At 68.1% G+C, this 44,748-nt stretch carries 48 protein-coding genes; 31 read left to right on the top strand and 17 right to left on the bottom strand.

The window, feature by feature from the left end:
• The 3 genes from V7702_RS05595 to V7702_RS05585 form a co-directional block, all read right to left on the bottom strand.
• On the bottom strand, positions 1–743 hold a 743-nt coding region (locus tag V7702_RS05595; RefSeq protein ID WP_335649152.1), incomplete at its 3' end, for a hypothetical protein.
• Positions 740–1,477, bottom strand: coding sequence for a class I SAM-dependent methyltransferase (locus tag V7702_RS05590; RefSeq protein WP_335649151.1), 738 nt, complete (start codon positions 1,475–1,477; stop codon positions 740–742). The genes V7702_RS05595 and V7702_RS05590, both read right to left, overlap by 4 nt.
• The gene (locus V7702_RS05585; RefSeq protein ID WP_335649150.1) at positions 1,471–2,775 is read right to left on the bottom strand and encodes a glycosyltransferase family 4 protein; all 1,305 of its coding nucleotides are present in this window, start codon (positions 2,773–2,775) and stop codon (positions 1,471–1,473) included. Before V7702_RS05585 ends, V7702_RS05590 begins: the two co-directional genes overlap by 7 nt.
• A gap of 458 nt (positions 2,776–3,233) precedes the next feature.
• On the opposite strand from V7702_RS05585, the gene V7702_RS05580 reads away from it, so the two are divergent.
• The 3 genes from V7702_RS05580 to V7702_RS05570 are packed head-to-tail and all read left to right on the top strand — an operon-like array spanning position 3,234 to position 4,740.
• Complete coding sequence (locus V7702_RS05580; RefSeq protein WP_335649149.1) at positions 3,234–3,695, top strand: helix-turn-helix domain-containing protein; 462 nt, start codon at positions 3,234–3,236, stop codon at positions 3,693–3,695.
• Positions 3,692–4,405 (top strand): hypothetical protein, encoded by a 714-nt coding sequence (locus tag V7702_RS05575; RefSeq protein WP_335649148.1) that lies wholly within the window; start codon positions 3,692–3,694, stop codon positions 4,403–4,405. Before V7702_RS05580 ends, V7702_RS05575 begins: the two co-directional genes overlap by 4 nt.
• Positions 4,402–4,740 (top strand): DUF1153 domain-containing protein, encoded by a 339-nt coding sequence (locus V7702_RS05570; protein ID WP_335649147.1) that lies wholly within the window; start codon positions 4,402–4,404, stop codon positions 4,738–4,740. Before V7702_RS05575 ends, V7702_RS05570 begins: the two co-directional genes overlap by 4 nt.
• Positions 4,741–4,762: 22 nt before the next feature.
• Here V7702_RS05570 and V7702_RS05565 read toward each other — a convergent pair whose 3' ends face one another.
• A complete protein-coding gene (locus V7702_RS05565) occupies positions 4,763–5,557 on the bottom strand; it encodes a competence/damage-inducible protein A (protein WP_335649146.1) in 795 nt (264 codons plus the stop codon).
• 58 nt (positions 5,558–5,615) lie between these two features.
• Here V7702_RS05565 and sfsA point away from each other — a divergent pair, with 58 nt between their 5' ends.
• From sfsA to V7702_RS05545, 4 genes are all read left to right on the top strand, one after another.
• Positions 5,616–6,317, top strand: a complete 702-nt coding sequence (gene sfsA, locus V7702_RS05560; RefSeq protein WP_335649145.1) for a DNA/RNA nuclease SfsA — start codon at positions 5,616–5,618, stop codon at positions 6,315–6,317.
• Positions 6,318–6,472: 155 nt separating this feature from the next.
• The gene (locus V7702_RS05555; protein ID WP_335649144.1) at positions 6,473–9,823 is read left to right on the top strand and encodes an autotransporter outer membrane beta-barrel domain-containing protein; all 3,351 of its coding nucleotides are present in this window, start codon (positions 6,473–6,475) and stop codon (positions 9,821–9,823) included.
• 150 nt (positions 9,824–9,973) lie between these two features.
• Positions 9,974–10,798: a type I methionyl aminopeptidase gene (gene map / locus V7702_RS05550; RefSeq protein ID WP_335649143.1), complete on the top strand. Its 825-nt coding sequence runs from the start codon at positions 9,974–9,976 to the stop codon at positions 10,796–10,798.
• A 196-nt stretch (positions 10,799–10,994) separates the two neighbouring features.
• Positions 10,995–11,408, top strand: coding sequence for a hypothetical protein (locus V7702_RS05545; protein ID WP_335649142.1), 414 nt, complete (start codon positions 10,995–10,997; stop codon positions 11,406–11,408).
• Positions 11,409–11,432: 24 nt separating this feature from the next.
• Here V7702_RS05545 and V7702_RS05540 read toward each other — a convergent pair whose 3' ends face one another.
• The 5 genes from V7702_RS05540 to V7702_RS05520 all read right to left on the bottom strand — a co-directional run bounded on the left by V7702_RS05540 (position 11,433) and on the right by V7702_RS05520 (position 16,449).
• A complete protein-coding gene (locus V7702_RS05540) occupies positions 11,433–12,377 on the bottom strand; it encodes a Rieske 2Fe-2S domain-containing protein (RefSeq protein ID WP_335649141.1) in 945 nt (314 codons plus the stop codon).
• Between the two features lie 55 nt (positions 12,378–12,432).
• Positions 12,433–13,332: a LytTR family DNA-binding domain-containing protein gene (locus V7702_RS05535; RefSeq protein ID WP_335649140.1), complete on the bottom strand. Its 900-nt coding sequence runs from the start codon at positions 13,330–13,332 to the stop codon at positions 12,433–12,435.
• 258 nt (positions 13,333–13,590) lie between these two features.
• The gene (locus V7702_RS05530) at positions 13,591–14,400 is read right to left on the bottom strand and encodes a DUF3313 family protein (RefSeq protein WP_335649139.1); all 810 of its coding nucleotides are present in this window, start codon (positions 14,398–14,400) and stop codon (positions 13,591–13,593) included.
• Between the two features lie 212 nt (positions 14,401–14,612).
• Positions 14,613–15,596 carry an NADP-dependent oxidoreductase gene (locus V7702_RS05525; protein WP_335649138.1) on the bottom strand — a complete coding sequence of 328 codons (984 nt, stop codon included), beginning with the start codon at positions 15,594–15,596 and terminating at the stop codon, positions 14,613–14,615.
• A gap of 85 nt (positions 15,597–15,681) precedes the next feature.
• Positions 15,682–16,449 (bottom strand): LytTR family DNA-binding domain-containing protein, encoded by a 768-nt coding sequence (locus tag V7702_RS05520; RefSeq protein WP_335649137.1) that lies wholly within the window; start codon positions 16,447–16,449, stop codon positions 15,682–15,684.
• 169 nt (positions 16,450–16,618) lie between these two features.
• Here V7702_RS05520 and V7702_RS05515 point away from each other — a divergent pair, with 169 nt between their 5' ends.
• Both V7702_RS05515 and radC read left to right on the top strand, forming a co-directional pair.
• Complete coding sequence (locus V7702_RS05515; protein ID WP_335649136.1) at positions 16,619–17,815, top strand: acyltransferase family protein; 1,197 nt, start codon at positions 16,619–16,621, stop codon at positions 17,813–17,815.
• A 16-nt stretch (positions 17,816–17,831) separates the two neighbouring features.
• The gene (gene radC / locus V7702_RS05510) at positions 17,832–18,572 is read left to right on the top strand and encodes a RadC family protein (RefSeq protein ID WP_335649135.1); all 741 of its coding nucleotides are present in this window, start codon (positions 17,832–17,834) and stop codon (positions 18,570–18,572) included.
• 73 nt (positions 18,573–18,645) lie between these two features.
• Here the strand turns inward: radC and V7702_RS05505 are convergent, their stop codons facing one another.
• The 4 genes from V7702_RS05505 to V7702_RS05490 form a co-directional block, all read right to left on the bottom strand.
• Entirely contained in the window at positions 18,646–19,005 is a 360-nt protein-coding gene (locus V7702_RS05505) for a DUF6481 family protein (protein WP_300572767.1), read from the bottom strand.
• Positions 19,002–19,247 carry a hypothetical protein gene (locus V7702_RS05500; RefSeq protein WP_304711737.1) on the bottom strand — a complete coding sequence of 82 codons (246 nt, stop codon included), beginning with the start codon at positions 19,245–19,247 and terminating at the stop codon, positions 19,002–19,004. The genes V7702_RS05505 and V7702_RS05500 overlap by 4 nt, the downstream gene beginning before the upstream one ends.
• 227 nt (positions 19,248–19,474) lie before the next feature.
• On the bottom strand, positions 19,475–19,936 hold the full coding sequence (locus tag V7702_RS05495; RefSeq protein ID WP_335649134.1) for an MliC family protein: 462 nt from the start codon (positions 19,934–19,936) through the stop codon (positions 19,475–19,477).
• Positions 19,937–19,996: 60 nt separating this feature from the next.
• Positions 19,997–20,638 (bottom strand): glutathione S-transferase family protein, encoded by a 642-nt coding sequence (locus V7702_RS05490; protein WP_335649133.1) that lies wholly within the window; start codon positions 20,636–20,638, stop codon positions 19,997–19,999.
• 103 nt (positions 20,639–20,741) lie between these two features.
• Here V7702_RS05490 and V7702_RS05485 point away from each other — a divergent pair, with 103 nt between their 5' ends.
• The 3 genes from V7702_RS05485 (at position 20,742) to purB (ending at position 25,073) form a co-directional block, all read left to right on the top strand.
• On the top strand, positions 20,742–22,127 hold the full coding sequence (locus tag V7702_RS05485) for a spinster family MFS transporter (RefSeq protein WP_335649132.1): 1,386 nt from the start codon (positions 20,742–20,744) through the stop codon (positions 22,125–22,127).
• A gap of 118 nt (positions 22,128–22,245) precedes the next feature.
• Positions 22,246–23,706: a spinster family MFS transporter gene (locus V7702_RS05480; protein WP_335649131.1), complete on the top strand. Its 1,461-nt coding sequence runs from the start codon at positions 22,246–22,248 to the stop codon at positions 23,704–23,706.
• A 62-nt stretch (positions 23,707–23,768) separates the two neighbouring features.
• Positions 23,769–25,073, top strand: coding sequence for an adenylosuccinate lyase (purB, locus tag V7702_RS05475; RefSeq protein WP_335649130.1), 1,305 nt, complete (start codon positions 23,769–23,771; stop codon positions 25,071–25,073).
• A gap of 4 nt (positions 25,074–25,077) precedes the next feature.
• Here the strand turns inward: purB and V7702_RS05470 are convergent, their stop codons facing one another.
• Positions 25,078–26,310, bottom strand: coding sequence for a cation:proton antiporter domain-containing protein (locus V7702_RS05470; protein WP_335649129.1), 1,233 nt, complete (start codon positions 26,308–26,310; stop codon positions 25,078–25,080).
• Between the two features lie 255 nt (positions 26,311–26,565).
• Positions 26,566–26,889 carry a DUF1476 domain-containing protein gene (locus V7702_RS05465; RefSeq protein WP_335649128.1) on the bottom strand — a complete coding sequence of 108 codons (324 nt, stop codon included), beginning with the start codon at positions 26,887–26,889 and terminating at the stop codon, positions 26,566–26,568.
• Positions 26,890–27,162: 273 nt separating this feature from the next.
• Here V7702_RS05465 and purC point away from each other — a divergent pair, with 273 nt between their 5' ends.
• The 5 genes from purC to V7702_RS05440 all read left to right on the top strand — a co-directional run bounded on the left by purC (position 27,163) and on the right by V7702_RS05440 (position 30,536).
• Positions 27,163–27,918, top strand: coding sequence for a phosphoribosylaminoimidazolesuccinocarboxamide synthase (purC, locus tag V7702_RS05460; protein ID WP_335649127.1), 756 nt, complete (start codon positions 27,163–27,165; stop codon positions 27,916–27,918).
• Complete coding sequence (purS, locus tag V7702_RS05455) at positions 27,918–28,157, top strand: phosphoribosylformylglycinamidine synthase subunit PurS (protein WP_335649126.1); 240 nt, start codon at positions 27,918–27,920, stop codon at positions 28,155–28,157. Before purC ends, purS begins: the two co-directional genes overlap by 1 nt.
• Positions 28,154–28,540: a hypothetical protein gene (locus V7702_RS05450; RefSeq protein WP_335649125.1), complete on the top strand. Its 387-nt coding sequence runs from the start codon at positions 28,154–28,156 to the stop codon at positions 28,538–28,540. The genes purS and V7702_RS05450 overlap by 4 nt, the downstream gene beginning before the upstream one ends.
• A 58-nt stretch (positions 28,541–28,598) precedes the next feature.
• Positions 28,599–29,261 carry a phosphoribosylformylglycinamidine synthase subunit PurQ gene (gene purQ, locus V7702_RS05445; RefSeq protein ID WP_335649124.1) on the top strand — a complete coding sequence of 221 codons (663 nt, stop codon included), beginning with the start codon at positions 28,599–28,601 and terminating at the stop codon, positions 29,259–29,261.
• A 78-nt stretch (positions 29,262–29,339) separates the two neighbouring features.
• The gene (locus tag V7702_RS05440; protein WP_442958393.1) at positions 29,340–30,536 is read left to right on the top strand and encodes an MFS transporter; all 1,197 of its coding nucleotides are present in this window, start codon (positions 29,340–29,342) and stop codon (positions 30,534–30,536) included.
• Here the strand turns inward: V7702_RS05440 and V7702_RS05435 are convergent.
• Positions 30,447–30,983 carry a group III truncated hemoglobin gene (locus V7702_RS05435; RefSeq protein WP_335649122.1) on the bottom strand — a complete coding sequence of 179 codons (537 nt, stop codon included), beginning with the start codon at positions 30,981–30,983 and terminating at the stop codon, positions 30,447–30,449. The genes V7702_RS05440 and V7702_RS05435 overlap by 90 nt on opposite strands.
• Positions 30,984–31,182: 199 nt before the next feature.
• On the opposite strand from V7702_RS05435, the gene V7702_RS05430 reads away from it, so the two are divergent.
• The 11 genes from V7702_RS05430 (at position 31,183) to V7702_RS05380 (ending at position 40,584) form a co-directional block, all read left to right on the top strand.
• A complete protein-coding gene (locus tag V7702_RS05430; protein ID WP_335649121.1) occupies positions 31,183–31,494 on the top strand; it encodes a hypothetical protein in 312 nt (103 codons plus the stop codon).
• Between the two features lie 20 nt (positions 31,495–31,514).
• Positions 31,515–33,071, top strand: a complete 1,557-nt coding sequence (locus V7702_RS05425) for a PepSY-associated TM helix domain-containing protein (RefSeq protein ID WP_335649120.1) — start codon at positions 31,515–31,517, stop codon at positions 33,069–33,071.
• A complete protein-coding gene (locus tag V7702_RS05420) occupies positions 33,068–33,421 on the top strand; it encodes a DUF3325 domain-containing protein (RefSeq protein ID WP_335649119.1) in 354 nt (117 codons plus the stop codon). The genes V7702_RS05425 and V7702_RS05420 overlap by 4 nt, the downstream gene beginning before the upstream one ends.
• Before the next feature lie 76 nt (positions 33,422–33,497).
• Positions 33,498–34,121 (top strand): response regulator transcription factor, encoded by a 624-nt coding sequence (locus tag V7702_RS05415; RefSeq protein WP_335649118.1) that lies wholly within the window; start codon positions 33,498–33,500, stop codon positions 34,119–34,121.
• A 72-nt stretch (positions 34,122–34,193) separates the two neighbouring features.
• Positions 34,194–34,580, top strand: a complete 387-nt coding sequence (locus tag V7702_RS05410; RefSeq protein ID WP_335649117.1) for a response regulator transcription factor — start codon at positions 34,194–34,196, stop codon at positions 34,578–34,580.
• 60 nt (positions 34,581–34,640) lie between these two features.
• Positions 34,641–35,876 carry a PAS domain-containing sensor histidine kinase gene (locus tag V7702_RS05405; protein ID WP_335649116.1) on the top strand — a complete coding sequence of 412 codons (1,236 nt, stop codon included), beginning with the start codon at positions 34,641–34,643 and terminating at the stop codon, positions 35,874–35,876.
• A gap of 102 nt (positions 35,877–35,978) precedes the next feature.
• The gene (locus V7702_RS05400; protein WP_335649115.1) at positions 35,979–36,785 is read left to right on the top strand and encodes an alpha/beta hydrolase; all 807 of its coding nucleotides are present in this window, start codon (positions 35,979–35,981) and stop codon (positions 36,783–36,785) included.
• A 30-nt stretch (positions 36,786–36,815) separates the two neighbouring features.
• The gene (locus V7702_RS05395) at positions 36,816–38,474 is read left to right on the top strand and encodes an FAD-dependent oxidoreductase (protein ID WP_335649114.1); all 1,659 of its coding nucleotides are present in this window, start codon (positions 36,816–36,818) and stop codon (positions 38,472–38,474) included.
• A 65-nt stretch (positions 38,475–38,539) separates the two neighbouring features.
• The gene (locus V7702_RS05390; protein WP_335649113.1) at positions 38,540–38,791 is read left to right on the top strand and encodes a DUF3297 family protein; all 252 of its coding nucleotides are present in this window, start codon (positions 38,540–38,542) and stop codon (positions 38,789–38,791) included.
• A 72-nt stretch (positions 38,792–38,863) separates the two neighbouring features.
• A complete protein-coding gene (locus tag V7702_RS05385; protein WP_335649112.1) occupies positions 38,864–40,000 on the top strand; it encodes a zinc-binding dehydrogenase in 1,137 nt (378 codons plus the stop codon).
• 80 nt (positions 40,001–40,080) lie between these two features.
• On the top strand, positions 40,081–40,584 hold the full coding sequence (locus V7702_RS05380) for a hypothetical protein (protein ID WP_335649111.1): 504 nt from the start codon (positions 40,081–40,083) through the stop codon (positions 40,582–40,584).
• A gap of 56 nt (positions 40,585–40,640) precedes the next feature.
• On the opposite strand, the gene V7702_RS05375 is transcribed toward V7702_RS05380, so the two are convergent.
• Positions 40,641–41,090 (bottom strand): hypothetical protein, encoded by a 450-nt coding sequence (locus V7702_RS05375; protein WP_335649110.1) that lies wholly within the window; start codon positions 41,088–41,090, stop codon positions 40,641–40,643.
• A 376-nt stretch (positions 41,091–41,466) separates the two neighbouring features.
• On the opposite strand from V7702_RS05375, the gene purL reads away from it, so the two are divergent.
• The 3 genes from purL to V7702_RS05360 form a co-directional block, all read left to right on the top strand.
• Positions 41,467–43,665 carry a phosphoribosylformylglycinamidine synthase subunit PurL gene (purL, locus tag V7702_RS05370; protein ID WP_335649109.1) on the top strand — a complete coding sequence of 733 codons (2,199 nt, stop codon included), beginning with the start codon at positions 41,467–41,469 and terminating at the stop codon, positions 43,663–43,665.
• 38 nt (positions 43,666–43,703) lie between these two features.
• Positions 43,704–44,528 (top strand): DUF3313 family protein, encoded by an 825-nt coding sequence (locus V7702_RS05365; protein ID WP_335649108.1) that lies wholly within the window; start codon positions 43,704–43,706, stop codon positions 44,526–44,528.
• Positions 44,529–44,598: 70 nt separating this feature from the next.
• The coding region (locus V7702_RS05360; RefSeq protein ID WP_335649153.1) for a DUF3606 domain-containing protein at positions 44,599–44,748 on the top strand (150 nt) is incomplete at its 3' end.

Here is a 44,748-nt window from a genome sequence, read left to right as displayed (position 1 = left end):
TCCAGCCGTTCAAGCGCCGCCGACTCCCGCAAGGCGCCGCCCAGCACTGGATAATACCAGTCCATGGCGAAGCCCGAGCGGTCCGTGGTCCGGTCGAAGCGCTCCGGACGGCTGCGCAATGCGTCACCCAGCCGCGCCTGGGCCGCCATCCAGGCGTCCTTCGGCTCGCCGACCAGGTTCGCCAGCGCTAGAGCGCAGTCCAGGCTCTTGTGGATCGAGCCGCAGCCAGCGCGCACAGCATCGTCGGCCGAGGTCCCATGGGCCTCCTGCGACCAGGAAATGTCACCCTCCGGGTGCTGCAGGCTCAGGACGAACCCCATCGCCTGGCGCACCATGGACCAGTAGCGTCGGGCGACCGCGGCGTCGCCGGTAAGCGTCACGAAGTGCCAGACCACGACGGCGCAATAGGCGGCGAAGTTGGTGTCGCGGAAGGCCGGCGGCTTGACCCGCGCCATGTGCAGCCGGTCGGCCATGGGCAGCATGTTGCCATACTCGCCGAGCCAGGCGCCGTCTGACCCCTGCCGCGCCATCAGGCAGTCGAGGCCGGCGCGGGCGGCGTCCCACTCGCCGGCGACGGCCAGGGCCATGACGCATTCGCCATGGTTCCAGGGGTCCCAGGGGCCGCCGGTGAACCAGGGAATGGCGCCGTCAGGCCCTTGGGCCTCCAGCATGCAGATCACCGCGCCGCCCAGGGGATCGCGCCGCCGCGGGGGCGCCCGACGTGAGACCGCGCCCTGACTCATGCCCCCGCCTCGCCGGTCACGGCGGACTTGCGGAAATAGAAGGCGACGCTCTTGCCCATGATTGGATCGGCCAGCACCTCAAGCCCCCGGGTCAGGGCGGGCTTCTCCATCAGGTCCCACACCAGGAACCGGTGATAGGCCTTGATCATCGGATGGTCGTCCTGGCGGCTCCAGAAGGCGCATTTCAGCCACCAGTAGGGGCTGTGCAGCCCATGGGCATAGTGCTGGCCGAGGAACCGGTAGCCCAGGCGCTCGATCTCCCGGCGCAGACTGTCTTCCTGGAAGATGCGAACATGGCCGCCAGGCTGGTCGGCATAGCCGTCCTTGCCCGGCGCCAGCTTCCAGCAGATGGCTTCGGGCCAGGCGCGGGGCACGGTCGGGGAAAAGACGCCGCCGGGCTTCAGGACCCGACTGATCTCGGCCAGCACCGCGAAATAGTCGTCCAGGTGTTCGAGTACTTCGGAGCAGATGACCGCGTCGAAGGTCCCATCGGCGAAGGGCAGGCGATAGGCGTCGCCCTTGATGAAGGCGCAGGCCCCCGGATCTGCGGGTCTCGGCAGTTCGCCGACCCCGGCCATCGCCTTGCGGAGGGAAGGGATATCCATATCCAGGCCGACGACATTGACGCCGTCCTCCAGGTGGACCCCGTGGCAGTGACGCCCCTCCCCGCAACCCAGATCCAGAACCCAGTCGCCCGGCCGCAGGGCCAGGCGGTCGATCTTCACGGTCAGCACGCCGAGATCACCGCATCTTCGAGGACAGTTTCATAGGCGGCCGCGGCGCGGTCCCAGGAGAACACTTCCCGGGCGCGCCGGCGGCTGGCCTCGCTAAGGGTCGTACGCTTGGCCGGATCATCGAGCAGCTGGGCGATCGCCGTGGCCAGCGCATGGGGATCGCCACGCCGCACCACGATTCCGGCGTCTCCCACGACTTCCGGCAGGGCGCCGCCATCAGTGACCACCACCGGCGAGGCGCAGCTCATGGCTTCTGCCGCCGGCAGCCCGAAACCTTCATAGAGGGAGGGCGTCACACAGACCGTGGCCCGGGCGTATTGTTCGGCCATCTCTTCGCCGGTCAGGTCACTGATGAACGTGATCCGATCGGCCAGGCCCAGGCTGTTGAGCAGCTTGCCGGTGGGCCCATCAGGCTTGAGCTTGCCGATCACCACCAGCTCCAGGTCGGGATAGGCTGGCAGCAGGTCGGCATAGGCCTGGATCAGGACGCCCAACCCTTTGAGCGGCACATCGGCGCTAGCCGTGGTCAGCAGCCGACGATCTCGCCGGCGCAGGTCCGGCTGCGGGCGAAAGATGTTCTGATCGACCCCGATCGGGATGGCGGTCATTTGTTCGGCCGCAATGTTCAGATACTGGGCGACATCGCGCCCAGCGCTCTTGGACACCACGATCACCCGATCGAGCCTGGGCGCCACATGCTCCTGCATTCTCAGGAAGCTGTACCAGCGGCGGATCAGCCACCGGACCTTCCAGTTGGGCTCGGCCCCGAGCGCCAGCTCCAGATCCCGCCGGATCGGATGGTGGATCACGCCGACCACAGGCAGGCCCACGCGCTGGACGTCCAGCAGCCCGTAGCAGAGCGACTGGTTGTCGATAACCACGTCATAGTCGCTGGCGTGAGCCTTCAGATAGCGGGCCGCCCGACGGCCGAAGGTGTAGGGCTCCATGAACTTGCCCGACAGATGCCCGAAATACTCCGCCAGGTCCGTCCAGCTCAGAAGATGCTTCGGACGCAGGGCCATGTGCCCATTATGGGGTTGGGCATAGAGGTCCAGGGACGGAATTTTCACCAGGTCAACACCGCCCGGGACGTCCGGATACGGCGGGCCTGAGAGGATATCGACCTTATGGCCTCTGGCCGCCAACGCCCGCGCCGCCTGAAACAGGTACACGCCCTGCCCGCCCACGCGGGGATCGGACCGATAGGAGAGGAAGGCGATCCTCAGGGAACTGCCTCTCCGCCGACGGCCAGAATGGGGCGGCTGGAGGACATCGGTCGCTAGGGGGGTCTCGAGCATGGCCTGCGGGGTCTACAGCCTGAAAGGGCAGGAGCCTAGACGAACCTCGCCCTTCCCCCGCGTAAGTTATTCAACAGAAACGCGATCAAGCGTGTTTTGACCATTTCATGCTTGCGGCTCGCCATTGCTCGAATGTTTCGGCGTGTGTCGGCGGCGCCGGGCGGATGACAAAATGGTGAAGCTCGCCACCGTGACGGGCAAGCCGCGACCTGGGCGGGTTAACAAAATTCCCGTCAGAGGCGAATTATTTGAGCCCCAGCACTTGCACTTTCCATCGCCCAATGGCCATTGGGCGAACGCGCTCAAGCTTCACCGACAGCCAAAGCGTTTCGACCAGAAGCCGCCCCTTAACGGTTCGTTAACCATCCAAATTGAGCGTCGCGTGCCCATATTGCGCACCGACTTGCTTGCCAAATTGTCGCAGGTGACCACCTTAGGGTGGAACTTGCGAGGTTGTCATGGTCACCGAACCTTCAGCAGACTGGCCCATAGCGAGAGTGAAATCTCATTCTTCTGATAATTTCACTTCTCTGATGTATCGATTTCACTTGGCCGCAAGTACGCTGTTCAAGCTGACGTCGTCATGGCGGGCCAAGTGCGGAAATGATTCAGAAGCTCTATACATATACACCGCGTTCTTGCTTGCCCTAGCGGCAGAAGCTGTGAAGTCCGTCGGATTAAATGAAGATGATATGAGCGACGAGGTGACCGCAACCTTGTCCGCCTTCAGCATCGCATCAATGACGGGCATCCCCAGGGAGACGGTTCGCCGCAAGCTGCGGATCCTGTCGGACCGGGGCATGATCGTGCCGGGGCCCGGTTCGGCCTTCAGCCTGACACTCGCCCGCGAGGCGATCCGCGAGTTTGTTCAGCGCGCCCAACCCCTGGAGCTTCCTTACGACTGGGAGGCCCTCCAGTGATCACCTCCGAACCCCCGTCAGCCCGGATCTTCCATCTTGAGTTGAGCCGGGAACCGGGAGCTGTAGACGCACCCCAGCCGGCGGCGCCCTACTTCTTCGGTTCGGGGCTCCTCAGCCAGGACGGTGATCGGCGGGTGGTGGAGTATTGCCTGCTCGACACCTTCGCCACGATCGCGCTGAAGTTCCGCGCCGAATGGACCCTTGCGCCCAGCCGTGGACGCCTGCGCTGGCAGCCGGGCTCCGACGCCCTGGCCGGCCTCCTGATGCTGCGCCTGGCCGTCGCCCGCGAGACCGTGGTCATCGCCAGCCGCAAGGCCGAGGATTCCCTCCTGCCCATCGCCGCCATCGAAGAGGCGCGGCGCGTGGTCGAGGGCCAGGAATTCTATGAGAACCGCCAGCTGCGGTCGCACGCGCCCGCCGCCTGCGCCCGCATGGCCCGCGCCCACGCCGAGGCCCTGGAGTCGGAGTTCACGGCCTTCCTGGTGGCCGCCCGCCTGCATGAGGTCTGGGCGATCGGCGAGGAAGCTCGGCGCAATCCGCCGGAGGATGTCGCCGACGCCGTGATCGTGCCTTTTCCGATGGAGGAAGCCCGCAGTTTTCAGCCGCCAGTCCGAGCGCCGCGGCCCGCGGGCGCCCAGCTCCTCTCGCGCCTGCTTGATCCATTCACCGGGCGGGCGCATGCGCCGCCCCCGGAGGGACGTCCCCAATGAGCCAGCCAGGCGATATCCTTCGCGCCGTCGTCGGCCCCCTGGGCTATCCGATCACCCGCGACACCCTGCCCCCGCCCGACACCGTGCGTTGGAACGCCCGCCGCAAGGCCGAGCTCCTGCTCGCCATCCGCGCCGAGCTGATCTCCCTGCGGGAGGCGGTCGCCCTCTATAAATTGTCGGCCGAAGAGATCGCCGGCTGGCTCAGCCTGTTCGAACGCCATGGCCTCGACGGCCTGAAGACCACCCGGGCCCAGACCTATCGGCCGGCCAAGAGCCGGCGGGCGTCCACGCCGTCTCAGCCCTATGGCCAGGTCACCCAGACGGCGATTTCCTGACCGGCCGAGCCGGCGCTGGGCCTCAGGCCGGTGTCTCCACCACCTGCAACTGTTCGATGCCGGCATCACGCAGGACCATGATGAGTTCGCTCAAGGTGGCCTCGACCTCGATAGGGTCACGCCCCCGGATCACCAGGTTCGAGCCGAACCCGTCGGCGCCGTAGAAGGGATAGCTGCCCAGGGATAGGGCGGGATGGGCCTTGGCGAGCCCCTCCAGGGGGGCGGCGATGGCGCCTTCGCCGGACCCCTCGACCCGCAGGGTGCGCGAAACCACGACAGCCCCGCCTTTCAGCCTCGGCCCCACATCCTGCAGCATGCCGCGCATGATCTGCGGCACGCCGGCCAGAACGAACACATTGCCGATGGTGAAGCCCGGCGGGCCCTGGACAGGATTGTTGACCAGGTCCCCGCCCACCGGAATCCGCGCCATCCGCCGGCGGGCGGCGTTGACCTCGCCGCCCCAGCGGGCGGCCATCATCGCCAGAATATCCGGATGCTCCACCAGTTCGACGCCAAAGGCCGCGGCCACGGCGTCGGCGGTGATGTCGTCATGGGTGGGGCCAATCCCACCGGTGGTGATCACATAGTCATAGCGGGCGCGCAGCGCGTTCAGCGCCGCGACGATCTCGCCCAGCACGTCCGACACGGTGCGCGCCTCGGCCAGCTCCACCCCATGGGCGCCGAGATAGCGGGCGATGTCGCCGAGATTGGTGTCCCGGGTGCGGCCTGACAGGATTTCGTCGCCAATGATCAGCACCGCGGCGGTCACCCGGCCCGCGGTGAAGGCATCAGCCGTCTCGCCTTCGGTCCTGTCCATCGCCGCCGTCCTCACCTAAACCCTGACTGACTTATCGAGATACGGACTAACGCCACCGATGGATTTCCCGCAACCGCTCAAGCGCGGCCAGCTGATACAACGCTACAAGCGCTTCCTGGCCGACATCGCCCTGGAGGACGGGACCGAGATCACCGCCCACTGCCCCAATCCCGGCGCCATGCTGGGGCTGAACATGCCGGGCCTGCCCGTCTGGGTCTCTAGATCGCCCGATCCCAAGCGCAAGCTCGCCCACACCCTGGAGCTGGTGGAGGTCGACGGCGGCCTGGTGGGGATCAACACCATGCACCCCAACCGCCTGGTGGCCGAGGCCCTGACGGCCGACGCCATCCCCGAACTGACCGGCTACGCCAGCCACCGCCGCGAGGTGAAGTACGGCCAGGCCAGCCGCATCGACTTCCTACTGGAGGCGCCCGATCGCCCGCCCTGCTGGCTGGAGGTGAAGAACTGCCACCTGCGCCGCACGGGAAGCCTGGCCGAATTCCCCGATTGCGTGGCGGCGCGGTCGACCAAGCACCTGCGGGAACTGGTCGCCATGGCGGCCCAGGGCGACCGGGCTGTGGCCCTGTTCGTCGTCCAGCGCACCGACTGCGACACCTTCACCGCCTGCCATGACCTGGATCCAGCCTTCGCCCACGGCCTGGAAGCGGCCGCCGAGGCTGGGGTAGAGGTCCTGGTCTATGGCTGCGACATCTCCCCCGAGGGGGTCCGCATCGCCCGTCCAATAGCCTGGGCGCGTTAAGTCGCACCCCAGGCCGACGACAAAAAATCCTTTTATCTTACAATAATTTATTCGCCTCAACGCAGTGGTCCTGCGCGAACTTGCCGCAGCGGGCGGTAACTTTCCAACCATCGCCACGGCGATAACCCGAACTGTCATTCAGTTGGGGACTACCTGTGCCTGTTCACTCGCTTTGCGCTGTTTCGCCCGTCGCCTCCGCCCGCCGGGTTCAGATTTCCGGCGTCTCACGCCTCGTCCTGGTCGCCGCTGCTGGCTTGGCTCTTGGCCTGCCCACCGCGGCGGCGGCGGTTCCCGCGCCCGCCAATGAAATTCTGAGCGGCGACTACATCAAGATCGGGCTCAACGACAAAGGGACCCTAGGCGTCGGCGGTAACACCTCGCCGGGCGTCCTTTATGACGGGACGGGGACGGGCGCCTTCAATCCCGCCTACGACTATCTTACGCCTGGCACGCCCTTCGAAGGTTTCACGGTCAGCGGCACGGCGGGTGCGGATTTCACCGCCACCAACAACAATTCGAACCTTGGGGCCGCGGCCATCAGCGGCGTCCTGACGAGCTATAACGGCGTCGCCCATGATGGCGTGACCAACGACAACCGCGCCGTCTGGACCGGGACCTATGGGGGATTGTTCAACATCACCCATGACTACGCGTTCAATGACGATGGCCAACAACTGAACATCGGCACGACGATCGAGGCCCTGGCGGACCTCACCAACCTGACGTTCGCGCGCTTCACCGATCCGGATGCGGTGGCCGCGGCCGGGGATTCAAGCGCCACCAACAACTTCCGCGGCGCCGCCGGCGTGCCGGAATCCGACCTTGTCTATGCCGAGGCGCTGGCCTCGAAATATGTCATCGGCCTCTACACCAACGATGCGACGACCCACAATTCCGCAATCACCGGCTGGACGCCGGCCACGGCGCCCTATCTTGCCGGGACCAATGTCGGCAATGGCGACAATACCATCGGCCTGGGTTTCAACATCGGCGCCCTGTTGAACGGCTCCAAGATCACCCTGGTCTATCGCTATATCTTCGGCACCGACATCGTCGCGGCCGTCCAGGCCAGCAGCGGCGCCCCGGCCGCGGCAGCGCCGCCGCCGCCACCACCGCCGCCAGCGCCGCCACCCACGATCAACACCAGCGCCTCCTATAGCGTCGACCAGTTGAAGAGCGGGGCCGTCATTCCGGTCTTCGACGGGGGCACTCTGACCCTTGGCTCGACCGGCGCCACAGACATCGGCCTGACCATTCTCGCCACAGGCGGAACCGTCGACACCGCCGGTCATGATCTGACTCTCTCGGGCGTCGTCGCAGGCGCGGGCCAACTGACCAAGGCCGGCGCCGGCGCGCTGACCCTCACCGGCGACAACGCCTATGCCGGCATCAACCTGACGGGCGGCGTCCTGGCCTTCACCCACAGCGGCGCCCTTGGCGATCCGGGCGGGCGCATTTCGATCTCAGGGGGCGCGCAACTCCGGGCGCTCGGCGACCTTACGGTGGACCAGTCCCTGAACCTCGCATCGGGACAAGGCGGCGGGATCGACACAGGCGGTCACCTGATGCGCCTGAACGGCCCCATTACCGGCGGCGGCGCGATCCAGAAGCTCGGCGCGGGCGTGCTGACCCTGAGCGGCCCCAATGGCCACGGCCTTCTGGACATCCAGCAGGGTCGCGTTGTCGTCGAGACCCAGCAGGCGCTCGGCGCCTCGGACGGTGTGATCCTGCTGCAGACCGGCGGCAGCCTCGAGGTCGGCAGCGACCTGACCATGACCCAGTCGATCGTGGTCAACGGGACCGACAGTCAGTTCGACACGGGAAGCCACACGGTGACCCTCTCCGGCGCCATCGCCGGCGGCGCCTGCTTCACCAAGGTCGGCGCCGGTCACCTCAACCTGCTGGGCGCTGGAGCCAACGCCGTCGGCGCCTGCGTCGAGGAGGGGCGCCTCAGCTTCAACAACGTGTTCGCCGGCAATGTCTGGGTCGAGGCCGGCGGTGAGATGGGCGGCAGCGGCAGCATCGCGGGCGATGTCGTGGCCAATGGCCTGATTTCGCCGGGCAATTCGCCGGGTCGCCTGGTGATCGCCGGCAGTCTGACTCAGTCGGCGGGCAGCGTGCTCGGACTGGACATCGACGGCGCGACCCCCGGTATTGGCGCGGGCCACTATGACACCCTGGTGCTGACGGGGTCAGGCGGCGTCTACACCGCCGGCGGCGCGATCGTGCCGATCACCCGGGGCATCACCGGCGAGGCGACCAACACCTTCACCCCGGCGATTGGCGACGCCTTCCAGGTCGTGACCGCCGAGGGCGGCGTCGTCGGCGCCTATGACGCCCTGGTCCAACCCACCAGCGGCATGCCGACCAATTCCCGCTTCGAGGTGGTCTATCGGCCTGACGCCGTCATCCTGGTGGTCACGCCCGAACGGTTGGCCACCCTGGCCGGACGGGCCAACGGCCGGGCGCTCGGCGCCGCCCTCGACACCGTGCGGCCGGCCGCCCATGCGCGCACACAGGCCGCCCCGTTCACCCGCAATCTGGCCGGTCTTACCCTCGACCAGACCGCACGGGTCCTGCATCAGGCGTCGGGCGAAATCCATGCGGCCACCCTGGACACCATGCTGCAGAGCCAGCGAGCCGCCCGCACGTCACTGGGCGGCCGCATCGCCCAGGGGTTCGACACCGACCAGCGGGTGTGGGGCCGGGTAAATGTCGAAACCTGGGATGTCGAGGCTGACGCCTGGGCTCTTGGCTATGACAGTGAGCGCACCCATGTGGCCCTCGGCGCCGATCGCCGCCTCGGCGATCAGCTGCTGATCGGCGCCGGCCTGGCCTATTCGGAAACCGAGGTGGACGCCGGCGCCATGGGAGCGGCCACCACCTTCTCCTACCAGGGCCTGGTCTATGCCGGCTGGCGGGGCGGTCCACACTATGTCGATGGCGCCATCTCGATCAGCCGCGACAGCTACAAGACGGCAAGGACCCTCGCCCTGCCCGCCGGTCCGCAAACAGCTTTCACCAAGCCCAAGGGCGAGGCCTATGGCTTCGACCTTGAAGCAGGTCGTGAACTGGGCTTCCAGGCTGTCGATGTGACCCTCGCCGCTGGCTTGGCCGCCGACCGCATCGAGCGGGACGCCGTCGTCGAACAGGGCTCAGCTCTGACGGCCCTGAGCCTTTCGGCCGCCGGCCGGGAAGCCGTGCAAGGCCGCATCGGCCTGCGGGTCAGCCATCAGGCGCCGTGGGGCGGACTGACCCTCCAGCCTCAGGCCTCGGCCTTCGTGCTGCAGGAGTTCGCCGAGCTCGAGGGGCGCAGCGAGGCTCGTCTAGACGGAGCCGCCTTCACCAGCCGCGCCGCCTCGCCCGGGCGCACCAGCCTGCGCTTGTCCGCCGGCGTCGAGGCGCGGGCCGGGACCAATACCCGGCTCAGCGTCCATTACCGCTATGGCGCGTCCGAGCAGAGCGAGAGCCACGCCCTGGCCGCGACAGCCTCCATCGCCTGGTAGATTGCCCCCGACGCCCGCCGCAGCTGGATCTGGGGCGGGCGTTGAAGTTTTGTGCTAGGATTGCGACATAACCCTCATTCAGACGTTTCGGCTGCGCCGCCGCATAGGCCGGCTGGCTGACCGCAGACGGACCGGGAGTTTCGCACCGCCATGAGCACCACCGACGTCCTCGAAGCCGAGTTCCGCGACGGCCAGATCCGCACGCACGGGCCTGAGGGCTTCGAAGGCATGCGCAAGGCCGGCCGCCTGGCGGCCGAGTGCCTGGACATGCTGACCCCCTATGTCGTGCCCGGCGTCATCACCGATGACCTCGACCGCCTGGCCCGGGAGTTCATCCTCGACCACGGCGCCCTGCCGGCCTGCCTCTTCTATCGGGGCTATTCCAAGACGGTCTGCATCTCGGTCAACCACGTGGTCTGCCACGGCATCCCCGGCGAGCGCGTGCTGCGCGAGGGCGACATCGCCAATATCGACGTCACCTGCATCCTGGACGGATGGCACGGCGACCACAGCCGCATGTACGGGGTCGGACCCGTCTCGGCCCGCTCCAAGCGGCTGGTGGAGGTGACCTACGAGTCCATCGCCCGCGGCATCGCGGCGGTGAAGCCCGGCGCCACCACCGGCGATATCGGCCACGCTATCCAGTCCTATGTGGAGTCCATGCGCTGCTCGGTGGTGCGCGACTTCTGCGGCCACGGCCTCGGCAAGGTGTTCCACGACGCCCCCAACATCCTGCACTTCGGCCAGCCCGGTCAGGGCGAGGTGCTGAAGGCCGGCATGTTCTTCACCATCGAACCCATGGTGAACCTGGGCAAGCCGGCGGTGAAGGTGCTGGCCGACGGCTGGACGGCGGTGACCCGCGACAAGTCCCTCTCGGCCCAGTGCGAGCATTCCATCGGCGTCACCGACGACGGGGCGGAGATCTTCACCGCCTCCCCGGCCGGCCTCTTCCAGCCGCCGATCGAGACGGCCTGAGGTCTCGCATCGCCTGGCTCGGTCTAAACCAACGGCCTACGACCCGATGCGCCAGCGTCTTCTGAAGCTCTTGGGTGCGCTGCCCCTCGTGCTGCTGGCGGCGTGCGGGGACGACAAGTCAGACTACAGCGGGCCAGCGCCAGCTTCAGGGCCGGCGGTGACAGCGCCGCCAGAGCCGCCGTTTTCAACGAACATCATGAACGAGCTGACGCCGTCCTGGTCCACCAGCGGCGACGCCAACAGCGTCACCCTCGCCCTGGTCCATGTCGGCACGAACCCACCGACGCCAGTGCTGAACATGACCTGCGCCCGGGGCGCGGTGCTCACGATCGAAAGCCCGCTGCTTAGCCCTGAAGCCGGCCAGGACCAGCTGCAGATTAGCGCCGGCGACGTCATGATCGGCCTGCCTGTGGTGACCTCGCCACAGGCTGGCGGCGTCACCGGCGCGGGCCCGGCCTTCCGCGAACTGCTCGCTGAAATCACCGTCGGCCGCCGCATCAGCCTCAGCTACGGCGCACAGACAGTGGGACCCCTGCCGCCCGCGCCCAACCCGATGACGTCCCGCTTCGTCAACCGTTGCCGCAGCTATCTTGAACCCCGCGCCTTCTAATCCCGCCCGGTCGCCCCCAGCAGCTCAACTGGTCCAGTGAAGCGTGCGGGCTGAAATCGGATTGCGAAACTCTCGCCCCTCCCGACGGCACGCGATCCATTCGCGCTTGAGATGGAGGTACCAGCGCGCCTGCTGGTCGGCGTCGCCCACCCAGAGCATGGGCGGATGATCCGCCAGGCCCGGCGCCTGGAGCCTCATGATACGGGCGTCCTGACGCAGAAAGGTCCGTGTCGCCCAGCGCGCCAGCGGTTGCAACAGGGTCACCACCGGGTGGCTGCTCCATAAAATCTGCGTCATGCGGGTGAGGCTCGGGGTCAAAGGCGTCATGATCGATAGGGAAAGCACTTCACGTCGGCCGATGACGACATGCTCCCATCGCAGGCCAGGCAGCTGGAAGTGGATCTCCGTCTCCGGCGCGCCGCCCAGCACGGCATAGGCGTGGGAGTTGCGCGAGGGCCGGTGGCGCAGCATCACAAAGCCGCGGTCTAGGGGAACGAAGGCCTTCGACTTCGCATGAGAGCTGCCCCCGCGCCGCCACCACCATTGTCGGTGCACGAACGGGCCGTGAGCCGGGTCCAGCAGTCCGAGGATGGCGTGGTCCACATGAACCGGATAGTCGATCTGCTCAATCAGCATCGGCCGTCCCGAGGCGATCTCCGGAAACCGGGGAGGCGGCTCATCCGGCGCGGTGGCGCGGTCAAGAGACATCCACACCCAGATGAGTCCCTGCTGCTCCACCACCGGATAACGGCGCGGTCGGGCCCCGTCGGCCACGGCGGCGTCCCGGCGCCCGCAAGAGGCTGACAAGGCATAGGGATCGCCGTTCCGATCGCGGCCGATCAGGAGCGGCTCGTCCAGAACCCTCAGCGCCGCGGGCGAGCCGGTGGGCAGCGCCTGCGCGGCGACGCCCACATACCAGGCGTCCCAGAGGAAGGCGTCGCCGAGGCGCGCGCTGAAGGGTCCGCTCATGCGCGGCGCCCATTGCAAGGCCCCTTAAGGTCTGGCCTCCCCGGCGCTGCAGTCGTCAGCCAAGGGCGGAGGCCTGCTCGACCCGCCGCGGCTCGGCTGGGCGCCCCAAGGGCGGACGAGCGACGGGGGGAGAGGCCGCCGCCGGAGGCGTAAGCGGCTGGCGCATCTCGATCATCTGGAGAAGCGCCTGAATGTAAGGCTGCGACACCGGCGCCCGAAGGCCATTGATCAGCCGCGCCTTGGTAGAGCGCGCCGAGCGCTCGACCTCGGCCACGGCCCGCGCCGCCACCCACCAGGAGCGATGAATCCGAAGGCCGGGCGTCGCCTCGAGCTCGGCGATCGCGTCGGAAAACCTCATCAGGAGAAGCGTCGATCCCCGTGTCGTGTGCACCCGGACATAGTGGTCCTCCATATTGAGGCAGAGGATCTCGCCGCGCACATCGTAGGGCAGCCTTCGCAGGATCGCCGCCGGCGCGGCGCGGGGCGACGCCGGGGGCGCAGCGTTCCGGAGCGCCGCCGGCCGCGCCGGACGAACACTCAGGGTCAGCAGGCCCGCCGGGCGGCTGGAGACTCGCAGCAGGGCGGTGCAGGTCAGTTCGAAGACGCCGCCGACGAACAGGGTCTGCGCAAGGCGTTCGACGACCTCGCCCGGCGCCTCCCAGCCGAAGGCCCCCTGCGCCGCCCGCTGACCAATGACCATCATGATCAGCGCCGTCGCCGCGAACGCCGTTGCGCGCCGGGCTGGCGGGGGCAGCGCACGGGCCAGGATCAGGCGATGGAGCACATAGGTGGTCGCGGCGAAGGCCAGCACCCACCCGGTCATCATCGCCGTCCAGAAGCCAAGACGGAGGAAGAACCGCTCCTGCTGAAAGCCGAAGGCCTCCAACAGGGCCAGCATCAGGGCGAAGGCGGGCGCCAGGGCCGTCTTGCCCAGGGTCCAGCGATAGGTTCTCACGGCGCTGAGTGGAAGACGAAGCGAGGCCCGCTGCGGCGTAGAGGGGTTCGGACGCCCCTGCCCCTCCGCCTCCGAACGCACCGTTCCGTCCGATGCTGACTTCGCTTCGGCTCTCATCATCCACCACCCGACGCCACCTGATTGCGACGGCGTCTTTCACCGCAAGAATGTGGCGTTTGTGGTACAGCTTAGAAATTATAGCTGGCATGCTCTGAGATTCCTCTCTTAGCCCTTGACAGGCCCGCGCAAGTGGGAGGCTCAGCTCTGCGGCCGTGAAGCGTCGGCCTCTTCAGGAGCCGCAAGGCCGCTCACCTCGGGCACGTAGAGCCCGGAAGCCTGGTCGACGATCTGGGAGGCCACCCAGCGGGTGGCGTTTCGGCGCGGACCAAACCCGCCGCAGGGATCGGGTTCGGCGATCTTCTGAGCCTCGCGCTCGCCGGCGAAGGCGCGCCCGACGGCCTTGCCCATGGGCTCCGTCATCTGCAGAGCGTCGCCCACCCTCGAAAGGGAAGGACCGTCCCGGCCAACCACATTGGCGTTACGCGCCCAGGTGACTGCGGCCAGTTGCTGGCCATCAGGCCCGATCAATTCGGATTCCACCGCCAGCCCCCCGGTGGTGAATGGCACGCGGATTTCCGTCAGTGGGATCGGATTGACGAAGCCGAGGGCCGCCGACGCCGCCGAGCCTAGGCGCCCGGTCGGACGGACATCCACTACGGCGGTGCGGATCGTGCCGGCGTCGGGCTCTGGCGCCGGGATCACCGTGAACCATCGGCTGACCGCAAAGCAGACGCGCCGGTCGACCTCGCGCAACAGGATGGCGCGGTCCCTTTCGCTGAGCCCATCATCGTCGCCGTCGGTCAGCACAGCCGGGGCGATATAGACTCGCCCCACCTCCAGCGCCGCGGTCTCGTCGCGCCGCTGGTTGACGGCCGCCCGAAGGCTACGCCCGGGCGGCGCGATGCCCTCATAGCTGGCGAGATAGCCGGTGGGGGGATGGGGCGGGGTCTGGCAGGCCGTCAGACCGAGGGCGCCAAGGACGGGCAGGAAGGCGGCAGCCTTCATCATCGAGACTCTCCTGGGAGGAATGTGGTCGCCGGTCAGCCCCCGTTGACCCGCCACATCACCGCTAACCCTGGCGGCCCGGAACACACGCCCTTCCTCGTGAATTGCGCCCTTTCATTCGCGAGTTCGCGAGTTCGCACGCCCCTCGCAAACAGGCGAAGGCGCCGACGCAATCTCACCTGCGGTCAGCCGCGCGCTGCGCCGCCGCCACTTCCCTAGTCGGCGATATGGATCAGCATCTTGCCGCTATTGGCGCCCTCGAACAGACCGATCAGCCCCTCTGGCGCCCGCTCGAACCCGTCGAGCACCGTCTCCTGGTACTTGATCTGGCCCGACTTCAGCCAGTCAGTCATGTCCGCGACGAAGGCGGCGTTCAGATGGGCGAAGTCGCTGGCCACGAAGCCTTCCATGCGGATGCGGCCATAGATCAGGCTGAACAGGTTCTGCACCCCCTCGCCCCCGCCATTATAGGTCGAGATCATGCCGCAGACCGGGATGCGGCCGCGCACGTTCATCCGTGGCAGAGCCGCATCCAGATGGGCGCCGCCGACATTCTCGAAATAGACGTCGATCCCCTGGGGCGTGGCGTCCTTCAGGGCCCGGGCCAGATCCTGGGTCTTATAGTTGATCACCGCATCGAGCCCGACTTCGTCCCGCAGCCAGGCGGCCTTGTCGTCCGAGCCGGTGGAGCCCACCACATAGCAGCCCTTGATCTTGGCGATCTGCGCGGCCACCGAGCCGACCGCGCCGGCGGCAGTGGAGATGAAGACCTGCTCCCCGTCCTTCAGCGCGCCGGTCTCGAGCAAGCCGCCATAGGCCGTGATCCCAGTGCCGCCCAGGGCGTGCATATAGACGCTGAGCGGCAGGTCGGGATCGCGCTGCAGACGCGAAACGCCCTTGCCGTCTGAAACGAAGGTTTCGCGGAAACCCGCCCCGTGACGGACCAGGTCGCCTTCCTTGAACTTGGGATTGCGCGACTGCACCACACGGCCAACGCCACCGCCCAGCAGCGGCGCATCCAGGGCCTGATCGGCGTCCAGGCGCGGCCGCATGTAGGGATCGACCGACATGATGAGGGCGCTGACCTGGATCTCGCCTTCACCGGCGTCGGCCACGGGGACCTCCACCAGGGCGAAATCTGCGGCGACGGGCTTGCCGTTCGGGCGGCGGACGAGGTGGATCTGGCGAGTCTGGGTCATGGGAAGGTGATACAACTTGCCGGGCGTTCGACCCAGAGCCGAGCGAGATCGTCTCCTGCGTTGGTCAGCCTGATCGTCGGCTTGGTCAGGGGGCTACGGAATCCCTCAGGCTTCGCAGGGCTTGCGGATAGCGCCGCGACAGCGGCGCGCTCTGGCCCTCGTCCAGCGCCACGGCGTAATCCCCCGAACCTTCAGGCGTCAGGCCCCGCACGGCCCGCGCATTCACCAGCCAGGACCTGTGCGTGCGGACAAAGCCCCTCGGCCCAAGGTCGGTGACCAGGGCGGCCAGCGAGCTGCGCATCATCGGGCGGCGTCCGTCGCGCAGATGGAATTGCGCGTAGTTGCCCGCGCTGCTCACCGCCAGGACATCCTCCAGCCGCACGCGCACCAGGCGGGCGCCATCGCGGATGTCGAAGAGGTTTTCCAAGGGGGGCGCATCGGCAGCAGGCTGGAGGAGACGCGCAGCGTCCAACAGCCCCACCAATCCATAGCAGCCGGCGAACATCGCGTAGGCCACCAGGTCCTTCCAGACCTCGTAGCGATACGCACCCAGGGCGAGGACCGGGTCATAGGGCTGGCCGAGCGCCCCGAAGGCGAGCGCGCGAAACAGGATGAAAAGCCCTACGTGCAAGATGGAGAAGACGAGAGCCGCCGCCACGTGGGCGATCAAGTTAGGGCCCCACGACCACCTCGCCGCGCCCCGAAGCGCCGCCCAAGGCAGCCAGGCCAGGAGCGCGATCGCCAGCCAGCTTGAGCCCTCATAGACAAGATGCTCGACCACCCGGCCCTGCCCGCCCTGGGTGAACCCCAGCACATTGAGCAGACAGACGGCGGCCGCGGCGATCAGCACCACGGCCCAGCCGATGATCAGCTGACGGCGCGCCGGATTGCTTGGAAGCCCGGCGCTCCACCTCGGCCCGCGCCGCTCATCCCCGCTGCCCCGCCGCTTGTCCCAGAGGCCTTTCGCTCGCCCGGCGAGCCCCCGATGAGGGGACCGATCGCCCTGTGATGGAGTTTGCGCCATGAGCGACCCGAGCCCGCGCCGATATGATCTGGACTGGATCCGCATCGGCGCCTTCTTCCTGCTGATCCTCTATCACGTGGGCATGTTCTATGTGCCCTGGGATTGGCATGTGAAGAGCCCGCAGCCGCTCGCCTGGCTTGAGCCGGTGATGCTGGCGACCAATCCCTGGCGGCTCTCCCTGCTGTTCCTGGTCTCCGGCGCGGCGACCCGCTTCATGGCCGACAAGCTGGCGCCCAAGTCGTTGGCGGGACAGCGCACCGCCAGGCTCCTGCCGCCGCTCATCTTCGGCATGCTGATCGTCGTGCCGCCCCAGTCCTACTACGAGATCGTCGAGCAGCTCGGCTTCGACCAGGGCTACTTCACCTTCTATGGCCGGTATCTTACCGCGTCGGGGAACTGGTGCGACGCCGACGGCTGCCTCATCACGCCCACCTGGAACCATCTGTGGTTCGTGGCCTATCTGCTGGTCTACACCCTGCTCCTGGCCGGGCTGATCGTCTGGGCCAGGCCTGTCCTGCGCCGCCTGGAAAAGGCCCTGGAGCGGCTCCCCGCCTGGGCGCTCCTGCTGGTTCCCATCGCACTGTTGGGACTCGCCCGGGCCGCCCTCTTGCCGCGATTCGGGGTGACCCACGCCCTGGTCGACGACTGGTACAACCACGCCCTGTCGTTCAGCATGTTCCTGTTCGGCTATCTCACGGCCAAGTCACAGATCGTTCGAAGCCACCTGATCGCTTGGCGATGGCCCGCACTGATCCTGGCGGTGAGCGCCTATCTGGCCTTCAGCCTCTATGCCTGGACATGGCGAGACGCCCCTACCGAACCCGCCGCCGGGCTCGTGCTGACCATGCGTTTCGTCTATGCGGTCGACCAATGGTGCGCCATCGCCGCCATCCTCGGGTTCGGCGCCAAGCACCTCAACCGCAGTCATCCGGCCCTGAGCTATCTGACCCTGGCGGTCTTCCCCTACTACATCGTCCACCAGACCGTGATCGTCGTCGCCGGCCATCACCTGGCGCAGACGGGCCTGCCCCAGGGTCTGGAGGCCGCCCTGCTGATAGGCCTCACCGTGGCCGCCTGCGGCGCGACCTATGAGATCGTCCGCCGGGTCCCTGTGCTCCGCCCGCTCTTTGGTTTGAAGCCGGAAGCGCCGGCCGTGACGACGGCAGAACGGGTCTTGCCAATCCGGAACGGATAAGGAACATTCTGACCCCATGTCCGACGCCCCAGGCCTCTCAGAAGATCTCTCCCGCCAGGCCGAGCTCTGGGGCGCGGGAGTCGTCAAGCCGCACCATCTGGGCCATCGCGAGCGGTTGCGAGACCGGGCGCTCACAGGCGGTATCGAGGCCCTGCCCGACTACGAGTTGCTGGAGATGCATCTCTTTCGGTCGATCCCCCGGGGGGACGTCAAGCCATTGGCCAAGGCGTTGCTGGCGCGGTTCGGCTCCCTGGCGGGCGTCCTGGGGGCCTCGGTCGCCGAGCTGCGGAGCGTCAAGGGCGTCGGTCCGTCGGTAGCGCTGGATCTCAAGCTGCTGCACCATACCGCCCTGCGCATCGGCCGCGAACAGGTCGCCCGGCGGACGGTGATCACCTCGTGGAGCCAGCTGCTGGCCTATGTGAAGCTGGCCCTGGCGCACGAGGCCCGCGAGCAGTTCCGGGTGCTGTTCCTGGACAAGAAGAACCAGCTCATCGCCGATGAGGTGCAGAACCACGGCACGGTGGATCATGCGCCGGTCTATCCCCGCGAGGTCATGCGCCGGGCGCTCGAGCTGTCGGCCAGCGCCATCATTCTCGTGCACAATCACCCGTCGGGCGACCCGACGCCGTCTTCGGCGGATGTGGATATGACCCGGCAGGTGGTCGAGGCGGGCCGGGTCCTGCGCATCGCCGTCCACGACCATCTGGTGGTGGGGCGCGATGGCGTGGCGAGCTTCAAGGCGCTCGGCCTGATGTAGCAGCCTCCCTGCGAGAGGCGTCGAGGGCGCGACGAACGCGCCCTCATGGTTCAATCCCTACTGGGTTCAGTCCCTACTGGCGCGCCTTGCGGGCGGCGTAGCGACGGTCACGGGCTTCCTTTTGCTCGGCCTTGGTCAGGGCCTTGCGCGCCTTGCGCTCGCCCCGCTTGGCTTCCAGGGCTTCAGCCTCGACCGCTTCGGCGGCCTGACGCGCAGCCTCTTCGGCCTCGGCGGCGGCCTGCTTCTTGGCGTCCTTGGCCGCCTGCCGCTCCTGACGGACCCGCTCCAGCTCGGCCTCGCGCAGGGCGGCGCGTTCAGCAAAGTGGGGGTCGACGGCCGCGGGCTTGGGCTTGAAGTTGGCCAGCAGGGCCTTCTTGGCTTCGGCGGCGGTCTTCAGGCGCTCAGAGAAATTCGTGCGGTCGTTTTGGTTCATGTGGAGCTTTCATCGTGTTGCGCCGCAGGGGCGGCTTCGGGTTCAGAGGGGGTTTCAGCATTGGCCTCAGCCGACCGAAAGGTGGCCGCGCAGATCGCCTGCAGGTGGCGGCGCACCGAATAGGTGGCCAGCAGTGCGTCCACGGCGCGGAAGCCCTCGCCCTTCAGGCGCTGCTTCAGTTCGGGGAGATCGGCGACTTCGCCGGAGCGGGCGAGGAAATAGGCGCGTTCGAGGGTGGACATGGTCGTCCTCCTAGGTTCAGCAGGTCCGGCGCGGCCATGAGGGTCCTGGCCGCGTCGTTCAAGCACAAGTGTTCGCACCCCCATCCTTGAGGGCGTTCATTAGAATTGCCGGCGAGGATCGAAGTAGGCTCGGGCTCGATCCGAAGAGCGGGCGTGGAGAGCAACCGAACCAGTGCAATGTCCGGTCACCCTAGCATCAATGTGGGCCCGGCGCCAGCGCAGCGGCGTCATGGCGGCGACTCCAGGGTCGAACTTTCGCCCACCGCCTGGGCGGGCCTGGCCGAGGCGACGCGGCAGGGAGTCCCCTCTCCTGTCGCCATCGCCTGATCCGGCTCCAGCCGGTTCAGGACCCCCTCGCCCTCGCCCTTGGTCCACCATTGCTGGCCGGCCCCCACATAGCGCGCGCCGCTGGCCGCCGGGGCCAGGGTGAGCAGCTTGATCTCACCGCGATATTCGATGAGCGCCGTCTCGTCCCGGCGATAGTCCACGCGCAGGCGCTCCCCATTGGCGCAGCGATAGACGGTGGCGCTGTCTTCCAGAACCTGCGGTCGCCCAAGCGGCTGGGCCACCGGCTCGACGGCGACGATTTCAGGACTGGGCGCAGGGCCGGCGGCCGGCTCGCAGGCGGTCAGGGCGATCGTGGCGAGCGGAGCCAGCGCCAATGCGTTCAACAAGTGGGAACGGACCATGGCGACCTCCAAGCCGAGTGTAACGCCATTCGCGTCAGGCGTTAAATCACGGTCGTGGCTCTACGCCTCGGCCGGCGCCGCCTGGGCGGCGGCCTCCCAGACCAGGAAGTCCGCGTCCTCAAGCAGGCGTGCGCCATAGGCGTCGGCGGCCGGGCCGCCGCCGAAGTCGGTCAGCGCCAGTTCGTAGGTTCTCAGGCGCGAGGCGACCGGCGTGAAAAAGGCGTCGGCGATCGACCAGGACCCGGCCAGGAACGGGCCGCCATGCCGGTCCAGCATCAGGTCCCACAGATCGGCCAGGCGCTTTAGGTCACCCGCCAGGGCGTCGGTGACTTCGATGGGCGCGGGCGCCCGGTCGAGCACCATGGGACAGGCGGCGCGCAAGGCGGAGAATCCCGAATGCATCAACGCGCTGGCGGCGCGGGCCTGGGCGCGGGCGGCAGGCTCTTCCGGCCAGAGCCGCGCATCGGGGAAGCGTTCGGCGACATATTCGCAGATGGCCAGCGAATCCCAGATCAACAGGTCGCCATCCTTCAGCACCGGGACCTGACCGAATGGCGAATGGGGGGCGATCTGGCCCTGGGTGGCCTCTCCCTGCCGCAGATTCACAAGGGTTTCGGTGAACTCGACCCCGGCCTTGCGCAGCACCAGCCATGGCCGCAGCGACCAGGTGGACCAGCGCTTCGTTCCAATGACCAGCTCCATCCCAACCTCCTCGAAATCTGGGTATCGCACTTGCCCAAGCCCAAGGGAGCCTGTCTAGAGTGCCGCAACGATAAGAAGCCTTATGCCCAGGAGACCAAGCCACATGACAGACACCGCCGCGCCTGTGGCGCCCACGCCGGACACCGCGCCCGCGCCCACCGAGGGGATAACGCCGCTCGCCAAGCCGGTCCGGACCTATGCCTTGAGCCTGCTGCTCGGCATCTACACGATCAACTTCCTCGACCGCCAGGTGGTGAACATCCTGGCTGAGCCGATCAAGCAGGACCTGGGGCTCGCCGACTGGCAGCTCGGCCTGATGAGCGGCCTGGCCTTCGCCCTCTTCTACACCGTGCTGGGCATCCCCATCGCCCGGCTGGCCGAGCGCGGCAACCGGCCGATGATCATCGGCTCGGCCGTGGCGGCCTGGAGCGCGTTCACCGCCCTCTGCGGCGTGGCGCAGAACTTCGTCCAGCTGATCCTGTTCCGCATCGGGGTGGGCGTCGGCGAGGCCGGCTGTTCGCCGCCGGCCCACTCGCTGATCAGCGACTATGTGCCCAAGGAAAACCGGTCCACGGCTCTGGCCTTCTATTCCATGGGCACCCCCATCGGCGGGCTTCTGGGCCTGATCTTCGGCGGCCTGATCGCCGACGCCTATGGCTGGCGGACGGCCTTCTTCGTCGCCGGCGTGCCGGGCATTCTGTTCGCCGTCCTGGCCTTCTTCACCCTGCCCGAGCCCCGCAAGGAGCTGGCGCGACGCACGGTCAAGATCCAGTCGACCTCGGCCACCTTCCCCGAGACGCTGAAGTTCCTGAAGGGCCGCAAGACCTTCTGGTACATCTCGTTCGCAGCGGCGATCAAAGCCTTCATCGGCTATGGGCACGCCCCCTTCACCGCCTCGTTCTTCCTGCGCAACTATCCCGACCAGGTGCAGTCCCTGGCCTCCACCGTCGGCGCGACCGTGGGCTATAATCTGCAGTCCATCGGCTTCCTGGGCCTGGCGCTTGGCCTGATGTCGGGCACCGCCGGGGCGCTCGGCTCCTGGCTCGGCGGCTTCATCGCCGACAAGTTCGCCGCCCGCGACCTGCGCGCCCAGATGATCGCCCCGGCGATCGCCTCCCTGGTCACCATCCCGATCTACATCACGGCGGTGACCATCGGCAGCGTGCCGCTGGCCCTGTTGCTGCTGACGGTGAACGGCCTGCTGGGCACCATCTGGTACGGGCCGGTCTATGGTACGGCCCAATCGATCGTGCCGCCGCACATGCGGGCGACCACCTCGGCGATCCTGCTGTTCATCATCAACCTGATCGGCCTGGGCCTCGGCCCGCTCGCCGTAGGCCTGCTCAGCGATTACTTCGCCGTCGGCATGGGCATGGGATCGGGCGAAGGCGTCCGCTGGGCGCTGATCGTCTCCACCACCTTTGGCCTGGTCGCCTTCTACTGCTTCTGGCGCGCGACCCAGACCATCCGCGAAGACCACGTCGGCTAAGACCTGCTCGCCCGGCGCCCTGCGGCGTCGGGCGAGGCTTGCTTTGCCCTCTGGCGCAGCGGTCGCGGCTGTGTCCAGATGCCCCCATAAGAACGACAACAGTTCGGGGGAGTGAGACGTGACGGCGATCGATCCGGGGGCGGCGAGCGCGCCCAAGCCTCTATTCTCAGAGGGCTACAAGACCAGCGTGCTTGGCCTGCTGGTCCTGGCCTACACCTTCAACTTCATCGACCGGACGATCATCTCGACCATCGGTCAGGCGATCAAGGTCGACCTGGGACTCACAGACACCCAGCTGGGCCTCCTCGGCGGTTTGGCCTTCGCCCTGCTCTACACCACCCTGGGTATTCCGATCGCCCGGCTGGCCGAGCGGCGCAACCGGGTCAACATCATCTCCATCGCCATCGTCATCTGGTCAGGCTTCACCGCGCTGTGCGGCATGGCCAACAGCTTCCTGATGCTGATTCTATTCCGGCTGGGCGTCGGCGTCGGCGAGGCGGGCCTGTCGCCGCCGGCCCACTCCCTGATCTCGGACTATTACGAACCGCGTCGGCGGGCCACGGCCCTGTCGATCTACTCCTTCGGCATCCCGCTGGGCACCATGTTCGGCGCCGTGGCCGGCGGCTGGATCGCCCAGAACATGTCCTGGCGTGCGGCCTTCGTGCTGGTCGGCCTCCCGGGCCTCCTGGTGGCCCTGGCCCTGAAGGTCTTCGTCAAGGAGCCGCCTCGCGGCTATTCCGAGCAGACGCCGGTCGTCGACACCCCGGTCCTCGAGGGCGAGGAGACCGTGCCGCCGGCGACCATCAAGCCGCCCTCCATCCTGGCGGTGGCCAAGCGGATCTTCGGTCGCTGGGGCTTCTTCCACATGGTCGCCGGCATCACCGTCGCCTCCTTCGCCAGCTATGGCACCGGCCAGTACCAGGCGGCCTATTTCATCCGCATGTTCGGCCTGGACCTGGCCACCGTCGGCCTGATCTTCGGCCTGGTGGGCGGCGTCGCCGCCGGCGTCGGCACGCTGCTGGGCGGCTTCCTCACCGACTGGGCAGGCAAGCGCTCGGGGCGCTGGTACGCCCTGGTGCCGGCCATCGGCCTGCTGGTCGCCTGCCCGCTCTACATCCTGGTCTATCTGCAGAACGACTGGCGCTGGGCCGCGGCCCTGCTGCTGCTGCCGGGCATCTTCCACTACACCTATCTGGGCCCGACCTTCGGGGTGATCCAGAACGCGGTGTCCCTGCGCATGCGGGCCACGGCCACGGCCCTGCTGTTCTTCGTCCTGAACCTGATCGCGCTGGGCTTCGGCCCGCCCTTCTGCGGCTGGTGCATCGACATGATCAGCCAGAACCTGTTCGCCGCCAACAATATGGGGGACTTCTTCGCCCTCTGCCCCGGCGGCATCGGCGCGCCGGGCGCAGGCCCCGTGGTGGACGCCGCCTGCCGTGCGGCGATCGCCGAGGGTTCACGCCAGGGCATCATCTGGAACCTGCTGATCTATGCCTGGGCTGGGCTCCACTACCTGCTGGCGGCCATCACCCTGCCCAAGGACATGGCCACGGCGCTTGCCGCTTCGGGGGAGGACTGACCCCTTCGCCTTGACAGGCGGGCGCCTTGGCCTCCATCAGCCAGGGTCCAAGGAGCCCGCCCATGATCCCCCGCTACGCCCGAGCCGACGCCGCCGACATCTGGTCCCCCCAGACCCGATTTTCGATCATGTTCGAGATCGAGGCCCACGCCGCCGACGCCATGGCCGCACTGGGCGTGATCCCCAAGGCGGCGGCCGAGACGATCTGGGCCAAGGGCCGCGACGTGGTCTGGGACGCCGAGCGCATCGACGCCATCGAGCGCGAGGTGAAGCACGACGTCATCGCCTTCCTGACCCACGTCACCGAAGTGGTCGGGCCTGAGGCGCGCTTCCTGCACCAGGGCATGACCTCGTCGGACGTCAACGACACTGCGCTCGCGGTCCAGCTCAGCCGCGCCACCGACCTGCTGATCGAGGATGTGGACCTGGTCCTGGCGGCTCTGAAGAAGCGCGCCTTCGAGCACCGGATGACCCCGTGCGTCGGCCGCAGCCACGCCATCCACGCCGAGCCCACCACCTTCGGCCTCAAGCTCGCCGGCCACTATGCGGAGTTCCAGCGCGCCAAGGAGCGCCTGGCGATGGCCAAGTTCGAGATCGCCACCTGCGCCATCTCCGGCGCCGTCGGCACCTTCGCCAACGTGTCGCCGCAGGTCGAAGCCCATGTGGCCGAAAAGATGGGGCTGGCGGTCGAGCCGGTCTCGACCCAGGTGATCCCGCGGGACCGCCACGCGGCCTATTTCTGCGCGCTCGCCGTCGTCGCCTCGTCCATCGAGCGCCTGGCCGTCGAGATCCGCCACCTGCAGCGCACCGAGGTGCTGGAGGCCGAGGAAGCCTTCGATGTGGGCCAGAAGGGCTCCAGCGCCATGCCCCACAAGCGCAACCCGATCCTCACCGAGAACCTGACCGGCCTCGCGCGGCTGATCCGCTCGGCCGCGGTCCCTGCGCTGGAAAATGTCGCCCTGTGGCACGAGCGCGACATCAGCCACTCCTCGGTCGAGCGCGGCATCGCGCCGGACGCCACCATCCATATGGACTTCGCGCTGCGCCGCCTGGCCGGCGTCATGGAGCGGCTGGTGGTCTATCCGGAGAACATGGCCAAGAACCTCGACCGCCTGGGCGGCCTCGTCCATTCCCAGCGGGTGTTGCTGGCCCTGACCCAGAAGGGCTCTTCGCGGGAGGGCGGCTATGCGGCGGTCCAGCGCAACGCCATGAAGGTCTGGCGCGGCGAAGGCAATTTCCTGGACTTCCTGAAGGCCGATCCCGAGATCACCCTGGCCGATGAGGAGCTCGAGGCCCTGTTCGACCTCGGCTACCACTTCAAGCATGTGGACACGGTGTTCGCCCGGGTGTTCGGCGAACAGGCCTAAGGGCTCAGGCCTGGGCGGGGGCTGGGATTTCTTCCTCCCCGCCGGCCGGCGGCCCGTCGTCCTTCTTCCGCGCCAGCCAGTCGGCCAGGCGGAAGACGAAGGGATTGGCCAGGATCGAGATCAGGGCCCCAGCCAGCACCAAGTCGTGGGTCTCCCGGGCCATGATTCCCACCGACACCCCGACGCCGGCCAGGATGAACGAGAACTCGCCGATCTGGGCGAGACTGGCGGCGATCATCAGGCTGGAGCGCTTCTCCAGCTTGAACAGGCTGGTGATGATCAGCGCCGCGGCCGACTTACCCACCAAAACGATCAGCACCACCGCCACGACGGCCAGCGGCCGTTCGACGATCACGGTCGGATCGAAAAGCATGCCCACGGAGACGAAGAACAGCACCGCAAACGCGTCCCGCAGCGGCAGGGATCGTTCGGCGGCGTTGTGGCCCAGGGGCGAACTACTCAACACCACGCCGGCCACGAACGCGCCCAGGGCGAAGGACGCCCCGAACACGGCATAGGCCAGGTAGGCGATGCCCAGCGCGATGGCCAGGACACCCAGGGTGAACAGCTCGCGCGATTTGGTGTGGGCGATCCTGACCAGCAGCCAGGGCAGGACGCGCGAGCCGACAATCATCATGAAAGCGATGAAGACGGCGATCTGAAGCAGGGTCGCCCCGATCTGCAGCGCCACGCCGCCGGGGCTGGTTCCCACCTGGTTGAGGGCCATCAGCGGCACGAGGACAAGCGCGATGACCATCACCAGGTCTTCGACGATCAGCCAGCCGACGGCGATCTGCCCAGCCTCGGTCTTGAGCGCCTTGCGCTCCTCTATGGCCCGCAGCAGCACGACGGTGGAGGCGACTGAGAGCGTAAGTCCAAAGAGCGCCGCCTCGCCATTGGAGAAGCCGAGCAGCCGCCCGACACCCCATCCCAGCACCGTCGCCACGGCGATCTGCACCACCGCCCCCGGCACGGCCACCCGGCGCACCTTCAAAAGGTCGGCCGGGGAAAAGTGCAGCCCCACGCCGAACATCAGCAGGATGACCCCGATCTCGGCCAACTGCCCGGCCAGGGAGACATCGGCCACCCAGCCGGGGGTGAACGGCCCCACCGCCACGCCTGCCAGCAGATATCCCACCAGCGGCGAGAGCTTCAGCCGGTTGGCCAGCATGCCGAGGACAAAGGCCAGGACGAAGCCGGCCACCAGGGTCAGGATCAGGGAGTCGTCGTGGGGCATCGCATCTCCGAACGCAGGCCACGGTCGCAGGCGAGAGCGGCCTTAGGCAAGTGCGTCGGGGGCCACGATGTCGGCGGGACGGTCAACGGCGACGGATCGGCCAGCCGGCGGCCGCGGATGACTTGCTGAGAGCGGCGCCCACAGGTCGAGCAGCCAGGTCTGCGAACAGGCCAATGACCGCGCCTGCGGGGCGCAGGTCACCGGTCGTGATCATGCAATGTCGAGGGTGCGAGCGACCCTGCCGCTCAGCTGGACCTATTCGCCGGCGCGGAACTGCTCGCGGGCCTGGGCCAGGAACTCGTCCATCTTCATGCGGACCTCGCCCTCGGAGACCTGGACACCGGAGCCCTTCAGGTCTTCGAAGACCTTGCGCAGCACGTCCTCGTCGCCTGGCTGTTCGAGATCGGAGCGGACCACGGCTTGCGCATAGGTCGCCACGCGATCCTCGGCCAGGCCCATCAGGCCAGCCGCCCATTCACCCAGCATGCGGTTACGCCGCGCGCTGGCCTTGAATTCCTGTTCCTGATCGAGCGCGAACTTCCTTTCGAAGCCCTTCTCACGATCGTCAAACGTGGTCATGCGTTCCCCGATAAGCGACACATCGCAGGCTCCATACCCCCCGCCGGGCGAGCCCGCAATCGAAACACACAAGTCGCCAGACGTTCGCAAGCGCGACGGCGCGACGCACGAAAGGCGCCAAGCGCAGGTTTGCGCGCCACGCGCCCATCCGCTAATTTCCGCGCGCCTCATGTCGAGCGAGAGGCCGAGTCGGGACCGCGCGTGGACGTCCGCTGCGCGCGTTTTTTCATTTCCGACCGCGGCAAGCCCTCGTTCTGGGAGAAGGCGTTGCAGATGACCCGCCGCAAAAAGATTTACGAGGGCAAGGCCAAGATCCTCTACGAGGGTCCTGAGCCTGGCACCTTGATCCAGTATTTCAAGGACGACACCACCGCCTTCGACGCCACCAAGAAGGCCGTGCTGGAGGGCAAGGGCGTCATCAACAATCGCATCAGCGAATATGTGATGACCCGCCTGAACTCGATCGGGGTGCAGAACCACTTCATCAAGCGTCTGAACCTGCGCGAGCAGCTGATCCGCGAGGTGGAGATCATTCCGCTGGAGGTGGTGTGCCGCAACATCGCCGCGGGCTCGCTCTCGACCCGGCTTGGCCTCCCCGAGGGCCAAGCCCTGCCCCGTTCGATCATCGAGTTCTTCCTGAAGGACGACAAGCTCCACGACCCGATGGTCACCGAGGAGCACATCACCGCCTTCAACTGGGCCTCGACCCAGGAGATCGACGACATCATGGCGCTCACCCTGCGGGTGAACGACTTCCTGACCGGCCTGTTCGGCGCCGTCGGCATCACCCTGGTGGACTTCAAGATCGAGTTCGGCCGCATCTGGGAGAACGACTTCGGTCGGGTCATCCTAGCCGACGAGATCAGCCCCGACTCCTGCCGCCTGTGGGACTCGGTCACCAATGAGAAGCTCGACAAGGACCGCTTCCGCCGCGACCTGGGCGATGTGATCGAGAGCTATACCGAGGTGGCCCGCCGTCTCGGGATCATGAAAGAAATGCCCACCGTGATCCAAGGAGGACTCCACTAGTGAAGGCCAAGGTCCACGTCTTCCTCAAGCCCGGCGTTCTCGACGTCCAGGGCAAGGCCGTCGAGCAGGCCCTGCACGGCCTGGGCTGGTCCGGCGTCGAGGGCGTCCGCGTCGGCAAGACCATCGAGTTCGATCTCAAATCGGCCGACCGCGCCGCCGCCGAGGTCGAGGTCAAGGCCATGTGCGACAAGCTGCTGGCCAATACGGTCATCGAAAGCTACCGGGTCGAGCTGGCGTGAAGGCGCGGGCCGGCCTGGCCTGTGGCCTCCTGGGGCTTGCCCTGGCCGCCTGCGCGCCGCCCGCCCCTGAGCCCGTCGCGGCCTTCCAGCTGGATTGCGCCCGGGGCTTCGACGCCATCCGCGCCGAGATCCTCGCCCGTCCGGGGCTGACACCGGCCCCTGACGCGCCTGGAGAGCCCTACGAGATCTTCAATGAAGAGAGCGGCCGGGCCTCCTACATACTGACCAGACCCGACGCCCCGGCCCATCCGGCGGTGTTCATCCAGACCGCCACGCGACGGGACGGCGAGCGGGTCATGGAACATGAGGGTTGCGCCTTCGGCGACGCAGCCGAATACGACCAGCTTCTCGCCTACTGGGAGTCGCTTGCCGCCGCGCGGTGACGACCAGCCTCCCGGCTCCGGCCGGTTCAACTTTGGAACGACCAGGTTCGAACGCGACATGAAAGCCGCCGTCATCGTCTTCCCCGGCTCCAACTGCGACCGCGACTGCAAGGTCGCCGTCGAGCGCTCCACCGGCGCCCAGGTGGATATGGTCTGGCACGGCGACACCGCCCTGCCCGAAGGCCTGGACCTGATCGTTCTGCCGGGCGGGTTTTCCTATGGCGACTATCTGCGCTGCGGGGCCATGGCCGCCCTTTCGCCGGTGATGGCCGAGGTCAAGGCGGCCGCCGAGCGCGGCGTCGCCACCGTCGGCATCTGCAACGGCTTCCAGGTGCTCTGCGAGGCGGGCCTGCTGCCCGGCGCCCTGCTGCAGAACGAGCGGCTGAAATATGTCTGCAAGCCCGTCAGCCTGGAGGTCACCAACGCCCAGACCCGCTTCACCTCGGGCTATGGCGGCCGCCGCGAGGTGACCATGACCGTGGGCAATGGCGAGGGGAACTACTTCGCCGACGAGGCCACCCTCGACCGGCTGGAGGGCGAGGGCCAGGTGGTGTTCCGCTATCAGGACAATCCCAACGGCTCGGCCCGGCGGATCGCCGGCATCGTCAACGGCAAGGGCAATGTGCTGGGCATGATGCCCCACCCCGACCGCGCCTTCGAGGCCGAGCTCGGCTCGGCCGACGGGGCGCTGCTGTTCCAGAGCGCGCTTGCTAGCGCCTGAGGCTGTCGCCGAAACTTCGCACCGGATAACGGCGCAATAGCATGGCCTGATCGACCCAGGCGGGCTATGCGCAGGCCCATGTCTTCGGTCCAGTCCGCCCTGCCGCCCCCCAGTCCTCTGGCCGTCCCGGTCCTGATGGGGGTGGTGTTCCTCAGCCTGATCGGCTTTGGGGTGGTGATCCCGCTGCTGCCCTTCTACGCCGTGGTGTTCTCCGCCACCGCCTGGCAGGTCACCCTGATGTTCGCGGTGTTCGCCGCAGGCCAGTTCTTCGGCGAACTCATTTGGGGCCGGCTGTCGGACCGCATTGGCCGCAAGCCGGTGATCCTGGGCACCATACTGATCGCAGCCCTGGGCTATGTGGCCCTGGCCTTCGCGCCCAACATCTGGTTCGCCGTCGCCGCCCGCGCCGTGGCCGGCGTCTTCAGCGGCAATATCTCGACCATCCAGGGCTATATCGTCGATGTGACGCCGCCGGAAAAACTGGCCGGACGCCTGGGCCTGATCGGTTCGGCCTTCGGCATCGGCTTCGTGGTGGGGCCTCTGCTCGGCGGCCTGCTGGCGCGCCCGGAACTCGGCGCGGCCGGCTTCCAGCCGCCCCTGCTCACCGCCGCCGCCCTCTGCGTCGCCGGCGCTGTGGGCGCGGCGGTCTTCGTGCGCGAGAGCCGCAGCCGCGCGGCGGCGGGCGTCCAGCGGCCCGGCCCGCTCCAGGCCCTGGCCCATACCCTGGCCGACCCGACCCTGCGCCGTCTGATGGGCGGCACCTTCCTCTCCTTCGCCGGCTTCTCGGCCATGTGGTCGATCTTCGGCCTCTGGGGGGCGGCGGAATACGGCTGGGACCCGAAGATGATCGGCTTCGTCATGGCGATGACCGGCGTCGCCGCAGCCACCAGCCAGGGCCTGCTGGCGGGCTGGGCGGTCAAGCGGATCGGCGAGCGGCCCACCGTGCTGATCGGCCTGACCGTCACCGCCGTCTTCCTGTTCCTGGAGGCCCTGGGGCCGCCAGTCACCGTGGCCATCGTCCTGATGATCATCCTGGTGATCGGCCACACCACCAGCCAGCCAGCCACCTCCTCGCTGATCTCCAGGGCTGCGCCCGCGGGACGGCAGGGCGAGACGCTCGGCGCCAACAATGCGTCCAGCGCCGCGGCCCGCGTGCTCGGTCCGGTGATGGCGGGCTTCCTCTTCTCAGGCGTGGGAACCTGGGCGCCCTTCGTCCTGGCGGGTGTCCTGATCCTGCCGGCCGCGCTCCTCATCGGCCTGGGCGACCGGCGCTGAGCGCACCGGCGGCAGTTCGCCCCGGGCTACAGCCATGCCCATCTGCAGGCTCCGGGCGATCATCTCGGCCCGCTCGATGAAGAGTACAGCGGCGGCGGGCTCGCAGGTCTCCGCCGCGGTCGCGCGCCAGATCCGCAGCCAATGGGCGAAGTGCTCGCCCCCGACCCCGGCCAGGCGCATATGGGCCGGCATGGGCGCGCCCTTGAACCGCCCCGTCGCCAGGGTGACCGAGGACCAGAAATCACAGAGCTTCTCCAGGTGCGCGTCCCAGTCGGCGATCTTGGCCTCGAAGATCGGTCCCAGCATCGGGTCGGCTCGAACCTTGCCGTAGAAGGCGTGAACCTGGGCCTGGATGACCGCCTCGGTCACGCCGGCCGCCCGGCCGGGCGCCAGGGCCAGACGGCGGGCGGCGGCGGCGGCGCGCTCTTCGGGGGTGATGTCTCTCATGGCGCCATCCTGCCGCACAGGAACGCCGGCGCGCCACTCCGGGGTGATACTTATCGTTCGCTATTAGGAATCGTTTGCAACTAGGCCGGATGCAGTTAGGAAGGGCCACCGCTCGCCCACCCCGTCCTGGAGGCTCGATCTTGTCCTGCGCCCGGCCTTTCGCCCCGTCGCCCGCTCTCCTGCGCCCGGAGGCCAGGTCGTGAGCGGCAGGGTCCTGCGCGCCCCCCTGTGGCGGCGGCGCGCCGACGTGGCCGCCCGTGCCGTGGCCGCGATCAGCCTGGGCTATCTGCTCGCCGCCCTGGCCGCCGCCACCCTGGCCCGCTGGCTGCCTGCGCCGCGGCTCGAGGCGACCATGATCGGCGGGCTGACCTCTTTCGCCGTCTTCGCCGCGGTCGCCATGTGGGCCTTCGCCGCCCGCCAGGCCTGGCGGGTCTGGGCCTATGGCTGCCTGATCGCCTCGGGCCTGGCGGCGCTGATCTGGCTATCCCTGCTGATGGAGCCGCGGCTGTGAAGGGATCGTTCCGCCAATCCATGGCCTGGCTTCACACCTGGTCGGGCCTGGTGTTCGGCTGGGTGCTGTTCGCCATGTTCATGACCGGCACGGCCAGCTATTTCCGCCCCGAGATCACCCGCTGGATGGAGCCGGAGACCGGCCGCCCGGCCAGCTACGCCCAGGCCGCCCAAGGCGCCGTCGCCTATCTGAACCAGACTGCGCCCGACGCGCAGAGCTGGTCGATCACCCTGCCGGATGAGCGCCAGGCCACGGCGAGGCTCTTCTGGCGGCCCGCGCCGATACCCGGGGAAGAGGCGCCGCGGCGACGCGGCCGTAGCGAGAACCGGGCCATCCTCGACGCCGCCACCGGCGAGCCGGTGAGCCCCCGCGACACCCGCGGCGGCGAATTCTTCTATCGGGTGCATTTCCAGATGCACTATCTGCCCGTGCTTCAGGGGCGCTGGGTGGCGGGGCTTTGCGCCATGTTCATGCTGGTGGCGATCCTGTCTGGGGTCGTCACCCACAAGCGGATCTTAAAGGACTTCTTCACCTTCCGGCCGCGCAAGGCCGCCCAGAGGTCCTGGCTGGACGCCCACAATCTGACCGCCGTCCTCGCCCTGCCCTTCCACCTGATGATCACCTATACGGGCCTGGTCACCCTGATGGGCCTCTACATGCCCTGGGGGGTCACGGCGAACTACAAGGCGCCGGAGACCTATTTCGAAGCCATGTTCCCAAGGGCCGAAGAGGTGGAGCGCAGCGGCGTCTCAGCGCCCCTGGCCGACATCCCCCGCATCCTGGAGTCCGCATCGGAGCACTGGGGTGGCGGGCGGCCCTGGATCGTCAGTGTGAGCAACCCCGGAGACGCCTCGGCCATCATCGAGGTCACCCGCCACTCCGGCGACCAGCTGGCCTATGCCGGCGGAACCCTGGCCTTCAACGGGGTCACCGGCCAGTTGATCTCGGCGACGCCAAAGCCTGGTCCGGCGGTGCTGACCAACCGCGTCATGTATGGCCTGCACATGGGCCGTTTCGCCGATCCCATCCTGCGCTGGGTCTATTTCCTGTGCAGCCTGGCCGGCTGCGCCATGGTGGCCACAGGCCTGGTCCTCTGGACCGTCAAGCGCCGCGCCCAGCTTCCCGATCCAGAGCGCCCCCACTTCGGTTTCCGCCTGGTGGAGCGGCTGAACATCGGGACCATCGCTGGGGTCCCGGCCGGCATGGCCGCCATGCTGTGGGCCAACCGCCTGCTGCCGGTCGGCATGGCCGGCCGCGCAGAGTGGGAGGTGCACAGCTTCTTCATCGCCTGGGGGGCCATGATCGCCTGGGCCTGCGCGCGGCCGGCCAGGCGCGCCTGGGTCGAAACTCTGTCGGCCGCCGCATTCCTGGTCGGCGCCCTGCCCCTGCTCAGCGCCGCGACCACCTCTCGCAACCCGGTCGGCGCCCTGCTGACCGGTGACTGGGCCATGGTCGCCTTCGATCTCACGCTGCTGGCCCTGGGCGCAGGCCTGGCCTTCTGCGCCCTCAAGGCCGGCGCCTATCGCACGGCGCCCAAGCCCCGCCGCCGGAGCCGGACCGAGGAGGCGCCCGCATGATCCTGACCGCCGCCTTCCTGCTGGCCTATGCCGGCTTCGCCGGCCTGTGCGTGTCGATGACCAGGCATCAGGTCGAGACGGTGGGCCGCCGCCTGGCGCCGCGCGAACAGACCCTGGCCAAGGCCTGCGGCGGCGCCAGTCTCGGCGCGGCCTTCATCTGCGCGGTCGTGGCCGAAGGCTGGCGCTTCGGGTCGGTGCTCTGGAGCGGCCTCATCATGCTGGCCGCCCTGGCGCTGACCCTGCTGCTGGCCTATCGCCCCAGAACCGCCGCCCGTTTCGCCGCCGTGAGCGCCTATTTCGCCCCCCTGCTGGTCGCCGCCTGGGCCCTGGTGACCTTCATCGAGGCCTGAGGCCCGCCCGCCCGCCGATGCTGTTGGCTTAGGCGCAAGCTGTGGCAGACTGAGCCGACGGGCGTGGGGACGGACGATGGCCGGATTTGTTCACGTCATAGACGATGACGCCTCCCTGCGGGCGGCGCTGGACAGTCTGTTTCGCTCTGTCGGCCTGCAGGTTCGTCTCTATGGATCGGCCGCCGAATTCCTGGACGCCCCGCCGGTCGATGCGCCCGGCTGCCTGGTGCTGGACGTGCGCCTGCCTGGCCTCAGCGGTCTCGACTTCCAGGCGCAACTGGCCGACCTCGGCGTAAGCCTGCCCGTGGTGCTGATGACCGGCCATGGGGACATCCCCATGTCGGTTCGGGCCATGAAGGCCGGCGCCGTCGACTTCCTGCCCAAGCCCTTCCGCGAGCAGGACATGCTCGACGCTGTCGCTGCAGCCATCGCCCGCGACGAGGCCCAGCGCGCCGCCCAGGCCGCCAGCTCCCACCTGCGTGATCTCTATGCTGCGCTCAGCCCCCGTGAACGCCAGGTCATGGCGCTGGTCACCGCCGGCAAGCTGAACAAGCAGGTGGCCGGCGACCTCGGCATCAGCGAGATCACCGTGAAGATCCACCGCGGATCGGCCATGCGAAAGATGGGCGCCCGATCGTTGGCCGAACTGGTCCGCATGGCCGAGGCCCTGTCGGCGCCGGCCGCTAACACCAGGGTATGATTCCGCCGCCGGCCCCGACGTGCGATCAAGACGGTTGTTGAGCGGTGTTGCGCCGCGCCGGAAAGGCCAAGCGTGCCCGCCTCCCCCCTGATCTTCCTGGTCGAGGACGACGACTCCGTCCGCCAGGCCATGACCGGCCTGCTGCGATCGACGGGCTATCAGGTCCTGGCCTTCGGTTCCGCCGAAGCCTTCCTTTCGGCGAGAGGGCTGACGCAGGGCGCCTGCCTCGTCTCTGACATTCAGTTGCCCGGCCTCAGCGGCATAGACCTGAAACGCCGCCTCGACGCCGAGGGGGCTCGCCTTCCCGTCGTCCTGGTCACCGCCCGCACCGAGCCAGCCCTCCATGCCAGGGCGCATGCCGCGGGCGCGATCTGCGTGCTGACCAAGCCCTTTACCGCCGACGCCTTGCTCGCCTGCGTCGCCAAGGGCGTGGCCGGGGAAGATTCGACTTCAGATTGAAGCTGGCCTGAGCCTAGGATTTTTTCGCTAAAGCCCGGCGTTCCGGACCAGGTGTCGATAATGGATCAGAGCGAGACCGAGGCCGCCCTTCGCCGCAGCGAGCATCGCTACCGCAACCTGTTCCAGGCCATGGCCGCCTCGTTCTGGGAGCTCGATTTCTTCCCCGTGGGCGACATGCTCCGCAGCTTGCGCAAGCAGGGGGTCGCCGACTACGCCGCCTATTTCGCGGACAATCCGGGCTTTGTCCGCGACATGATGCGCGCGACCCGGGTGGTGGACGTCAACGACCAGGCCGTGGCGCTCTTCGGGCGCGGCGACAAGGCTGAATTGCTGGCCGATGTAGAGCCCTTCTGGCCCGAGGCCAGCACGCCGGTCTTCGCCGCCAGCGTCATCGCCGCCGTCACGGGTCAGCCCAACTACGCCGCCGAGACCCGGCTGAGGTCGATCGCCGGCGACGAGCTCGAGGTGCTGTTCACCGCCTGCTTTCCGCCGGAGACCATGAACAAGGGCACCCTGCTGATCGGCGTGATTGACGTCACCGAGCGCAACCGCGCCCAGGCCGCCCTGGCGCGGCTGCAGGCCGACTTCGCCCATGCCGCGCGGGTGTCCATGCTTGGGGAGCTGACGGCGTCGATCTCCCACGAGGTGAACCAGCCCCTGGCCGCCATCGCCACCAACGCCGCGGCTGGCCAGCGCTGGCTGGCCCGGGAGACGCCGGATGTCGCCGAAGTCCAGGCCCTGATCGCCCGCATCCAGGCAGACGCCGAACGGGCGGCCGCGATCATCTCGCGCATCCGTGGCATGGCTGGCGGCCAGGCGCCTGAGTCCTCCCAGGTGGACCTGAACGGCGTGATCGAGGACGCCGTCGCCTTCCTGCGCCATGAGATTGAAAGCCAGCAGACTCAGCTCGTCCTGAACCTTGCGCCGCACCTTCCTCCCGTCCTTGGCGACAGGACCCAGCTTCAGCAGGTGGTCGCCAACCTTATGCTCAACGCCCTCCAGGCCATGGCCGGCCAGCCCCCGCAGAGCCGGACCTTGAGCCTCACCAGCCGCGCCGGGCCTGACGACGTCATCGCCCTTGTCTCCGACTCTGGCCCAGGCGTGCCCGACTCCCACCAGGGACGGCTGTTCGACAGCTTCTTCACCACCCGGGCGGCCGGCATGGGCATGGGCCTGGCCATCTGCCGCTCGATCCTGGACGCCCATGGGGGCGACATCGGCCTGGCGGACGAGGCGCCTGGCGCCTGCTTTCGTATCCGCCTGCCCCAAGACCTCGGAACGGGCCGCCATACCTAGGTATAGCCGCCGCAACCCCATGTAGAATTGGGCCGCCGGCGCCCGCGGCGCATCGTCGCCATGGCGGATCGATCCCGGTCTGCAGCGATGGAGGGACGACCCATGAGCAAGACCATCATTCTGATCCATGGCGCCTGGCTCAATTCCCGCAGCTGGGAAGGCTTCAAGGCCCGCTATGAAGCCCAGGGCCATACGGTGCTGGCCCCCGACTGGCCCCTGGACGACCGCATGCCCGAAGCGCTGCGCGAGGCCCCGGACCCTGCCCTGGCCAAGGTCGGCCAGAACGCCATCATCGACCACTATGGGCAGATCATCGCCAGCTTGGCCGAAGCGCCGATCCTGATCGGCCACTCCCTGGGCGGGGTGGTGGTGCAGCATCTGCTGGACCTGGGCCTGGGTTCCGTCGGCGTCGCCATCGATCCGGCGCCGACGCCCGGCGTGCCGCTCGGCCCGCACGCCATCGTCTCGGCCCTGCCCGTGCTGCTCGACCCGTTCAGCGGCGGCAAGCTGAAGACCATGTCGCGAACATTCTTCCGCACCCGCTTCGCCCAGACCCTGCCGGCCAGCCAGGCCGACGAGCACTATGACCGCTACATTGTGCCCACCCCGGCCAAGGTCTATTGGGACGGCATCTTCGGCGCGGTGAAGCCCATCGACTGGGCCAATCCCGACCGGGCGCCCCTGCTGCTCATCGGCGGCGAGAAGGACCTGATCGCCGACGCCAGCATGACCCGGGCGATCTACAACCGCCAGAAGCGCGCGCCGTCGAAGACCGAGCTGCGCATCTTTCCCGGCCGCTCGCATTGGACGGGCATTGACGCAGGCTGGGAAGAGGTGGCCGACTTCGCCCTGGAGTGGGCCCTGGCTAATCCCCGCAGCGGCGCCCGAACGGCCGGTCTGGCCGCCTGACGTCAGCACTCGAACCGAAAGACCTGAGGCATGGCAGATTCGATCGCCCACGCCGACGCCAGGGACCACCAACGGTTCCCGGTGCTGGAGGCCCGCGATATCGAGCAGGCGCGGCGGTTTTCCGAACCTCGGCGCTACGCCGCAGGCGAGGCCCTCGCCCGGGCCGGGGAGCGCGGCCACGGCCTGACCATCGTGCTCTCCGGCCAGGTGGTCATCACCCGGCGGGATGAGACCGGCCATCCGCAACTGGTAGTGCGCCAGGGGGCCGGCCAGTTCGTCGGCGAACTGGCGCAGCTCTCCGGGCGTCCGGCCCTGGTCGATGCGGTAGCCGAGGACGAGGTCGAGGCCCTGACACTCTCGCCCGAACGCCTTCGCGCCCTGCTGGTGGCCGAGGCCGATCTGGGCGAGCGGATCATGCGCGCCCTGATCCTGCGTCGGGTGGGCCTGCTCGAAAGCGGCGGCGGCGGGCCGGTGATCATCGGCGCGGCCGGCGACCCCGACGTGCTGCGCCTGGAGGGCTTTCTGGCTCGAAACGGCCATCCCAGGCAAAGCCTCGACCCGCAGACCGATGCGGGCGCCGCAGCCCTGCTCCACCGCCCCGACGCTCCGGCGGGAGGCGGCGTGCTTGTCCTCTGCCCGGATGGCGAGATTCTTCGGAATCCCACCGAGGGGGAGTTGGCCCGTTGCCTGGGGATGGTCGCACCGCTGGATCCCGACAGGATCTTTGACGTCGTGGTGGTGGGCGCAGGGCCTGCGGGGCTCGCCACGTCGGTCTATGCGGCGTCCGAAGGCCTGTCGGTGCTGGTGGTGGATTGCCGGGCCTTTGGCGGCCAGGCCGGCGCCTCGGCCCGGATCGAAAACTATCTCGGCTTCCCCACCGGGATCAGCGGCATGGCCCTGATGGCCAGGGCCTATAATCAGGCCCAGAAGTTCGGCGTCGAGATGGCCATACCAGCCGAGATCGCCAGCCTGTCGCCGCACCCCGAAGGCGGCTTCGCCCTGGCCCTGGCCAATGCCGAGCAGGCCCGGTGCAGGGCCGTCGTGATCGCGGCGGGCGCGCGCTACCGAAGGCTGGACATTCCGACCCTCGAAGCCTTCGAGGCCGCGTCGGTCCACTACTGGGCCTCGCCCCTGGAGGCCCGGCTGTGCGCCGGGCAGGAGGTGGCTCTGGTCGGCGGCGGCAACTCGGCGGGCCAGGCGGCGGTCTATCTGGCGAGCCAGGGCGCGCGGGTCTTCCTGTTCATCCGCGGCCCGGACCTGCGGGCCAGCATGTCGAGCTATCTGGTCGATCGCCTCGGCGCCCTGGACAACGTCACCCTCATGCCGCACGCCGAGATCTGCGACCTCAAGGGCCAGGCCGGCCGTCTTGAGCAGGTGATCTGGCGCGATGTGCGCACCGGCGCGGTTGCGGCCCTGGCGGTCGGCCACCTCTTTCTGTTCATCGGCGCCGAACCCAAGACCGAATGGCTGGCCGGCTCAGGCATCGAACTGGACGCCAAGGGCTTCATCCGCACGGGCGCGGATCTGGACACGCCCCGCACCCTGCTGGAGACCAGCCTGGACGGCGCCTTCGCCATCGGCGACATTCGCTGTGGCTCGGTCAAGCGGGTGGCCGCGGCCGTCGGCGAGGGCGCCCAGGTGGTGGCGACCCTTCACGTGAGACTGGCCGCCGCCCGGGTCGGCGGCTGACGTCGTGACGGTTGGCGCGCCGCGTCGTTCGGCCTATGAACCGCTCCGACCTCTGGAGCCTGACCATGACCACCGACACGCCCCCCGACCGCCTGGCCACCAATCCTGACAGTCCTCACTATGACGAGGCGGCCCTGGCCCGCGGCGTGGGCGTGCGCTTCAAGGGCGTCGAAAAGAACAATGTCGACGAGTACTGCGTCAGTGAGGGCTGGGTCCGCCTGGCGGTGGGCAAGACCCTGGACCGTAAGGGCAATCCGGTCACCGTGAAGCTGCAGGGTGAGGTCGAGCCCTATTTCCGGGACGACGGTCAGGGCTGATTTCCATGACGCGGCCTTGTGGCCCGCGCCACGGCGCCCCAGTTTCCCGCCAACGAAACAAGGGAGACGCCCATGAGCGACGCTGTGAAGACCACCGGCCTGGAACTGCGGTCACTGATCACCTCCGACGGAGAGCTTCGGCTGTCGCTGGAGCGCGTGCCGACGCCTGAGCCCGGCCCGGGACAGTTGCTCGTTCAGGTGCAGGCCTCGCCGATCAACCCCTCGGACCTCGGCCTGCTGCTCGGCCCGGCCGACATGGCCACCCTCAAGGTCAGCGGCCAGGGCGCCGACGCCACCCTCACCGCCAAGGTGCCGCCGCAACGGATGGGCGCGCTTCGTCCGCGCCTGGACCAGTCCCTGGCCGTGGGCAATGAGGGGGCGGGCCTGGTGATCAAGGCCGGCGAAGGCGCGGAGGCCTATCTGGGCAAGACCGTCGCCATGCTGGGCGGCGCCATGTACGCCGAACACCGCCTGGTGGGCGCGGCCGAGGTGATGGTGCTGCCGGAGGGCGCCACGGCGGCCGACGGCGCCTCGTGCTTCGTCAATCCGCTCACCGCACTGAGCATGGTCGAGGTCATGCGCCGCGAAGGCCATACCGCCCTGGTCCACACCGCCGCAGCCTCCAATCTCGGCCAAATGCTGAACAAGATCTGCCTCAAGGACGGCGTGCCGCTGGTCAACATCGTGCGCAGCGACGCCCAGGCGAAAATCCTGCGCGACATCGGCGCGAAGTATGTGCTCGACAGCACGTCGGAAACCTTCATGGCCGACCTGACCGACGCCATGGAAGAGACCGGCGCGACGCTCGCCTTCGACGCCATCGGCGGCGGCGATCTGGCCAACAAGATCCTAGTGGCCATGGAGACCGCGCTGAACCGTAAGGCCGAGGTCTACAACCGCTACGGCTCGCCGGTGCACAAGCAGGTCTACATCTATGGCGGTCTGGAGCTGCGCCGGACCGAGATCGATCGGAGCATCGGCATGGCCTGGGGCGTCGGCGGCTGGCTGCTGACCTACTTCCTGCAGAAGATCGGGGCGGCCGACGCCCAGAAGCTGCGCGACCGGGTGATGGCCGAGCTGACCACCACCTTCGCCAGCCACTACACCGCCGAAATCTCCCTGGCCGAGGTCATGCAGCCCGAGGTCATCGCCGCCTATACCCGCAAGGCGACGGGCGAGAAGTACCTGGTCAACCCCGCCAAGGGTTAGGCGGACCCCGACGGGCTTGGCGCTGGGGGCCGACGTGCTATCGTCGGCCCCCTACCACCCTGGAAAGAGGTGCTGATCGGGTGCTTTCGGCTTTGGCCTTTGGTCTGTTGCTGCTCGGCCAGGAAAGCCAGGCCACCCTCCAGTCCTGCGTGCTGGAGGCCGAGGGCTGGGTGTGCCGGTACCGGGTGCCCGACACCATCTATCGTCCGATGACCGATCAAGAGGCCGCCGCTTCGCCGCCTCAGAGCGCCCCTCTGCTGGCCGCCCCCGCAGAAGCGCCTCCAGCCGAGCCTGCGACCATCGCCTCGGAGCCGGCCGGCGAGCCTTCTGACCCCGAAGCCGCCCGTCAGGCCCGCCTGATCCGCCGCTGCGCCGACGCCTCCTGGATATCGCTCTGCACACCTGGCGATCGCCGCGAGGCCAAGGCTCTGCAGGACGCCGCCGAAGCCAGGGCCGCCCTGAGGCTGGAAGTCACCACCCTGGCCGCCCAGGATCAGTGCGACGACGCCGTCCGCGTCGCCCTGGAAGGCGGGGACCTGTCGCTCGCCCGCGAGATCCGGGCCTTCTGCGCCGCAGAAAAATAGGCCGCCCCCTTTTCGGAGGCGGCCCAGATTTCAGCCCCTAAGATCAGGCTTTCCGATCAGCTGCCCGCCCCGGCCGGCCCACAGACGCGGCCATCGGGGCAAGGCGCCACATGGACCTGCGGCGGCTCCACCGTGACCTGCGAGGGCTTCACGCGCACGTCGGGCGCATGGAGATAGATCTGCGCCGGCGCCACGCGGATCGGCGGCGCCTCCACATAGATCGGCGGCCCCTGGATATCGATTCGTCCCGAGGGCACGTAGACCGGCTGGGAATAGACCCGCACGGCGGGACCGCCCACATGGCGCACATTCCATCCCGGCCCGGCCGGCGGGTAATAGAAGACCTGTTCCTGGGCGCAGTAGCAGTCTGAATGGCCCGGGTGTCCCGGATGGACCGGCGGGCAGTTCTGATAGGACGGCTGCGGCGCCGTCGGATGATATTGCGCGCTGGCGGCGCTGGCGGAGGCCAGCACCGTGACAACAGCGATGGACGCGATCTTGAGCATGACACCTACCCTGGTTTGATTTCACCACAGGGCTGGCGTGAGCCATCAGCCCCTTACGCTCACGCCTTCTGTTAGGACGGAATGCCGCACCTGACAAGGTTTCGTTAACCATAGATCTTTGAATGGTTAACGCGCGCAAAAACCACGCGAAAGCACAGTTCTCCCCTCACGCGAAATCGGCGGTGATAATTCAACCCTGGACCTGACGAAGCCGGACTCTCGCTCCCCCTATCGCCCTGCGCCCTGAAGCCGCCCGAGCCTGATGCGATCAGACGGAATCGTCTGATCGCTGAATCAGGCTCTAAACTCCGAGTCTTGAGCGCGTGTCGTCCGATAACCGGTTCCCACTTATCGGAACGCGCTCTAGAAGGCCGCCATGACCGCTGCGCCCGCGAAATCCCTGGCCGACACGGCCGCCGAGTTCGGCCTCAAGGCCGAGGAATATGACCTGATCGTCCAGCGCCTGAACCGCGAGCCGAACCTCGTGGAACTGGGCGTCTTCTCGGTCATGTGGAGCGAGCACTGCTCCTACAAGTCGAGCCGAAAACACCTGGGCAAGTTCCCCACCAAGGGTCCGCGGGTGATCCAGGGCCCGGGCGAGAACGCCGGGGTGGTGGATATCGGGGATGGCCAGGCCTGCGTCTTCAAGATGGAGAGCCACAACCACCCCTCCTATATCGAGCCCTATCAGGGCGCGGCCACAGGCGTGGGCGGCATCATGCGCGACGTCTTCACCATGGGCGCGCGCCCCATCGCCCTGCTGAACGCCCTGCGGTTCGGCGATCCGTCGCACCCGAAGACCAAGCGCCTGGTCTCGGGCGTGGTGGCCGGCATCGGCGGCTATGGCAACTGCGTGGGCGTGCCCACCGTGGCTGGGGAGACCAATTTCCATCGCGGCTATGACGGCAATATCCTGGTCAACGCCATGTGTGTGGGCCTGGCCGACGCCGACAAGATCTTCTATTCCGCCGCCCCTGGCCCCGGCCTGCCGGTGGTCTATTTCGGCTCCAAGACCGGCCGTGACGGCATCCATGGCGCCACCATGGCCTCGGCCGAGTTCGACGACGCCTCGGACGAGAAGCGCCCCACCGTCCAGGTCGGCGACCCCTTCGCCGAAAAGCTGCTGATCGAGGCGACGCTTGAGCTGATGGCCTCGGGCGCCGTGGCCGCCATTCAGGACATGGGCGCGGCCGGCCTCACCTCGTCCTCGGTCGAGATGGCCGGCAAGGGTGGGGTCGGCATCGAGCTGGACCTGGACGCCGTGCCCCAGCGCGAAGAGGGCATGAGCGCCTATGAGATGATGCTGTCGGAGAGCCAGGAGCGGATGCTGGCCATCCTCAAGCCCGGCCGCGAGGCAGACGGCCAGCGCATCTTCGAGAAGTGGGGCCTGGACGCCGCCACCATCGGCCAGACCACCGACACCGGCCGCATCGTGCTGAAGCATCAGGGGCTGGTGGTCTGCGACCTGCCGCTCGCGCCCTTGTCGGACGACGCCCCCCTCTATGACCGTCCCTGGGTCGCGCCGGCCCCGCAACCGGCTCTGGTCGCCACCGACGTGCCACCCCCCGCCGACTACGCCGCCGCCGTCCGCCAGCTGATGGGCAGCCCTGACATGGCGTCCAAGCGCTGGATCTGGGAGCAGTACGACCGCCACGTCATGGCCGACACCATGGAGGACTCCGCCACGGGCGCCGACGCCGGCATCGTGCGGGTCCATGGGACCAAGAAGGCGCTCGCCGTCACCTCCGACTGCACGCCGCGCTATGTGCAGAACGATCCCTATGAAGGCGGCAAGCAGGCCGTGGCCGAGGCCTGGCGCAACCTGACCGCCGTGGGCGCGACCCCCATCGCCATCACCGACAACCTGAACTTCGGCAACCCGGAACGGCCCGAGATCATGGGCCAGATCGTCCGAGCCATCGAGGGCATGGCGCTGGCCTGCCGCGAGCTCGACTTCCCGGTCGTGAGCGGCAATGTCTCGCTCTATAACGAGACCAATGGCCAGGCCATTCCGCCGACGCCCACCGTCGGCGCCGTCGGCCTGATCGCCGACTATGGCCGGCATGCCGACTTCTCCAGCCTGCAGCCTGGCGATGTCCTCGTCCTGCTGGGCGAGACCCGCGGCGAACTGGGCGCCAGCATGTATCTGCGTGAAATCCTCGGCCGAGAAGACGGCGCCCCGCCGAAGGTCGACCTGGCCCGAGAGCGCCGCACCGGCGATTTCGTGCGCGACATGATCGAAGGCGAGCAGATCGCCGTGGTTCACGACCTCTCTGACGGCGGCCTGATCGCTGCGGTCGCCGAGATGGCGCTGGCGTCCGGCGTCGGCGTCACCCTGGAGCTGCAAGGCGTGCTGCCCCCGCAGGCCGAGCTGTTTGGCGAAGATCAGGCCCGCTATCTGGTGGCCGCCGCCGACGCCGATCCGCTGCTGGCCGCGGCCAAGGCTGCCGGCATTCCCGCCCGCCGCGTCGGCGTGGCCGGCGGCGCCTGCCTCGCCGTCGCCAACCTGTTCGAACTGCCTCTGGATCAGCTTAAGGATGCATACGAAGGGTGGATGCCGGCGTACATGGGATAGAGCGGAGCCACTGGACGGCCGCCGCGTTTAAGGTCGCCATGAAAACCTCCCTCCCCCATCTCGTCGCGCCCGCCCTTCTCCTGAGCCTCGCGGCCTGCGCCGGCGCGCCCACCCAGGGCCAGTTCCTGTCCAGCTATGAGGACCTGACCCCGCGGACCGACATGGTCCGCGCTGGCGCCCTGGACCGCGCCGACAAGGACGCCCTGAAGTCCGTGCAGGCCGTCCGCATCGAGCCGACGGTCTTCGCCCCCAGCACCAACGCCAAGGCCTGGATGACGCCCGAGGAGCAGACGATGATGCTGCGCGAGGTGGACGCGCAGCTCTGCTTCGAGCTTTCCGAACGCTTCGAGATCGCCGGGCCTGACACCACGGCCACGACCCCGCACGTACGCGCCGCCGTCACCGAGGTGATCGCGACCAGTCCGGCCGGCTCGGCGGCTTCGGCTGCGGCGGGCTTCTTCATCCCAGGGCCAGTGGGCGTTCGCGTGCCGGGTGGCCTGGGGGGGCTCGGCGCGGAAGCCGAGCTCCTGGACGTCGCCGATCAACAGATCGCCGCCATCGTCTGGCGCAGGACCGCGACGGCCATCGGGACCGACAACCCTTCGCTTAGCCGCATCGGTGACGCCCTGCAGTTCGTCGAGCCGTTCGCCGACGCCGTCGCCGCCACCATGACGCCGGAGGATCATCAACCCCGGGAGATCACCGCCGAGACCGATCCCTGCCGGGAGTATGGTTCGCGCTTCCGCGTGGAAGGCGTCGGCGCCCGTTTCGTCACCGGCCTCTATGTCCCGCAGATGAGCGCCGCCCGCGCCGCCGAGGCTGAGACCGACGGCGTGGCCCCGGCGCCCGCCCCGGAAAACTGAGCGCCCATGGCCGCCCGGTCGCGAGCGCGTTAGGCTCCCCTTCCATCACGTTCGAAAGGGAGGCGCCGGCATGGCCGGTCTAAAAGACAAACGCGGCTTTATCGACAAGGATCGCCTCGACCTATCGGAACGCAAGGCGGTCGAATACTGGATGAAGCGCTGGGGCGTCACCCGCGACCAGATCACCGCCGCCCACCGCAAGGTCGGCCGCATGACGAAG

This window comes from Phenylobacterium sp. (assembly GCF_036963605.1).
Classification (GTDB): domain Bacteria; phylum Pseudomonadota; class Alphaproteobacteria; order Caulobacterales; family Caulobacteraceae; genus Phenylobacterium.
Note: the sequence above shows the minus strand (reverse complement) of the source record. Positions and strands in the feature narration are given on the sequence as shown.

Excerpts from the sequence above, each read along its gene's own strand:
- V7702_RS05365 (WP_335649108.1), top strand. The coding sequence starts at position 43,704 with ATGAAAACCTCCCTCCCCCATCTCGTCGCGCCCGCCCTTCTCCTGAGC.
- purB (WP_335649130.1), top strand. The coding sequence starts at position 23,769 with ATGATCCCCCGCTACGCCCGAGCCGACGCCGCCGACATCTGGTCCCCC.
- V7702_RS05385 (WP_335649112.1), top strand. The coding sequence starts at position 38,864 with ATGAGCGACGCTGTGAAGACCACCGGCCTGGAACTGCGGTCACTGATC.
- V7702_RS05500 (WP_304711737.1), bottom strand. The coding sequence starts at position 19,247 with ATGTCCACCCTCGAACGCGCCTATTTCCTCGCCCGCTCCGGCGAAGTC.
- V7702_RS05440 (WP_442958393.1), top strand. The coding sequence starts at position 29,340 with ATGTCTTCGGTCCAGTCCGCCCTGCCGCCCCCCAGTCCTCTGGCCGTC.
- V7702_RS05495 (WP_335649134.1), bottom strand. The coding sequence starts at position 19,936 with ATGGTCCGTTCCCACTTGTTGAACGCATTGGCGCTGGCTCCGCTCGCC.
- V7702_RS05565 (WP_335649146.1), bottom strand. The coding sequence starts at position 5,557 with ATGGACAGGACCGAAGGCGAGACGGCTGATGCCTTCACCGCGGGCCGG.
- V7702_RS05580 (WP_335649149.1), top strand. The coding sequence starts at position 3,234 with ATGGTCACCGAACCTTCAGCAGACTGGCCCATAGCGAGAGTGAAATCT.
- V7702_RS05395 (WP_335649114.1), top strand. The coding sequence starts at position 36,816 with ATGGCAGATTCGATCGCCCACGCCGACGCCAGGGACCACCAACGGTTC.
- purL (WP_335649109.1), top strand. The coding sequence starts at position 41,467 with ATGACCGCTGCGCCCGCGAAATCCCTGGCCGACACGGCCGCCGAGTTC.
- V7702_RS05465 (WP_335649128.1), bottom strand. The coding sequence starts at position 26,889 with ATGACCACGTTTGACGATCGTGAGAAGGGCTTCGAAAGGAAGTTCGCG.
- V7702_RS05405 (WP_335649116.1), top strand. The coding sequence starts at position 34,641 with ATGGATCAGAGCGAGACCGAGGCCGCCCTTCGCCGCAGCGAGCATCGC.
- V7702_RS05570 (WP_335649147.1), top strand. The coding sequence starts at position 4,402 with ATGAGCCAGCCAGGCGATATCCTTCGCGCCGTCGTCGGCCCCCTGGGC.
- purQ (WP_335649124.1), top strand. The coding sequence starts at position 28,599 with ATGAAAGCCGCCGTCATCGTCTTCCCCGGCTCCAACTGCGACCGCGAC.
- V7702_RS05485 (WP_335649132.1), top strand. The coding sequence starts at position 20,742 with ATGACAGACACCGCCGCGCCTGTGGCGCCCACGCCGGACACCGCGCCC.
- V7702_RS05375 (WP_335649110.1), bottom strand. The coding sequence starts at position 41,090 with ATGCTCAAGATCGCGTCCATCGCTGTTGTCACGGTGCTGGCCTCCGCC.
- radC (WP_335649135.1), top strand. The coding sequence starts at position 17,832 with ATGTCCGACGCCCCAGGCCTCTCAGAAGATCTCTCCCGCCAGGCCGAG.
- V7702_RS05420 (WP_335649119.1), top strand. The coding sequence starts at position 33,068 with ATGATCCTGACCGCCGCCTTCCTGCTGGCCTATGCCGGCTTCGCCGGC.
- V7702_RS05435 (WP_335649122.1), bottom strand. The coding sequence starts at position 30,983 with ATGAGAGACATCACCCCCGAAGAGCGCGCCGCCGCCGCCGCCCGCCGT.
- V7702_RS05425 (WP_335649120.1), top strand. The coding sequence starts at position 31,515 with ATGGCCTGGCTTCACACCTGGTCGGGCCTGGTGTTCGGCTGGGTGCTG.
- V7702_RS05530 (WP_335649139.1), bottom strand. The coding sequence starts at position 14,400 with ATGATGAAGGCTGCCGCCTTCCTGCCCGTCCTTGGCGCCCTCGGTCTG.
- V7702_RS05470 (WP_335649129.1), bottom strand. The coding sequence starts at position 26,310 with ATGCCCCACGACGACTCCCTGATCCTGACCCTGGTGGCCGGCTTCGTC.
- V7702_RS05390 (WP_335649113.1), top strand. The coding sequence starts at position 38,540 with ATGACCACCGACACGCCCCCCGACCGCCTGGCCACCAATCCTGACAGT.
- purC (WP_335649127.1), top strand. The coding sequence starts at position 27,163 with ATGACCCGCCGCAAAAAGATTTACGAGGGCAAGGCCAAGATCCTCTAC.
- V7702_RS05540 (WP_335649141.1), bottom strand. The coding sequence starts at position 12,377 with ATGAGCGGACCCTTCAGCGCGCGCCTCGGCGACGCCTTCCTCTGGGAC.
- V7702_RS05505 (WP_300572767.1), bottom strand. The coding sequence starts at position 19,005 with ATGAACCAAAACGACCGCACGAATTTCTCTGAGCGCCTGAAGACCGCC.
- V7702_RS05585 (WP_335649150.1), bottom strand. The coding sequence starts at position 2,775 with ATGCTCGAGACCCCCCTAGCGACCGATGTCCTCCAGCCGCCCCATTCT.
- V7702_RS05545 (WP_335649142.1), top strand. The coding sequence starts at position 10,995 with ATGAACGAGCTGACGCCGTCCTGGTCCACCAGCGGCGACGCCAACAGC.
- sfsA (WP_335649145.1), top strand. The coding sequence starts at position 5,616 with ATGGATTTCCCGCAACCGCTCAAGCGCGGCCAGCTGATACAACGCTAC.
- V7702_RS05400 (WP_335649115.1), top strand. The coding sequence starts at position 35,979 with ATGAGCAAGACCATCATTCTGATCCATGGCGCCTGGCTCAATTCCCGC.
- map (WP_335649143.1), top strand. The coding sequence starts at position 9,974 with ATGAGCACCACCGACGTCCTCGAAGCCGAGTTCCGCGACGGCCAGATC.
- V7702_RS05415 (WP_335649118.1), top strand. The coding sequence starts at position 33,498 with ATGGCCGGATTTGTTCACGTCATAGACGATGACGCCTCCCTGCGGGCG.
- V7702_RS05515 (WP_335649136.1), top strand. The coding sequence starts at position 16,619 with ATGAGCGACCCGAGCCCGCGCCGATATGATCTGGACTGGATCCGCATC.
- V7702_RS05525 (WP_335649138.1), bottom strand. The coding sequence starts at position 15,596 with ATGACCCAGACTCGCCAGATCCACCTCGTCCGCCGCCCGAACGGCAAG.
- V7702_RS05490 (WP_335649133.1), bottom strand. The coding sequence starts at position 20,638 with ATGGAGCTGGTCATTGGAACGAAGCGCTGGTCCACCTGGTCGCTGCGG.